This is a genomic window from Methylobacterium sp. Gmos3, assembly GCF_056430985.1.
In genome coordinates this window covers 276650-331899 of the sequence record NZ_JBWJYL010000008.1, presented here as the reverse complement: position 1 = coordinate 331899, position 55250 = coordinate 276650, and the positions used below count along the sequence as shown (strand labels likewise).

At 68.1% G+C, this 55250-nt stretch carries 55 protein-coding genes and 2 tRNA genes (2 of these 57 running past the window's edge); 31 read left to right on the top strand and 26 right to left on the bottom strand.

Features of this window, described 5'->3' with window-relative positions; translation table 11 throughout:
- A protein-coding gene (locus ACS5Q7_RS18850) for a cryptochrome/photolyase family protein (protein WP_478340792.1) crosses the window boundary here: on the top strand, window positions 1-889 show its 3' portion. 707 nt of this gene lie to the left of the window's left edge; only the last 889 of its 1596 coding nucleotides appear in the window; its start codon lies off the left edge, out of view; the stop codon is at window positions 887-889.
- Here the strand turns inward: ACS5Q7_RS18850 and bcsS are convergent.
- Complete coding sequence (gene bcsS, locus ACS5Q7_RS18845) at window positions 856-1509, bottom strand: cellulose biosynthesis protein BcsS (RefSeq protein WP_478340791.1); 654 nt, start codon at window positions 1507-1509, stop codon at window positions 856-858. The genes ACS5Q7_RS18850 and bcsS overlap by 34 nt on opposite strands.
- Window positions 1510-1831: 322 nt before the next feature.
- On the opposite strand from bcsS, the gene ACS5Q7_RS18840 reads away from it, so the two are divergent.
- Window positions 1832-2434, top strand: a complete 603-nt coding sequence (locus tag ACS5Q7_RS18840; protein ID WP_478340790.1) for an exopolysaccharide biosynthesis protein — start codon at window positions 1832-1834, stop codon at window positions 2432-2434.
- Here ACS5Q7_RS18840 and ldtR read toward each other — a convergent pair.
- Together ldtR and ACS5Q7_RS18830 are read right to left on the bottom strand one after the other, a co-directional pair.
- Complete coding sequence (ldtR, locus tag ACS5Q7_RS18835; protein WP_478340789.1) at window positions 2431-2937, bottom strand: transcriptional regulator LdtR; 507 nt, start codon at window positions 2935-2937, stop codon at window positions 2431-2433. The two genes, ACS5Q7_RS18840 and ldtR, sit on opposite strands and share 4 nt — an antisense overlap.
- Window positions 2938-3162: 225 nt before the next feature.
- Window positions 3163-3621 carry a DUF6163 family protein gene (locus ACS5Q7_RS18830; RefSeq protein ID WP_478340788.1) on the bottom strand — a complete coding sequence of 153 codons (459 nt, stop codon included), beginning with the start codon at window positions 3619-3621 and terminating at the stop codon, window positions 3163-3165.
- Between the two features lie 262 nt (window positions 3622-3883).
- On the opposite strand from ACS5Q7_RS18830, the gene hemB reads away from it, so the two are divergent.
- The 9 genes from hemB (at window position 3884) to ACS5Q7_RS18785 (ending at window position 12895) form a co-directional block, all read left to right on the top strand.
- On the top strand, window positions 3884-4939 hold the full coding sequence (gene hemB / locus ACS5Q7_RS18825; RefSeq protein ID WP_478340787.1) for a porphobilinogen synthase: 1056 nt from the start codon (window positions 3884-3886) through the stop codon (window positions 4937-4939).
- A gap of 25 nt (window positions 4940-4964) precedes the next feature.
- On the top strand, window positions 4965-5333 hold the full coding sequence (locus ACS5Q7_RS18820; RefSeq protein ID WP_478340786.1) for a hypothetical protein: 369 nt from the start codon (window positions 4965-4967) through the stop codon (window positions 5331-5333).
- A 71-nt stretch (window positions 5334-5404) separates the two neighbouring features.
- Window positions 5405-5893: an RDD family protein gene (locus ACS5Q7_RS18815; protein WP_478340785.1), complete on the top strand. Its 489-nt coding sequence runs from the start codon at window positions 5405-5407 to the stop codon at window positions 5891-5893.
- 124 nt (window positions 5894-6017) lie between these two features.
- Entirely contained in the window at window positions 6018-6764 is a 747-nt protein-coding gene (locus ACS5Q7_RS18810; protein ID WP_478340784.1) for an arginyltransferase, read from the top strand.
- 236 nt (window positions 6765-7000) lie between these two features.
- A complete protein-coding gene (purB, locus tag ACS5Q7_RS18805) occupies window positions 7001-8308 on the top strand; it encodes an adenylosuccinate lyase (RefSeq protein WP_478340783.1) in 1308 nt (435 codons plus the stop codon).
- 57 nt (window positions 8309-8365) lie between these two features.
- Window positions 8366-9223, top strand: coding sequence for a D-amino-acid transaminase (locus tag ACS5Q7_RS18800; RefSeq protein ID WP_478340782.1), 858 nt, complete (start codon window positions 8366-8368; stop codon window positions 9221-9223).
- 272 nt (window positions 9224-9495) lie between these two features.
- Complete coding sequence (locus tag ACS5Q7_RS18795; protein WP_478340835.1) at window positions 9496-9789, top strand: hypothetical protein; 294 nt, start codon at window positions 9496-9498, stop codon at window positions 9787-9789.
- Window positions 9790-9931: 142 nt separating this feature from the next.
- The gene (locus tag ACS5Q7_RS18790) at window positions 9932-11224 is read left to right on the top strand and encodes an adenylosuccinate synthase (RefSeq protein WP_478340781.1); all 1293 of its coding nucleotides are present in this window, start codon (window positions 9932-9934) and stop codon (window positions 11222-11224) included.
- Window positions 11225-11374: 150 nt separating this feature from the next.
- The gene (locus ACS5Q7_RS18785; protein ID WP_478340780.1) at window positions 11375-12895 is read left to right on the top strand and encodes a histidine kinase; all 1521 of its coding nucleotides are present in this window, start codon (window positions 11375-11377) and stop codon (window positions 12893-12895) included.
- A gap of 174 nt (window positions 12896-13069) precedes the next feature.
- On the opposite strand, the gene rpoH is transcribed toward ACS5Q7_RS18785, so the two are convergent.
- Window positions 13070-13963 (bottom strand): RNA polymerase sigma factor RpoH, encoded by an 894-nt coding sequence (gene rpoH / locus ACS5Q7_RS18780; protein WP_478340779.1) that lies wholly within the window; start codon window positions 13961-13963, stop codon window positions 13070-13072.
- A gap of 225 nt (window positions 13964-14188) precedes the next feature.
- Window positions 14189-15262, bottom strand: a complete 1074-nt coding sequence (locus tag ACS5Q7_RS18775) for an RluA family pseudouridine synthase (protein WP_478340778.1) — start codon at window positions 15260-15262, stop codon at window positions 14189-14191.
- Here ACS5Q7_RS18775 and ACS5Q7_RS18770 point away from each other — a divergent pair.
- Window positions 15255-15330, top strand: a tRNA-Glu gene (locus ACS5Q7_RS18770). The genes ACS5Q7_RS18775 and ACS5Q7_RS18770 overlap by 8 nt on opposite strands.
- Before the next feature lie 178 nt (window positions 15331-15508).
- Here ACS5Q7_RS18770 and ACS5Q7_RS18765 read toward each other — a convergent pair.
- A complete protein-coding gene (locus tag ACS5Q7_RS18765; RefSeq protein WP_478340777.1) occupies window positions 15509-16927 on the bottom strand; it encodes a TadE/TadG family type IV pilus assembly protein in 1419 nt (472 codons plus the stop codon).
- Between the two features lie 568 nt (window positions 16928-17495).
- Here ACS5Q7_RS18765 and ACS5Q7_RS18760 point away from each other — a divergent pair.
- From ACS5Q7_RS18760 to ACS5Q7_RS18750, 3 genes are all read left to right on the top strand, one after another.
- Window positions 17496-19622 carry a family 16 glycosylhydrolase gene (locus tag ACS5Q7_RS18760; protein ID WP_478340776.1) on the top strand — a complete coding sequence of 709 codons (2127 nt, stop codon included), beginning with the start codon at window positions 17496-17498 and terminating at the stop codon, window positions 19620-19622.
- Window positions 19623-19807: 185 nt separating this feature from the next.
- The gene (locus ACS5Q7_RS18755) at window positions 19808-20149 is read left to right on the top strand and encodes a hypothetical protein (protein ID WP_478340775.1); all 342 of its coding nucleotides are present in this window, start codon (window positions 19808-19810) and stop codon (window positions 20147-20149) included.
- Window positions 20150-20192: 43 nt separating this feature from the next.
- Entirely contained in the window at window positions 20193-22304 is a 2112-nt protein-coding gene (locus tag ACS5Q7_RS18750; RefSeq protein WP_478340774.1) for a TonB-dependent receptor family protein, read from the top strand.
- A gap of 10 nt (window positions 22305-22314) precedes the next feature.
- Here the strand turns inward: ACS5Q7_RS18750 and ACS5Q7_RS18745 are convergent, their stop codons facing one another.
- The 3 genes from ACS5Q7_RS18745 to ACS5Q7_RS18735 form a co-directional block, all read right to left on the bottom strand.
- The gene (locus ACS5Q7_RS18745) at window positions 22315-23409 is read right to left on the bottom strand and encodes an HD domain-containing phosphohydrolase (RefSeq protein ID WP_478340773.1); all 1095 of its coding nucleotides are present in this window, start codon (window positions 23407-23409) and stop codon (window positions 22315-22317) included.
- A 311-nt stretch (window positions 23410-23720) separates the two neighbouring features.
- The gene (locus ACS5Q7_RS18740; protein ID WP_478340772.1) at window positions 23721-24911 is read right to left on the bottom strand and encodes an MFS transporter; all 1191 of its coding nucleotides are present in this window, start codon (window positions 24909-24911) and stop codon (window positions 23721-23723) included.
- A gap of 50 nt (window positions 24912-24961) precedes the next feature.
- Entirely contained in the window at window positions 24962-25930 is a 969-nt protein-coding gene (locus ACS5Q7_RS18735; RefSeq protein ID WP_478340771.1) for a helix-turn-helix domain-containing protein, read from the bottom strand.
- A gap of 176 nt (window positions 25931-26106) precedes the next feature.
- Here ACS5Q7_RS18735 and ACS5Q7_RS18730 point away from each other — a divergent pair, with 176 nt between their 5' ends.
- Window positions 26107-26520: a Ros/MucR family transcriptional regulator gene (locus ACS5Q7_RS18730; RefSeq protein WP_478340770.1), complete on the top strand. Its 414-nt coding sequence runs from the start codon at window positions 26107-26109 to the stop codon at window positions 26518-26520.
- An 8-nt stretch (window positions 26521-26528) separates the two neighbouring features.
- Here ACS5Q7_RS18730 and ACS5Q7_RS18725 read toward each other — a convergent pair whose 3' ends face one another.
- Together ACS5Q7_RS18725 and ACS5Q7_RS18720 are read right to left on the bottom strand one after the other, a co-directional pair.
- Window positions 26529-26894, bottom strand: coding sequence for a hypothetical protein (locus tag ACS5Q7_RS18725; protein ID WP_478340769.1), 366 nt, complete (start codon window positions 26892-26894; stop codon window positions 26529-26531).
- Window positions 26895-27187: 293 nt separating this feature from the next.
- Window positions 27188-27859, bottom strand: a complete 672-nt coding sequence (locus ACS5Q7_RS18720; RefSeq protein WP_478340768.1) for a sigma-70 family RNA polymerase sigma factor — start codon at window positions 27857-27859, stop codon at window positions 27188-27190.
- 213 nt (window positions 27860-28072) lie between these two features.
- On the opposite strand from ACS5Q7_RS18720, the gene ACS5Q7_RS18715 reads away from it, so the two are divergent.
- From ACS5Q7_RS18715 to ACS5Q7_RS18685, 7 genes are all read left to right on the top strand, one after another.
- Window positions 28073-29533: a PAS domain S-box protein gene (locus tag ACS5Q7_RS18715; protein WP_478340767.1), complete on the top strand. Its 1461-nt coding sequence runs from the start codon at window positions 28073-28075 to the stop codon at window positions 29531-29533.
- A gap of 210 nt (window positions 29534-29743) precedes the next feature.
- Window positions 29744-30091, top strand: a complete 348-nt coding sequence (locus ACS5Q7_RS18710; protein ID WP_478340766.1) for a CsbD family protein — start codon at window positions 29744-29746, stop codon at window positions 30089-30091.
- Window positions 30092-30137: 46 nt separating this feature from the next.
- Entirely contained in the window at window positions 30138-31058 is a 921-nt protein-coding gene (locus ACS5Q7_RS18705; RefSeq protein WP_478340765.1) for a PhnA-like protein, read from the top strand.
- Window positions 31059-31142: 84 nt separating this feature from the next.
- Window positions 31143-31343 carry a CsbD family protein gene (locus ACS5Q7_RS18700; RefSeq protein ID WP_478340764.1) on the top strand — a complete coding sequence of 67 codons (201 nt, stop codon included), beginning with the start codon at window positions 31143-31145 and terminating at the stop codon, window positions 31341-31343.
- 70 nt (window positions 31344-31413) lie between these two features.
- Window positions 31414-31875, top strand: a complete 462-nt coding sequence (locus ACS5Q7_RS18695; protein ID WP_478340763.1) for a YidB family protein — start codon at window positions 31414-31416, stop codon at window positions 31873-31875.
- 924 nt (window positions 31876-32799) lie between these two features.
- Window positions 32800-33288 carry a hypothetical protein gene (locus ACS5Q7_RS18690; protein ID WP_478340762.1) on the top strand — a complete coding sequence of 163 codons (489 nt, stop codon included), beginning with the start codon at window positions 32800-32802 and terminating at the stop codon, window positions 33286-33288.
- 143 nt (window positions 33289-33431) lie between these two features.
- A complete protein-coding gene (locus ACS5Q7_RS18685; RefSeq protein WP_478340761.1) occupies window positions 33432-33851 on the top strand; it encodes a Ros/MucR family transcriptional regulator in 420 nt (139 codons plus the stop codon).
- A 95-nt stretch (window positions 33852-33946) separates the two neighbouring features.
- Here ACS5Q7_RS18685 and ACS5Q7_RS18680 read toward each other — a convergent pair whose 3' ends face one another.
- Together ACS5Q7_RS18680 and ACS5Q7_RS18675 are read right to left on the bottom strand one after the other, a co-directional pair.
- Window positions 33947-34597 (bottom strand): SOS response-associated peptidase, encoded by a 651-nt coding sequence (locus ACS5Q7_RS18680; protein ID WP_478340760.1) that lies wholly within the window; start codon window positions 34595-34597, stop codon window positions 33947-33949.
- Window positions 34598-34667: 70 nt separating this feature from the next.
- Window positions 34668-34919 carry a hypothetical protein gene (locus ACS5Q7_RS18675; protein WP_478340759.1) on the bottom strand — a complete coding sequence of 84 codons (252 nt, stop codon included), beginning with the start codon at window positions 34917-34919 and terminating at the stop codon, window positions 34668-34670.
- Window positions 34920-35117: 198 nt separating this feature from the next.
- Here ACS5Q7_RS18675 and ACS5Q7_RS18670 point away from each other — a divergent pair, with 198 nt between their 5' ends.
- From ACS5Q7_RS18670 to ACS5Q7_RS18655, 4 genes are all read left to right on the top strand, one after another.
- On the top strand, window positions 35118-36128 hold the full coding sequence (locus ACS5Q7_RS18670) for a YeiH family protein (RefSeq protein ID WP_478340834.1): 1011 nt from the start codon (window positions 35118-35120) through the stop codon (window positions 36126-36128).
- Between the two features lie 167 nt (window positions 36129-36295).
- Window positions 36296-39535: a hybrid sensor histidine kinase/response regulator gene (locus ACS5Q7_RS18665; protein WP_478340758.1), complete on the top strand. Its 3240-nt coding sequence runs from the start codon at window positions 36296-36298 to the stop codon at window positions 39533-39535.
- Window positions 39536-39556: 21 nt separating this feature from the next.
- Window positions 39557-39790, top strand: a complete 234-nt coding sequence (locus tag ACS5Q7_RS18660) for a hypothetical protein (protein WP_478340757.1) — start codon at window positions 39557-39559, stop codon at window positions 39788-39790.
- Window positions 39791-39931: 141 nt separating this feature from the next.
- Window positions 39932-40005: transfer RNA gene (locus tag ACS5Q7_RS18655), tRNA-Gln, on the top strand.
- Between the two features lie 78 nt (window positions 40006-40083).
- On the opposite strand, the gene ACS5Q7_RS18650 is transcribed toward ACS5Q7_RS18655, so the two are convergent.
- The 11 genes from ACS5Q7_RS18650 to ACS5Q7_RS18600 all read right to left on the bottom strand — a co-directional run bounded on the left by ACS5Q7_RS18650 (window position 40084) and on the right by ACS5Q7_RS18600 (window position 51720).
- Window positions 40084-40662: a glutathione peroxidase gene (locus tag ACS5Q7_RS18650; protein WP_478340756.1), complete on the bottom strand. Its 579-nt coding sequence runs from the start codon at window positions 40660-40662 to the stop codon at window positions 40084-40086.
- A gap of 88 nt (window positions 40663-40750) precedes the next feature.
- Window positions 40751-41509 carry a DJ-1/PfpI family protein gene (locus ACS5Q7_RS18645; RefSeq protein ID WP_478340755.1) on the bottom strand — a complete coding sequence of 253 codons (759 nt, stop codon included), beginning with the start codon at window positions 41507-41509 and terminating at the stop codon, window positions 40751-40753.
- 8 nt (window positions 41510-41517) lie between these two features.
- Complete coding sequence (locus tag ACS5Q7_RS18640) at window positions 41518-43851, bottom strand: ATP-binding protein (protein ID WP_478340754.1); 2334 nt, start codon at window positions 43849-43851, stop codon at window positions 41518-41520.
- Window positions 43852-43873: 22 nt separating this feature from the next.
- Window positions 43874-44911, bottom strand: coding sequence for an HD-GYP domain-containing protein (locus tag ACS5Q7_RS18635; RefSeq protein ID WP_478340753.1), 1038 nt, complete (start codon window positions 44909-44911; stop codon window positions 43874-43876).
- Between the two features lie 396 nt (window positions 44912-45307).
- Window positions 45308-45913: an SOUL family heme-binding protein gene (locus tag ACS5Q7_RS18630; RefSeq protein ID WP_478340752.1), complete on the bottom strand. Its 606-nt coding sequence runs from the start codon at window positions 45911-45913 to the stop codon at window positions 45308-45310.
- A 60-nt stretch (window positions 45914-45973) separates the two neighbouring features.
- Window positions 45974-47461, bottom strand: a complete 1488-nt coding sequence (locus ACS5Q7_RS18625) for an HWE histidine kinase domain-containing protein (protein ID WP_478340751.1) — start codon at window positions 47459-47461, stop codon at window positions 45974-45976.
- Window positions 47462-47636: 175 nt separating this feature from the next.
- Window positions 47637-48344, bottom strand: a complete 708-nt coding sequence (locus tag ACS5Q7_RS18620) for a COG3904 family protein (RefSeq protein ID WP_478340750.1) — start codon at window positions 48342-48344, stop codon at window positions 47637-47639.
- Between the two features lie 24 nt (window positions 48345-48368).
- Window positions 48369-48641, bottom strand: a complete 273-nt coding sequence (locus ACS5Q7_RS18615) for a hypothetical protein (RefSeq protein ID WP_478340749.1) — start codon at window positions 48639-48641, stop codon at window positions 48369-48371.
- 252 nt (window positions 48642-48893) lie between these two features.
- Entirely contained in the window at window positions 48894-49673 is a 780-nt protein-coding gene (locus ACS5Q7_RS18610; protein ID WP_478340748.1) for a HesA/MoeB/ThiF family protein, read from the bottom strand.
- Between the two features lie 50 nt (window positions 49674-49723).
- Complete coding sequence (infC, locus tag ACS5Q7_RS18605) at window positions 49724-50245, bottom strand: translation initiation factor IF-3 (RefSeq protein ID WP_243951815.1); 522 nt, start codon at window positions 50243-50245, stop codon at window positions 49724-49726.
- Window positions 50246-50496: 251 nt separating this feature from the next.
- Window positions 50497-51720 (bottom strand): glycosyltransferase family 4 protein, encoded by a 1224-nt coding sequence (locus ACS5Q7_RS18600; protein ID WP_478340747.1) that lies wholly within the window; start codon window positions 51718-51720, stop codon window positions 50497-50499.
- A 167-nt stretch (window positions 51721-51887) separates the two neighbouring features.
- Here ACS5Q7_RS18600 and ACS5Q7_RS18595 point away from each other — a divergent pair, with 167 nt between their 5' ends.
- Entirely contained in the window at window positions 51888-52652 is a 765-nt protein-coding gene (locus tag ACS5Q7_RS18595) for an alpha/beta fold hydrolase (RefSeq protein WP_478340746.1), read from the top strand.
- Between the two features lie 2 nt (window positions 52653-52654).
- Here ACS5Q7_RS18595 and ACS5Q7_RS18590 read toward each other — a convergent pair whose 3' ends face one another.
- Window positions 52655-52939: a BQ00720 family protein gene (locus tag ACS5Q7_RS18590; RefSeq protein WP_478340745.1), complete on the bottom strand. Its 285-nt coding sequence runs from the start codon at window positions 52937-52939 to the stop codon at window positions 52655-52657.
- 110 nt (window positions 52940-53049) lie between these two features.
- On the bottom strand, window positions 53050-53478 hold the full coding sequence (locus ACS5Q7_RS18585) for an Hsp20 family protein (RefSeq protein WP_478340744.1): 429 nt from the start codon (window positions 53476-53478) through the stop codon (window positions 53050-53052).
- 420 nt (window positions 53479-53898) lie between these two features.
- Between ACS5Q7_RS18585 and ACS5Q7_RS18580 the strand changes: the two genes are divergently transcribed.
- The 3 genes from ACS5Q7_RS18580 to ACS5Q7_RS18570 form a co-directional block, all read left to right on the top strand.
- The gene (locus ACS5Q7_RS18580) at window positions 53899-54351 is read left to right on the top strand and encodes a hypothetical protein (protein ID WP_478340743.1); all 453 of its coding nucleotides are present in this window, start codon (window positions 53899-53901) and stop codon (window positions 54349-54351) included.
- A 113-nt stretch (window positions 54352-54464) separates the two neighbouring features.
- Complete coding sequence (locus ACS5Q7_RS18575; RefSeq protein WP_478340833.1) at window positions 54465-54839, top strand: Tat pathway signal protein; 375 nt, start codon at window positions 54465-54467, stop codon at window positions 54837-54839.
- 126 nt (window positions 54840-54965) lie between these two features.
- Window positions 54966-55250, top strand: partial view of a MotA/TolQ/ExbB proton channel family protein gene (locus ACS5Q7_RS18570; protein WP_478340742.1) — the beginning only. Its footprint extends 405 nt past the window's final position; the window shows 285 of its 690 coding nt (coding positions 1-285); the start codon lies at window positions 54966-54968; its stop codon lies off the right edge, out of view.

Genomic DNA, 55250 nt, shown 5'->3' with positions numbered 1-55250 from the left:
CTTCGCCTGGCCGGTGACGCGGGCGGATGCGCTCGGTTCGCTGCGCCACTTCATCGCCGAATGCCTGCCGACCTTCGGCGACTATCAGGACGCGATGAAGGGCAACGAGCCCTTCCTCTATCATGCGCTCATCTCGCCGGCGCTGAATGCCGGGCTGCTCACCGCCGAGGAGGTCTGTCGCGCTGCCGAGCGCGCCCACCACGACGGCGCGGTGCCGCTGCATTGCGCGGAGGGCTTCATCCGCCAGATCCTCGGCTGGCGGGAATATGTACGCGGCCTCTACTGGGCGCGGATGCCGGGCTACGCGCAGACCAACGCCCTTGATGCAGTCCGCCCGCTGCCGTGGTTCTACTGGTCGGGCGAGACGGCGCTGCACTGCATCCGGCAGGTCGTGGACCAGACCCGTGCCCATGCCTATGCCCACCACATCCAGCGGCTGATGGTGACGGGCAATTTCGCCCTGATCGCCGGGCTCGATCCGGCGCAGGTCGAGGAATGGTACCTCGTCGTCTTCGCCGACGCCTACGAATGGGTCGAGTTGCCGAACGTCCACGGCATGGTGCTCTGGGCCGATGGCGGCGTCATGGGCTCGAAGCCCTATGCCGCCTCCGGCGCCTATATCGACCGCATGTCGGATTATTGCCGGGACTGCGCCTACGACGTGAAGGCCAAGACCGGCCCGAAAGCCTGCCCGTTCAACTACCTCTACTGGAATTTCCTCATCGAGAACGAGGAACGGCTCGCGGGCAACCAGCGGATGGCCATGCCCTACCGCACGCTGGCCGGCATGGACGAGACGCGCCGCAGGCAGATCCGGGCGGATGCCGCCCGCTTCCTCGATTCGCTCTCGGCGGATCAGAAGGGCGCCCAGGTCGTCAGCGTGACGTAGGGAGCCGGACCCGCTCCGCTCGTCTCCCACTGCAGGCCCGTCGAGGCGCGGACATGGACCTGCCGGATGACGAAATCGGTGGCGTGGAGGCCGAGGGCCGCCTTCCCGTAGTAATTCGCGTCGAGATAGGCGCTGGCCTCCGGTCCGAGATACGTGTCCCAGAGGCGGTAGCCCCAGGCGAGGCGCGTCCAGAGGCTGCCGCGCGCCGTCCCGCCGATCAGCACCGCCTGGACGAGGGTATCCTCGGTCGGCCGCAGCCATGCCTCGGCCTGCACCCGCAGTCCGTTCCGCAGATGGGACGACCCATCAGAGCCGGTCTCGAATCCGGCGAAGGCGGCGACGACATCCTCGGCGAGCATCCATTGGTAGCCAAGCTGCGCCGAGGCGTCGGCGGTCACTCGCGTAGAGATTTGCCCGGCGCCGCAACCACATCGCTGCCGTTCCCACCGCGCGCCCGCGCCGAGGGTCAGGAGGCCCAGCGCCCCATCGCTGTCCAAGGAGTCGAAACCGATCTTCGCGCCGTTGGTGGCAAAGGTCGCTTGGCCCGCATCCAGGCTCCCGAACAGGAGGATGTCGAGGTCCTTGGCCGCAGCGCCGTCTCCCGCGAGCCCGAGAATCATCAGGCTGCAAACCAACGGGCGAAGACGGACACTGACGCACACACACGGCCTGACGCGGAACCTACCGAATGGCCGCGTGAGGGCGGCCAGGTGCGTGTGGTAAAAGCGGTATTAAAACTTGGAAACGGATCGGAACGGTTGCAGCTTCCAACAGTACAATTGCGCGGTTGCGAAATGAGACCTGAAGTAAGACTTCGCCCGTCGCTTCGACACGTCAGGTTTGCGGAACAGGCCCGAAAAAGCCGGGGGACAGCCGCGCGGCTTGGCGCAGGCGGCGTTCTCGGATAGAGCCCGCCGCAAGTCAGTGAAGGTTGGACGCGACGTGTCTTACGGTGCTCGCACCTCGGACGTTCTCACCGTGCTCGCGAGCCAGGAAGGCGAGCGTCTGACGGTAGCGGACATCGTGGCGGTTCTGCGCGACCGGGCCTTCGCCCTGCTCGTCGTGCTGCTGGGCCTGCCCAATTGCCTTCCGATGCCGCCGCCGATTCCGCTCGTCTGCGGTCTCCTGCTGCTGCTCGTGGCCATGCAGATCGCGGCCGGCATGTCGGCGCCGTGGCTCCCCAGGCGCCTGCTCGGGCAATCGATCAAGCAGTCGGACGTGAAACGCGCGGTCACGCGGGCCGTGCCGATCCTACGGCGGCTGGAACGCTGGTCGCGGCCGCGCCTCAGCGTGTTCGAGACGGCCATCGGCATGCGCGGGATGGGCGTGGCGCTGCTCGCCCTCGCCCTCGCGCTGATCGTGGCCGCGCCGCTCATCGGGCAGATTCCGCTCGGACTCGCGGTCTGCCTCGTCGGCCTCGGCCTCGTAGAGCGCGACGGCATCGTGGTCCTGGCGGGCCTCGCCGTCGGCCTGTTCGGCGTGGCGATCAATGCGGGCTTCGCCTACGCCGTGGTCTCCGGCATCGCCGGGCTGCTGCACCTTTAGAGGCGGTAGCGGATCTGGTCCGTCCAGAAGCGCTCCAGTCGGGTCAGGGCGCGGTTCAGCCGGTCGAAATCGTCGTCCGAGATCCCGCCGATCGGCGTGATCGTGCGCGAGTGCTTGTCGTAGAGCTGCTGCACGATGTCGTGGATCTGGCGGCCCTTGTCGGTCAGGCTGATCCGCACGGAGCGCCGGTCCGTCTTGGAGCGGGCATGGTGCAGGTAGCCGGCTTCCACGAGCTTCTTGACGTTGTAGGACACGTTCGAGCCCAGGTAGTAGCCCCGGGTCCGCAGCTCGCTGGCGGCGAGCTCGCTGTCGCCGATGTTGTAGAGCAGCAGGGCCTGGACGCTGTTGACGTCCTCGCGACCGCGCCGCTCGAACTCGTCCTTGATTACGTCGAGGAGGCGGCGGTGCAGCCGCTCCACGAGATGCAGCGCCTCGAGATAGGCGTTGTGCGGAGCCGGCTCCTCGGAGGCGGCGGGCTGGGTGCGGGCGGACTGGCTCTTCATCGGTGAAATCCCTGACGGATCCTGCGGTGATCGTGGTGGCCGTCACCGCTTATGTTGGCAAAGTTATCCGACGGGAATGAAAGACGATTTAAGCGGCAAGATGAATTCGCGATTTACCTGTGTCAGTAAAGACAAACTGAATGGATTAAAGGAAGATTTCGTTCACTCTCACGGTCGAAGCCTGCCGGGGCGGCGATAAGCTTCCGTCAATCCTGTGCGCGCGCCTCAATGGCTCTCTCGGGCGGCGAGCCACGAGAGCAGGAAATAGATGAGCACCACGAGCACGCCGAAGATCAGGAGCGGCGTCGAGACCGGCACGAGTTGCGGCGTGAGGATCGCGAGCGTCAGCCCCGACGTCACCGCCAGCAGCCAGATCACCCCGCCCCAGGCGCTGGTGAGCCAGAGCCCGCTCGCGGCCACCGCATCGACCACCGCGAAATAGACGATGGCCGCCTGCCGCCCGAACGGCTCAGCCTCGAAGGGCGGCGCGCCGGGGCGCACGTCGAGGATCGTCGCCCAGGCCAGGACAGCCTTGGCGAGCCACGCCAGGGCCGTCAGCCGCATGAACCAGATCAGCGCGGTATCCCAGGTGCTGGGAAGCGGAGCCGCGTCGCGCTCGATGCGGTCTCCGAGCAGGCTTCCCGGCCGGGCCGGCTTGCCGCGCAGCGGGATCAGGCCGCGCATGGACCGACCCTCGGGCACAGGCTCCGCTCGATGCTCACGTTGCGTCGTCTCCCGCTGTGGCCGCCCGTCCAGGCCGGGTTGAACCCGTTTGGGACCGCCCCGTCAACGTGCGGCACCCCTGCCCTGCGTGTGGCCCTTGGGTCCGCCGCGCCCGGCGTGCTAGGCCGGCGCAGCGGCAGGCGAGCGCCTCCGCTTGCCTGTCGCGGCCGTCCCGCGGGAGCCTCCCGCGCGGCCGCCTCTTCGAGCCCGGACACCCGCGCGCATGTCGGACAGAATCCCGGAACCCCGCCCCCTCGCCTATGCCGCCGTCCGCGAGGACAAGAGCAGCGGGAGCCTCGGCCTTACCCAGCGCCCGCGCCGCAACCGCAAGGCGGAATGGTCGCGGCGCCTCGTCCGCGAGAACACGCTCACCGTCGACGATCTGATCTGGCCGATGTTCGTCATCGAGGGCGAGGGCAAGCGCGAGCCGGTGGCTTCCATGCCCGGAGTCGAGCGCCTGACGGTCGACGAGATCGTCCGCGACGCCGAGCGGGCGGTGCGCCTCGGCATCCCGGCCATCGCCTTCTTTCCCTTCACGGAGGTGAGCCTGCGCGACCCCGTGGGCTCGGAGGCGCTGAACGCGAACAACCTCGTCTGCCGCGCGGTGCGGGCGGTGAAGCGCGCGTTCCCCGAACTCGGCATCGTGACCGACGTCGCCCTCGATCCCTACACCAGCCACGGCCATGACGGGCTGATGAAGGACGGCGCCATCCTCAACGACGAGACGGTGGCGGTCCTCGTGGAGCAGAGCCTGATCCAGGCGGAGGCCGGCACCGACATCATCGCCCCCTCGGACATGATGGACGGGCGGGTGGGCGCCATCCGCCGGGCCCTCGACAAGGCGGGCTTCCTCGACGTCCAGATCATGGCCTACGCCGCGAAATACGCGAGCGCCTTCTACGGCCCGTTCCGCGACGCGATCGGCACCAAGGCCGCGCTCGTCGGCGACAAGCGCACCTACCAGATGGACCCCGGCAACTCGGCCGAGGCCCTGCGCGAAGTCGCCCTCGATCTCGAGGAGGGGGCCGACTCGGTGATGGTGAAGCCGGGGATGCCGTATCTCGACATCATCCGCCGGGTGCGGGACACGTTCGGCGTGCCGACTTTCGCCTATCAGGTGTCGGGCGAGTACGCGATGATCGAGGCTGCCGCCCGCAACGGCTGGCTCGATGGCGACCGGGCGATGGTCGAAGCGCTCTTGGCCTTCAAGCGCGCGGGCGCCGACGGCGTGCTGACCTACCACGCGCCGCGCGTGGCCGAGAAGCTGCGCGCCCTTTGACGGAAGGGCAACGGGCTTCCATTCCGTGAAGGTTCTGCATCGTTGGCTCGTCGCCGGGGGGATCGTGGCGGGCTTCTTCGGCGGGCTCGCCGCCTGCCAGGACACGCTCCGGCGCGACCGCGTGGCGACCTGCCGCCGGGCGCTGCCGGCCGTGGCCCAGGGCGCCGGCATCCGCTTCCAGGGCGCCGGGCCGGGACCCGCGCCGGGGACGGTGCGGGTCGATTATGCCGAGGGCACGCGCCAGCACCGCATGGTCTGCCGCTTCGACAACGCGGCCAAGCTCGTCGAGGTCGCGACCGACGGCACCGCGCTTTCCGGCCCGGCCCTCCACATGCTGCAACGCTACTATCTCGACACGCCTGACGCGGCGAAGGCCGATCCCGGACAACCCTGAGGCGACACTTGCAGCGGGGTGGGAGGGCGCCCACCTAATCGGCGCTGCACCGTTTGCAGGATCCGCCGCCCATGTACGATACCCGCACAGACTACGCCGCTCGACCGGCCGTTTCGCCCTTCACCGGGGCCTTGCCGATACCCTATGTGCGGGCGAGCCTCGGCGCGCGCACCATCGCGTACCTGCTTGACATCCTGTTCATCCTCGGCTTCACGGCGTTGCTGACGCTGCTGATCACGGTGATCGGCATCGTGACCTTCGGCCTCGGCTGGACGCTGTTCGCGGTGCTGCCCGCGAGCGGCATCATCTACAGCGCGATCACCGTGGGCGGGCGGCGCCAGAGCACGCTCGGCCAGCGGATGATGGGCCTGCGGGTGGTGGCGCCGGAAAGCGGCGCACCGGTCGACATCGTGTCGGCGGCGGTGCACGCCCTTCTGTTCTATGTCGCCGTCTCGACCTTCCTGCTCTGGTGCGTGGATGTGGCCTTCGGGCTGGTGCGGTCCGACCGGCGCCTCTGCCACGACCTGCTTCTGGGCCTCGCTGTCGTCCACACACGCTAGGCGGGCCAAGCGTCGCGGCATTTTGGGTGCGGTATGGCCTTCAGGCCCATTGAGCCCGGCCGCGACCCTTGTAGATTGGTGAGGGGCGCGGCGTGAGCGGCTGTCGCCGAGGTTCCTACGAAGCGTGACGAGCCACCCGCGCGACACCCCCCAATTCTACCTCACCGCGCCCTCGCCGTGCCCGTACCTGACGGGCCAGGAGGAGCGGAAAGTCTTCACGCACCTCGTCGGCCGGCGCGCCCGCGACCTGAACGAAATCCTCACTCAGGGCGGCTTCCGCCGGTCGCAGACCATCGCCTACCGCCCGGCCTGCGAATCCTGCCGCGCCTGCGTCTCGGTGCGGGTGGTGGTGGACGATTTCGTCCCGAGCGCCAGCCAGAAGCGGGTGATGGCCCGCAACAGCGACCTGATCGGCGCGCCGGAGCAGAACCGCCCGGCCTCGGACCAATACGCCCTGTTCCGGCGCTACCTGAACGCCCGGCACGACGATGGCGGCATGATCGACATGACCATGCTCGACTATGCAATGATGATCGAGGACAGCCACGTCGACACGCATCTCGTCGTGTACCGCCGCCACGGGCCGGATACGGCGATTACCGGGCGCGGCATGGGCGGGCCGATGGCGGTTTGCCTCACGGATGTCCTCTCGGACGGGCTGTCGATGGTCTACTCGTTCTTCGAGCCGACCGAGGCCGGGCGCTCCCCCGGCACCTTCATGATCCTCGACCATATTCGCCGGGCGAAGCAGCTCGGCCTGCCGTATCTCTATCTCGGCTATTGGGTCGATGGCTCGCGCAAGATGGACTACAAGGCCAAGTTCAAGCCGCAGGAGCGGCTGATGGGGCCGGGCTGGATGCGGGTGGAGTGAATTTGGGCGGATAGGGAGTAGCGAGTAGCGAATAGTTTGGGCGTGGAAGCGGGGCGCCGGCCGCTTCGTTCTATTCGCTATTCGCTACTCCCTATTCGCTACTCCATACTCCCTATTCGCCCGCGCCGAGCCCGAAGGGCGCAGCGCGCGCCGCACTGCTCCGCATCGACGCGCATTGAGCTAAACGCCCGGCGGTGCTACCCGCCGACCGTTCCCCGACGGTCGAGTCAGCATCGATGATCCCCCGCTACAGCCGCCCCGCGATGACCGCGATCTGGTCGCCCGAGTCGCGTTTCCGGATCTGGTTCGAGATCGAGGCCCACGCCACGACCGCGCTGGCAGAGATCGGCGTGGTGCCGAAGGACGCGGCCGAGAAGGTCTGGGCGATGGGCCGTGACGCGACCTTCGACGTGGCGCGCATCGACGCCATCGAGGCCGTGACGAAGCACGACGTCATCGCCTTCCTCACCCACCTCGCCGAGATCGTCGGGCCGGAGGCGCGCTTCGTCCACCAGGGGATGACCTCCTCGGACGTGCTCGACACCTGCCTGAACGTGCAGCTCGTGCGCGCCGCCGACATCCTGATCGCCGACGTGGACGCCCTCCTCGATGCCCTCAAGCACCGGGCGCAGGAGCACAAGATGACGCCGACCATCGGCCGCTCTCACGGCATCCATGCCGAGCCGGTGACCTTCGGCCTCAAGCTCGCCCAGGCCTATGCCGAATTCAGCCGCAACCGCGCCCGGCTCGTCGTCGCCCGCGAGGAGATCGCCACCTGCGCCATCTCCGGCGCCGTCGGCACCTTCGCCAACATCGACCCGCGCGTCGAAGAGTATGTCTCGCGCAAGATGGGTCTCTCGCCGGAGCCGGTCTCGACCCAGGTCATCCCGCGCGACCGCCACGCGATGTTCTTCGCGGTGCTGGGCGTCGTCGCCTCGTCGCTGGAGCGGCTGGCCATCGAGATCCGCCACCTGCAGCGCACCGAGGTGCTGGAAGCGGAGGAGTATTTCTCCGAGGGCCAGAAAGGCTCCTCGGCGATGCCGCACAAGCGCAACCCTGTGCTCACCGAGAACATCACCGGCCTCGCCCGCATGGTGCGCAGCTACGTGATGCCGGCCATGGAGAACGTCGCCCTCTGGCACGAGCGCGACATCTCCCATTCCTCCGTCGAGCGGATGATCGGCCCCGACGCCACCGTGACCCTCGATTTCGCCCTGGCGCGGATGACCGGCGTCATCGAGAAGCTGCTCGTCTACCCGGCGAACATGCAGCGCAACCTCGACCGGCTCGGCGGCCTCGTCCATTCGCAGCGGGTGCTGCTGGCGCTCACCCAGGCCGGCGTCTCCCGCGAGGATTCGTACCGGCTGGTCCAGCGCAACGCGATGCCGGTCTGGCGCGGCGAGGGCGACTTCCTCACGCTGCTCAAGAACGACGCCGACGTGACCAAGGCCCTGACGCCGGAGCAGATCGAGGAATGCTTCGATCTCGGCTATCACTTCAAGCACGTCGACACGATCTTCGAGCGGGTCTTCGGCAAGGCTTGATCGGCCGGCACGAATCCCGCACCACCTGTTCCATCGTCCGAGTTTGAGGAAACCGCCGTGAGCGCGTCCCGCATCGTCTACCTGAACGGCGAGTTCCTGCCCTTCGAACAGGCGAAGGTGCCGATCATGGATCGCGGCTTCCTCTTCGCGGACGGCATCTATGAGGTCTCCGCCATCCTGGAGGGGCGCCTCGTGGACAACGCGGCGCATCTCGCTCGCCTCGACCGCTCGCTCGGCGAGATCGGCATCCGCAACCCGCACGACGCGGCGGAATGGGAGCGGCTGCAGACCGAACTCGTCCGCCGCAACGGGCTGACCGAGGGGCTTGTCTACATGCAGGTGACGCGTGGCGTGGCCGAGCGCGACTTCGCCTACCCGCCGGCCGACACGCAGCCCACGGTGATGATGTTCACCCAAGCCAAGACGGTCGCCGCCAACCCGCTGGCCGAGAAGGGCGCGCGGGTCATCACCGTCGAGGATCTTCGCTGGAAGCGCCGGGACATCAAGTCGGTGGCCCTGCTCGCGCAGGTGCTCGCCAAGCAGCAGGCCGTCGAAGCCGGCGTGTCCGAGGCCTGGATGGTCGAGGATGGCGCGATCACGGAGGGCTCGTCGTCCACCGCCTTCATCGTCAGCCGTGACCGCCGGTTGGTGACGCGGCCGCTGTCCACGGCTCTGCTGCCGGGCATCACCCGCGCCAGCGTCCTGAAGCTCGCCGCCGAGGCCGACCTGACCATCGAGGAGCGGCTGATCTCCGTCGCTGAAGCGCACGAGGCGGCCGAGGCGTTCTACACCAGCGCCTCCGCCTTCGTGATGCCGGTGGTCGAGATCGACGGCCGCGCCATCGGCGAGGGCAAGCCCGGCCCGCTCACGAAGCGCCTGCGCGAGCTTTACCTGGAACTGGCGCGGGCGGGCTGAGGCGCGAACGCCTCGTCTCCCTCCACGCCATTGCGAGCGCAGCGAAGCAATCCAGGGCAACGGGCCGTCTCAGGACGTAGCGCATCCCTGGATTGCTTCGCTCTGCTCGCAATGACGGCGGTGAGTAGAGGGCACCGGCCCAGCCGATTGCCCCTGGCGGCGGAACGGTTTGGGCTGCCACCTGTTTCGTCGGGACTTCGTTCTCGACCAAGGAGGCCGCGTTGCCGAGCCTGTTTCGTCTCTCCAAAGTGCCTGCCGCCGCGCTCGCGGTGATGCTGACCGGCGGGGTGGCGCTGGCCCAGAACCCGGACGCTCCCTTGCGCAAGCAGGACAGCGATCCCGCCCTTCCCCCGGCGACCCAGACGCCGCCGGACCGGGTCCGCCCCAGCGCCGATGCCCCGCCGAAGGATCAGTCCCTCTCGGACAAGCTTCAGAAGAACGACGGGGTCATCAAGCCGCCGGGCGATGCCACCGGAACGGTGGTGAAACCCGATCAGAGCGGGTCGATGCCGGTGATCAAGCCCAGCGAATTGCCCGGCCGGACCCCCGGCACCGAGGCGAAATAGTGTCGGACAGGTGGGGTTACGCGCCCCGCCTGCCTCCTGCTTGCTTGATTTCCCTTGCCGGATCGCGAAAACGGGCTCTGAGCCCGCCAGCCCGGATTGTATCCGGCGGCGTGGGCATCACTGACACGGGTTCAGGGCAGGCATGGCCAACGTCGTCGTAGTCGGCGCCCAATGGGGTGACGAGGGCAAGGGCAAGATCGTCGACTGGCTCTCAGAGCAGGCCGACGTGGTGGTCCGTTTCCAGGGCGGCCACAATGCCGGCCACACGCTCGTGATCGACGGCGTGACCTACAAGCTGTCGCTGCTGCCTTCGGGCGTGGTGCGCGGTGGAACGCTGTCGGTGATCGGCAACGGCGTCGTGGTCGATCCTTGGCACCTCGTCGAAGAGATCGCGAAGATCGCGCAGCAGGGCGTGTCGATCACGCCTGAGAACCTGCGCGTCGCCGACAATGCCACCTTGATCCTGCCCCTTCACCGCGAGCTCGACCATTACCGCGAGACCTCGAACGCGGTGCTGAAGATCGGCACCACGAAGCGGGGCATCGGCCCGGCCTACGAGGACAAGGTGGGACGCCGGGCGATCCGCGTGGTCGACCTCGCCGACGCCGACATGCTGGACGCGAAGATCGCGCGGCTGCTCGCGCACCACAACGCCCTGCGCCGTGGCCTCGGCATCGAGGAGATCGACGGGGCCGCGCTGAAGGCCGAGCTTCTCGCCATCGCCCCCAAGATCCTGCCCTTCGCCGACACGGTGTGGTCGCTGCTGGATGAGGCCCGCCGCGCGGGCAAGCGCATCCTGTTCGAGGGCGCCCAGGGCGCGCTCCTCGATGTCGATCACGGCACCTACCCCTACGTCACCTCGTCCAACATCGTGGCGGCGCAGGCGGCGACGGGCTCCGGCCTCGGCCCCTCGGCGATCGGCTACGTGCTCGGCATCGTGAAGGCCTACACGACCCGCGTCGGCGAAGGCCCCTTCCCCACCGAACTGACCGACGCCACCGGCGAGCGGCTCGGCGAGCGCGGCCGTGAGTTCGGCGTCGTCACAGGGCGCAAGCGCCGCTGTGGCTGGTTCGATGCGGCCCTGGTGCGGCAGACGGTGCGCACCTCCGGCATCAACGGCATCGCGCTGACCAAGCTCGACATCCTCGACGGGTTCGAGACCATCCAGATCTGCACGGGCTACCGCCTGGATGGGAAGGTGATCGACCATCTCCCCGCGAGCCAGGCCGCCCAGGCCCGCGTCGAGCCGATCTACGAGGCCTTCGAGGGATGGGCCGAGACCACGGCCGGTGGCCGGTCCTGGGCCGACCTGCCGGCGCAGGCCATCAAGTACGTGCGCCGGATCGAAGAGTTGATCGGCGCCCCGGTGGCGCTGCTCTCGACCTCGCCGGAGCGCGACGACACCATCCTGATGCACAATCCCTTCGAGGATTGATCGGCTGGGGCGCATATGTCGTTGATGGCGCCCCACTAATGCCGTCAACGGTATTGAATGGCCGCCGATTGGGTTAAAAGAACGTAGCAAGGAAACGGCGGTGGCTTCGGCCTCAGCCGGCAGGGCGCCAAGCGGGCGAACCGGAGCAGAATGGCCGATTATTACCCGCTTCTGGCTAGGGCCCTCGACGCTCTTCCCGACCGCTCGCCAGGCTTGCGTCGCGCCGTCTACGATCGGGCGCGCAACGCGCTGATCAGCCAACTGCGTTCCCTGGAACCGCCGCTCTCCGAGGACGACATCGACCTCGAACGGCGCGCCCTCGACACCGCCATCGAGCGCTTGGAGGTCGAGCACGGCGGCATCCCGGCGCCCGCCAACGACGCAGCCAAGGCGGCGGCCGGCGAGCCCGCCAAGGAGTTGGTGAAGGAGCCGGCGAAGGAACCTGCCCAGGAACCCGCTCCCGTCGCGGCTCCCCCTCCCCCGCCCGCCCCGGAACCGGCACCCGCCCCCGAGCCGCAGGTCGAACCGGTGGCCGAGCGCATGGCCACGGCCGCAGCCGATCCCCTGCCCGAGGCGGCACCGCCGGAGCAGGCGCCGCCGCCGGAGCCGGTGCTGCCCGCCGCGCCCTCCCCGCGCTTCGTCCTGACGCCGGAGCCGGCGAACGAGACGCCGCGCGAGGCGGCCATCGCCATCACATCCCGCAAGCCCTTGACCGGGCTCGACACGGAATTCCTTCCGGTGAACGCATCCCCCGCCGTCGAGGCGGCGCAGGCGGAAGAACCGGAGATGGCCGGGGAAGCGGGCCAGGGCCGCCAGCGCCCGCGCATCGCCGTCGTCGCGCCCCGCAGCAGCCGTTCGCGGGTGCTCCGCAACCTCGTGATCGGCGTGGTGCTCGTGGCGGTGATCGGCGCCATCGCCGTCGCGGCCTTCCTTCTGCGCGACAAGCCTCAACTCGTGGCGCGCTCGATCCCGGAATTGCAGCAGCCCGCCGGCGAGAATCCCGAGGCGAAGTTCAACGACCGCGTCGGCGGTGACTCCGCGCCGGCCGAGCGGCCCAAGCCCAAGCAGGACAGCGCGGCACCCAAGACGGCTGCGCCGGCGGCGCCGTCCGAGCCCGGTGTCGCCGTGGCCCAGCGGGCGCTCCTCATCGAGGAATCGACCTCGGCGGACAGTTCGCAGCCGATCACGACGCAAGGGCGGGTGACATGGCGCCTCGACACCGCCAACGGAGAGCAGGGGCAGCCGCTCCAGACCTCGGCGGTGGCTACGGTGACCTATCCGGAGGCCGGTCTCACCCTCACCATGACGATCCAGAAGAATCTGGACACGACCCTGCCGGCCTCCCACACGGTGAGTCTGTCCTTCAGCCAGGGCGGCAACGATCCCACCGCGCGCGTGGTGCAGGATGTCGGGCTGCTGCAGGCGAAGGACGACGAGAACAGCCGGGGTTCGCCCGTATCGGGTCTGCCGGTGCGGGTGCGCGACAATCTCTTCCTGATAGGCCTGTCGTCGCTGCCCGCCGATGTGGAGCGCAACACCGAATTGCTGCTCCACAGGGCGTGGTTCGATGTGGCCCTGCGTTACACGTCCGGGCGCCGTGCGGTGCTGACTTTCGAGAAAGGCTCGTCGGGCGAGCAGGTGCTGCAACAGGCCTTCGAAGCCTGGAAATGACCCTTCACGACGCACGAAGCCGGCGGGTCGCACCGCCGGCTTCGTGCGTATCGGAACTGGCCTGCGGCCCTAGTGCATCGATCCAGACGAAGGCGTCAGCCGTGTCTGGAAAAATTGATGCGAAAACAAGGAGCTAGGGCAGAGACGCATGAACGGAGTGAGTGCGTCTCTGCCCTAGTGGTGGGCGTGGGCGGCGCGGGGCGCCTCGCGGGTGGCCACGTTGCGCTTGACCGCCTCCTGCACCTTCTCGAAGGCGCGGACCTCGATCTGGCGGACACGCTCACGGGAGACACCGAACTCGCCCGACAGATCCTCGAGGGTGATCGGATCTTCGGCGAGGCGCCGGGCCTCGAAGATGCGCCGCTCGCGCGGGTTGAGCACGCCGAGCGCGTCGCGCAGGGCGGTGAGGCGGTTCTGCCCCTCCTGCTCGCGCACCAGCACGGTCTCCTGGCTCGGGCTGTTGTCCACCAGCCAATCCTGCCACTCGCCCTCGCCCTCCTCGCGCAGGGGCGCGTTGAGGGAGGTGTCGCCGGAGAGGCGGCGGTTCATGTCCACCACGTCCTGCTCCGGCACGCCGAGGCGGGTCGCGATCTGTGAGACCTGATCCGGGCGAAGGTCGCCCTCTTCCAGCGCGGAGATGCGGCCCTTGGCCTTGCGCAGGTTGAAGAACAGCTTCTTCTGGTTGGCGGTGGTGCCCATCTTCACGAGGGACCACGAGCGCAGGATGTATTCCTGGATCGCCGCCTTGATCCACCACATCGCATAGGTGGCCAGCCGGAAGCCCTTGTCCGGGTCGAACCGCTTGACGGCCTGCATCAGGCCCACGTTGCCCTCGGACACGACCTCGGCGATCGGCAGCCCATAGCCGCGATAGCCCATGGCGATCTTCGCGACGAGGCGCAGGTGCGAGGTCACGAGGCGGTGGGCGGCCTCGCGGTCGCCGCCATCGCGCCAGGATTTGGCGAGAGTGAACTCTTCCGCCGGCTCCAGCATCGGGAACTTGCGGATCTCGTCGAGGTAGCGGGAAAGGCCACCTTCGTTGGCGAGCACGGGCAGCGTACCGGCCATGGCATGACTCCTCAAACAGGTCCCCCAGACGGGCGGACGCGGTGATCGACGGGGCCGCTCTTGAGCCGACCCCTCCGAGCGCCCATCTCAAGGGGGCCGCTCGACCGATCCGATCGCGTCTGAGGCACGCTTACGTCGCCACTAACGCACGACCGGATCGTTGGGTTGAAGGATGGCACGAAGTGCCGCGGGCTGTCGTGCCCTTTCGCACGCTGATCGTCAAAATTACGCGACCAGCGCAGCCTTTAGCGCGGCCATGTCCGGCGGAAGCGGGCTCACGAAATGCAGCGTTTCGCCCGAGCGCGGATGGGCGAAGCCGAGCACTTCCGCGTGCAGCGCCTGCCTCCCGAGCGTGGTGAGGGCGGCCCGCGCGCGCTCCCCCAACTTCGCCGCCTTGGTGCGGAAGGCGGCGCCGTAGACGGCATCGCCCAGCAGCGGATGCCCGCGATGGGCGAGGTGGACGCGGATCTGATGCGTGCGCCCCGTCTCGAGCCGGCATCGCACGAGGCTCGCCTCCGCGTACCGTTCCGCCACGGCATAATGCGTGATCGCGTGGCGACCGGACTCGTCCGACACCACGGCGATCTTCTCGCGGTTGTGCCGGGAGCGGGCGAGGCTGGCGGTGATCGTTCCCACCGGCGGGTTCGGCTCGCCCCAGACGAAGGCGAGGTAGGCGCGTTCCAGCGGGCCGGTCCGTCCGTGATCGGCGAACTGGGCGGCGAGGCCGTGATGGGCCACATCGTTCTTGGCCACGACGATGAGGCCGCTCGTATCCTTGTCGAGGCGGTGGACGATGCCGGGCCGGCGCACGCCGCCGACACCGGAGAGGCTCGCGCCGCAATGGGCGATCAGCGCGTTGACGAGCGTCCCGCCGGCATGGCCCGGCGCGGGGTGGACGACGAGCCCGGCGGGCTTGTCGATGACGATCAGGTCGTCATCCTCGTAGGCGATGACGAGATCGACCGCCTCGGCCTCGGGCACCGGATCGGCGGGCGGCGGCATGTCGAGGACGAGGCGTGTTCCGGCCGGGATCTTCGCGGAGGGATCACGCAGCACGCCGTCATCGCGGCGGACATGGCCCTCGCGCACGAGGTCCTGCAGCCGTGCGCGCGACAGGTCGGGGAAGAGCCCGACGAGGGCGCGGTCGAGCCGCTGCCCCCCTTCCTCCACGACGCCGACACGCTCTTGTCCGTACTCGTCCACCTGCGCGCACCCGCTCGTTGAAATATCTGCGGGACGGCTCTTGTGCCCCGATCCGGGCGTCGCTATAGCAACGCGGCGCCGCCGGAAAGCTCCCATCGTCTAGCGGTCTAGGACGTCGCCCTCTCACGGCGAAAACAGGGGTTCGATTCCCCTTGGGAGCGCCACCGGCGCAAACTTCCGCAAATTCTACAACGACTTGACCCTGACGCCGCACGCATGTCCGGCGCTGGCGTCATCGCTGACGCGACCGCGTGCGCCGTGCGCGGGGCACGTGCGCTGGGCGTCCCGCGTTTCAGGCGATGGCCGGCAAGCCTTCGCCCGGCGCGCGATGGCGTCCGGTCCCTACTGGGACAAGACCACCCGGCCGCCGAGCGGGCCGACGCCCTTCGGCACGGGCACGCTGGTGCCGTCGTAATTGGCGTTGAGATAGAGGGTCGGCCCTTCGTAGAGGTTGACCTGCCGCGCCACCAGGACGGTGTAGGCGGATTGATCCGCCACCGGCTTGTCGGCATCGATCACGACGCGGCCAGCGGGCAGGTAGATCGTGCCAAGCATGGTGCGGGCGTTGTTGCTGATGATCCGATAGGTCCGCATCGGCTGCGACTGCCCGAGCGGCGGCGGCGTCTTCGGCAATGGCGCACCGGTGAGGTCGTCGATCACGTTGAGTGCCGGATCGAGGGGGCTCGACACAGTCGGCTGCTCGGTCATGAGCATGCCTGCCATCACCCCGGTCGTCGGCGCCGAGAGGCTGACGGTGGTCTTCTTGTCGAACAGCAGGCCAGCCTTATCGCCCGTGAAGAAGAAGCCGACATCGACGCCGGTCAGCGTCCCGTTGTCCTTCACGATGAGAGGACCGTTCTTGAACACGTAAATGCCGGGCTTCAGCGTCACCACGGCATTCTTCTTGATCGTGAGGCCGCCGCAAAAGGTGCCGGGCTCGAGGACCACGTCCTTGTCGACGTTTGCCATCTTGCCGGACGGCAGGAGGTTGAAGGGGTACGGCAGAGTGGCGCAATCGCCGATCGGCGGGGTGGGACGGCCCTTGAGCGGATCCTGAATCGCCGGACAATCGGTCTGTGGCGGCGGCGAAAAATTCGCGCGTACCCCCGAATAGCCGCCCGCCGAGCAGATCGTATCCGCCCGCGCCAAGGCATTGTCGCCGCCGACCATGCCGGTCTGACTCGCGGAGTCCGAATAGAGCGAGCAACCCAGCGCCGTGACCTGCGCGTTCTTTTGAAGATTGAAGGCGCCGGGTGCCATCGGATCCAGAGTGAGCATGCACAGGCGCATCTTGCCGACGATGCTGACCTTGGCCTGAGCCGCCACGTTCACCGCGCCGATGCCGAGGAAGCGGGCGAAGGTGAGCGAAACGCTGTCCTCGGCGCGGGCGAACACGCTGGTCTTGTCGTCCGCCACGGTGACGGTGATGGTGAGTGGGTTGCGCGCCGACGTGGACGCGTTGGTGACGATGATCTGCTCGACAACGCCCCGGATCGAGGCGGTGCTCGAGGCGGCGAGCTTGAGGGCGTTGCCTCCGGCGAGGGCGCCGGCATCGACCGCGCTCTGGAGTTGCGTCCGCCGGGCTACGAGGCGGGCGTAGTCGATGCCGCCGCCCACGAGGCCGAAGACGAGCGGTGATGTGAGCGCGAAAGTCAGGGCGACGCTGCCCCGGCGGTTTCGAACGACGGTGAAGCCGCCGTGCTTGCGCTTCCAGGCCGTTCGCAGCCTGCGGAACCCGTCCAGTATGGCCTTACCCGTCATTTCTCGTTGATCTTGTAGGAGGGTGGCGGAATTCTTATGGAGAAAAGATCCCTGAAAAATTAACGCAAGAAAAGAATCGGCGGATTATGCACATGCCCCGCAGCCTTGCTTGCGCCAGGACGTAAAAACATCTGATGTTGCTTAATCTCGGACGGACGTTGCTCGATTGCGCGCAACGTCTTGGTTCGGACGGCCATACAGCCTCACGATCGCAGCCCGCTTGCGCCTCGGCGACTGCGCCCGCGACGTCGTGAAGCGGGATGTGCGATCGCACCTGCGACCTGCGTGGGCCTTCCCGCTGATCGGACGCGCCGGGCCACGTCGAAGCTTGTCCCGAGACGCACGGCGAACCAGCCGCTCGGCTGCCCGGCGCACCCGCTCGCCCGTATCCAATGCGCCATCGAATTCCGGCACCAAAATGCGCGAGTTGCCAATGTTGTGAACCAACGCGTTGGCGGTGCACAGTTCTCGCCCCATTGCTGCCAACTTGAAAGTTTATTAATGTTTAGGAATGCGTAGTCGATATTTGTCGATCCTCGAGATCGTATTTCGCTAGGGCGGACCAAGCATGGCAAGCTGGGTGAATGCTGTTGGGGTGACCCTGCACGACAGTGCTGCGCCGACGAAGTACTATACCGCCGCGACGAAGGGGCAGACCCTGACCGGGACCTCCGGCGCCGACGGATTCTCCACCAAGCTGTCGACTCCGGCGACGCTCGTCGGAGGCGCGGGCGACGACACCTATTCCCTCGCCGACGGCAGTGCGACGCCGGTCGAGAACCCCAATGGCGGCATCGATACCGTGGAGACGTGGTGGCGTGACTACACGATCCCCGCGAACATCGAGAATCTGGTGATCAACGGAACAGCCCGCGTCACCGGCAACAGTCTCGACAACATCATCCGGGGCGATTCTTACGCGCAGACGATCGACGGTGGCGCCGGCAACGACGTGCTCATCGGCGGAGGCGGCAGTGACACCTTCGTGGTCACGAAGGGCCAAGGCAGCGATGTGATCGTCGATTTCCAGAGTGGCGCATCGGGCGACATCGTTCGCCTTCAAGGCTACGCCCTGACGAGTTTCGCGCAGGTGAAAGGCGCGATGACGCAAGTCGGCGCCGACGTGAAGCTGGCCTTGAGCCCGAGCGAAACCCTGGTCTTCCGCAACCACGCCATCAGCGACTTCACCTCCGGGAACTTCCAGCTCCCCGTCGTGACGGCGAACCGCACCCTGACCTTCGCGGACGACTTCAACAGCCTCAGCCTGTGGAACGGCAAGACGGGCACATGGGAGACGACGACTGCCGGTTCGGCGCTCAACAGCAGCGGCAGCACGCTGGCGTCCAACCATGAGGAAGAGTGGTACATCAACAGTAACTACGCGCCGACCGCTTCGGTGAAGCCGTGGGTCGTCAAGAACGGTGTCCTGGAACTCACCGCCGCGAAAGCCAGCGCGGCGATCAAGCCTGCCATCAACGATTTCGATTACACATCAGGCCTGATCAATTCACACGAATCGTTCTCGCAGACCTATGGGTACTTCGAGATGCGGGCGCAGTTGCCGGCCGGCAAGGGGTTGTGGCCCGCCTTCTGGCTTCTGCCGCAGGATGGGTCCTGGCCGCCCGAACTCGACATCATGGAGGTGATCGGCAGCAAGCCGAACACGCTGACGACCACCGTCCACACGATGGACGGCGGCACCAAGGGCGGCACCTCCATCGCGTCCACCGTCGCGGACATGACGACCGGGTTCCACACCTACGGCGTCGATTGGGAGCAGGACACGATCCGCTGGTACTTCGACGGCGTCGAGGTCTCGTCGGTCGCGACTCCGTCCGACATGCACAAGCCGATGTACATGGTGGTCAATCTGGCGGTGGGTGGGACGTGGCCGGGCAGCCCGGACGCGTCGACGGTGCTGCCGGCCAAGATGTTGATCGACTACATCCACGTCTATTCCGGGGACGGGGCCTCGGCGCCGACGGCCCAGCCCGCCGATACGTCGGTGGATGCGGTTCCAGCGAAGAGCGCGAGCGGCGGCGCCCTGTTCGCGGTGAACGCGGTCGGGACGGCCCTCTACGAGAGCGCCCCGAAGGCGCACGGCTTCGTCGCGACCGGGACGAACCACAAGGTCGTGGGCACTGCGGATGCCGACGCCCTGCGCGGGAACGGCACGTCCAGCCTCAGCGGCGGGGCCGGTGACGACACCTATTACGTCACCGGGAACGATACGGTCGCCGAGGCCAGCGGCGGCGGGACGGACACGGTCGTCGTGTACAAGAGCTACGCCCTTCCTGCGAATGTCGAGAACCTGACCCAGCTCGGCGTGAACGCGACCGCCACCGGCAACGCCCTCGACAACATCATCCAGGGTGGCGACGGACGGCAGATCCTCGATGGCGGCGCCGGGAACGATGTGCTGAAGGGTGGCGCCGGCTCGGACATCTTCGTGTTCAGCGCCGGCCATGACCGCGTGCTCGATTTCCAGGCCGGAGCCACGGGCGATCAGGACATCCTGCGTGTGTCCAAGGCCGATTTCACCACCGTGGACGCGGTGCGGGCGGCGGCCAAGCTCGTGGACGCCGATCATGACGGTCAGGTCGACGACGTGCTGATCACGCACGGGAACGACTCGATCGAGCTCCTGAACCTCAGCCTCGCCAAGCTCGACGCCGGCCATATCCTGATCGTCTGAACGTGCCATCCGTCGCGGCCCCGGTCTCGGCCGGGGTCCGCGCAGGCATCGGCCCTCCGGCCACATCCGGCGAAAAAGAATCCTGTGCTGCTCGCGGCTTCTTGACCGAGCGGCGCCGACAACCTTAGCCCTGAATCATGCGTGCGCTCCGGCCAGTTTGGGCTCGTGTTCGCGTGGTCGTCAGCGTGGCCGCGCTGTATGCGCTTGCGCTGCAGGCCGTCCTGGGCGGGGTGCTCTCGGCGGGGCTCAGTTGGCAGGAGCATCAGCTCTGCCTTCAGGCCATCGACACCACCGTGAGTGCCTCCGCCGAGGGCGGCCCGACCAAGGGCAGCCCGGCGCATCATCACCACGCCTGCTGTACGGCCGCCCAGACTATCGCGCCCTTCAGCGCGCCCATGCCTGTCGCGAGCGCCATCGCATGGCCCGAGCGCCGCGCCATCGGCTTGACGTGGCGCCCGGAAGTCGCGGCGGCGCCGCGTGCGCCGCCCAGCCTCCGTCCCAACGCCCGCGCCCCTCCCGTCGTCTGATCGATCGCTCTTTCCCCGATCCCATCAGACACGGAAACTCGTCATGCATCGCCTCTTCCGGGGCGCGCTTCGCGCTGCCCTGCTGCCGCCGTTGTTCGTCGGCACCCCGGCTCTGGCCGAACCGGATGCCGCCCAGGTTACCCTGCCCCAACTCAGCGTCGCGGGTATCGCCGGCTCCGTCACCGTCCCGAGCGTCGCCCAGCAACGCGAGGCGCTGAACGCGACGGTCGGATCCGTCGCCTTCGTCGACGCCGCGAGCTTCCAGAACCGCTACGCCAACACCCTGCGCGACGTCCTGAAGGACACGCCCGGCGTCTACGTGCAGGAGCGCTACGGCCAGGAGATCCGCCTCTCCGTGCGCGGCTCCGGCATCAGCCGGGGCTACCACCTGCGCGGCATCGAGATCCTGCAGGACGGCATCCCCTTCAACCTCGCGGATGGGAGCGGCGACTTCTACCAGATCGATCCGCTCGCCCTGCGCTCGGCCGAAGTCTACAAGGGCGGCAACGCGCTGACCTTCGGCGCGACGACCCTCGGCGGGGCGGTGAACTTCGTCACGCCCACCGCCTACACGGCCTTCGCGCCGAACATCCTGCGTCTCGACGGCGGTTCGTTCGGGACGATCCGCGAGAATGCCCAGGTCTCGCGCATCGATGGGCCGGTGGATGTGCTCCTGAACGGCACCGTGACCAACGCGGACGGGTTCCGACAGCACGAGACGCAGAGGACGCAGAACTTCAACGCCAATCTCGGCTACCAGATCGCCCCCGGCATCGAGACGCGCTTCTACCTCGGCACCTATCTCACCGACCAGAAGCTGCCCGGCTCACTCACCCTGTTCGACTCCCTGAACAACCCGCGCCTCGCCAATCCGACCGCGATCCTGGGCAACCAGTCGCGGAAGGTCGAGACGGAGCGTGTCGCCAACCGCACCTCGTTCCTCCTCGATGTCGGCAAGCTCGATATCGACACCTGGGCGATCCACAAGTCCCTCTACCATCCGATCTTCCAGGCGATCGATCAGGACGGCTGGACCTACGGAATCAGCCCGCATTGGGCGGGGACGTTCGATCTCGGCGGCTACCGCAACGACACGATCCTCGGGCTGCGCGCCTTCGCGGGTCAGAACAGCGCGCTGCAATTCGTGAACATCCGCGGCAACCGTGGCGCGCAGACCCTGAACGCCCTTCAGAGCGCATCGAACCTCGAGGCCTATGGCGAGAACCGATTCTGGTTCCTGCCGGACGTCGCGCTCATGACCGGCGCCAAGCTCTTCTCCTCGAACCGCACCTACAGCAGCAAGGGGGGCTTCGCCGCGAACCCGGCGGTGCAGTTCGGCAATGTCACCTACGAGGGCGTGAACCCGAAGCTCGGGTTGCTGTGGCAGCCGCTGCCGGAGATCCAGGTCTTCGGCGACGTCACCCGCTCGCGCGACGTGCCCGACTTCTCCGACCTCGTGCAGCAGAACACGTTCCGCACCACCTTCGTGCCGCTGGAGGCCCAGCGCGCCTGGACCTACGAGGCCGGCACGCGCGGGCATATCGACCGGCTGACCTGGGACGTGACGCTCTACCGCTCCGAAATCCGTGACGAGTTGACCAACTTCAACACGGCGGCGGGTCTGTCCCTGAACGTCCCGGCGGCGACGTTCAACGCCCCGCGCACCTTGCATCAGGGCGTGGAGGCGGCTGTCACCCTCGCGGTCGCCCGCGACCTCACCGGCATCGGCGACACGCTGTCGGTGACCCAGATCTGGACGCACAACGACTTCCGCTTCGTGCGCGACGCGACGTTCGGGAACAACCGCATCGCGGGCATCCCCGACGACGTGCTGCGCTGGGTGCTGAGCTACGCGCATCCGAGCGGGTTCTATCTTGCGCCATCGGTGGATTGGGTGCCGCGCGGCGCCTTCGCCGATCACGCCAACACCCTGCGCGCGCCGGGCTACGCCCTGTTCAACATCCAGACCGGATGGGACTTCCGCAATGGCGTGTCGCTGTTCGTGGACGCCCGCAACCTGACGGACGAACGCTACATCTCCGACATCGGCGTGGTGGCCGATGCGCGGGCGGGCGCCGGGGGCGCGGCGGCCCTGGCCGCCTTCTTTCCGGGGAACGGGCGCAGCGTGTTCGCGGGGCTCAGAGCTTCGTTCTGACGCGCCGACGTCACTGGGCCGCCACCGCCGTCATCTCGGATTGGAGGCGGCCGATCACCCCCCGGTCGGCTTGGCCATGGTCGCACTCCGTGCAGATCGCCAGGATCTCATCCCAGCGGGACATGAAGGCGGCGACGCAGGCCGGATCGAAATGCCGGCCGGCCTCGGCCTGGATGCAGCGCAGGGCCTCGTCGGGCGGGATCGCCCCTTTGTAGGGGCGGATCGTCGTGAGGGCGTCGAAGACGTCGGCAACCGCCACGATCCGCGCCGCGAGGGGGATCGCCAGCCCGGCGATGCCGCGCGGGTAGCCGGTGCCGTCCCAGCGCTCATGGTGGCCACCCGCGATGGCCGCCGCCAGCCTGATCAGCTCCGATGGGCTCTGGCCGAGGATTCGCTCGCCGATCGCGGCATGGGTGCGCACGAGCGTCATCTCGTCGTCGGTCAACCGCCCCTTCTTGAGGAGGACGTCGTCGGGGATGGCGACTTTGCCGACATCGTGAAGGGGGGCGGCGAGGTAGAGGCGGTGGCACAGATCGGCCTCCAGGCCCATCGCCTCGGCCATGATCTGGCTGTAGCGGGCGACGCGCCACGTATGATGCCCGGTGTCGTTGTCGCGGTACTCCACCGCCAGGGCGAGGCGGAAGATGATCTCTTCCTCCCGTTCGAGGACGTGGCATTCGGCGGTTCTCGCTCGATCGGCAAGTTCGACGGCTTGATCGTCCAGCCGGCGCATGGCGGCGGCCAGCCGGATCTGGTTGCGCAGGCGAACCTTGAACTCGACTCCGTCCGTGTGCTTCTCGAGGAAGTCCGTGGCCCCCGCCTCCAGGGCTGCGAGCCTGAGGCCCTCCGAGGTGTCGGACGTGATCATCACCACCGGCACCTGCGCGTAATGCGGGCTTTTGCAGAGACGACCGATGAATTCGACGCCGTCCATGCCGGGCATATGCTGATCGACCAGAACGAGATCGAAGGATTGCGTTTGCGCCCGAAGTAAAGCCGCGCCGGGATGCGCGAACGCCGAGACGCTGACCCCATGCTCCTCCTCCAGCAAGTGGCGGAAACGCACGAGCATCGTGGGGCTATCGTCGACGAGGAGCGCATCCATGCTTCAAGTTCCGGCCGTTCTTATTGACCCGATGCCGGAGCGCCGGCTGGACCGGGAAGCCGATGTGGGCAATGGCACGTTCGGTCACGCAGGAATGCGACTTGGCGTTTTCTTGCAGCATCGATGGTGCAATCTGGCCGAGTCATTTTAAGAAAATATGCGAGTTCTCATCGCTTTTGAGACAGTTTATGAGATGAAAAGGCTCATCTCAAACTCACAAATCAATTGACGCGATCTCATAAGCTGCGTTCACGCGACGAATTATTGCATTCGCCACAATCTTTGTGTGTTGAAGGAATTGTATGACGATCCTACGACGCCTGCCGGGCGACCTGTCGTGCGACGAGGAGCGACAGCGCGAGGTTGAGCAAGGCGACGACGACCATGATGATCGCCAAGGGTGCGATGCCGAACCATTCCATGGCGTAGCCGCAGGCGATGGGGGTCGCCGCCTGCCCGAGGAGCGGCGGCCTCGCGAGGCGACCGATCACCGCCGCGTATTCGCCTTGACCGTAGAGGGCCAGGGGCAGCGTTCCGCGCACCACCGTGCGCATCCCGTTGCCCGCGCCGTACAGCATGATCGCGAGCCAAGCGAAGCTCGGCGCCACGACGAGAAGCAGGAGCCCGAGGGCCACGCTGCCCGCCGAGATCAGCAGCAGATGGATCGGGTGCGCGCGCTGCCCGAAGGTGAGTTCGAGCACGCGGGCGCCGACCTGCGACGGGCCGATCAGGGCGCTCAGCGCCACGGCCGATGCGGCCGGAATGCCGTGCGATTGCAGAAGCAGCAGCAATTCCACGGAGACCGCTGTCATCAGGATGGCCGCCGTGGTGAAGGTGAGCGCGAGGATCCCCTCCCCCGGCAAGCGCGGCGCCTCGACGCCGGGCGCGACCTTGATCGGCGCGGGTCCGGTGCCCTTCCCGCCCGGGAGGGCCAGGGCGAAGATCGGCGCCACCACGAAGGCCGCGAGCGCCGCGTAGACGAGGCAGGCGCCGCGCCAGCCGATATGCGCCACGAGGAAGCTCGACGCCGGCCAGCACAGGGTGATGGCGAAGCCCGAGGCGATGGCGATCTGCGTCATGGCGCTGCGCGCGCCAGCACCGTAGGCCTGCCCGATCGCCGCGAAGAGCGGATCGTAGAGGGCGCCGGCCATGCCGATGCCGATCACCACCCAGGCGGCGAGAAAGACGGGCAGGCTTCCCGCCATCGCCATCAGCACGAGGCCGGCGGCCATGATCAGCGTGCCGGTGACCAGCACCGGGCGCCCGCCGATCCTTCGGATGCGCGTGCCGACCCAGGGGGAGAGCAGGCCGGAGATGAGGATCGCCAGGGACAGCGCGCCGATCACCGCGCCCTGCGGCCAGCCGGTGGACTCCACGACGGGGCCGACGATCACCGCGATGAGGAAGAACGAGCCTCCCCACAGGATGATCTGCGTGAGGCCGAGCGCGGCGTTGCCGAGGGTGCTCGGTGCGCCGCGCGGCGCTTCAAGGACGGCTGGCATGGAACGGGCACGGGGAACGAAGGGCCTGAGGAGCGGCCGGTCCCTTCCGGCTAGATCGGCCCAGCCGATCCGACAAGGCTTTCGCGGCGGAACTCGCTCGGCGACCGGTCGAACCGCGTCCGGAAGCGGCGCGAGAAATGCGCCTGGTTCGAGAAGCCGCAATCGTAGGCGATCGTCCCGATGGGGATATGGGCGCAGGTCGAATCGGCGAGGCGCCTTGCGGCCTTGTCGAGGCGCCGTTCCCAGATCCATTCCGAGACGCAGTGCTCGCGCTCCTGGAACAATTCCTGGAGCCGCCGCAGCGACACGCCGACCCCTGCGGCGACGGCGGCGGGGTCCAGGGCCGGATCCCCGAGGTGGGACTCGATATGCGCCTTGGCGCGCTGCACCAGGACGTTGCCCTGCTGCGGCTTGGGCGTCTCGCGGGCCATGGCCTCGGCGAGGCTCGCCACGATCAGGTCGATGCCGATCGAGCCCATGCGCTCGGCCATCTCCGGCGTCAGCGCGCCGTGAACGCGCACCAGTTCCTCGATGAAGGTCCGCACCAGCGACGCACTCGGCAGGGCGGCGTCCACGGTCATCGCGCTGTAGAGCTGGGTCGAGCCGAGCGCTCCCTCGATTTGCCGCCGGGGCACTTCGAGGAGGTAGGAGCAGCTTCCGGTGCTCGACTGGAGGACGCCGGGCCGACGCTCGATCAGCACGATGTCGCCGGGGCGCTGCACCGCGTGGCGATCGTCCTGGGTGACGCTCGAGACGCCACTCAGCTTGATCGCGACCGAGAGCGTGTCGTGCTTCGCGTGTCGCCGGATCGTGTCCGACGTGGCCTCTGTCCGCAGGGCGCCTTGGGTGATCCGCGAGATCGCAAGCGAGCCTACGTCGGCCGCCTCGATCACACCCCGAAAAGGTTCATCGCTTAATTGTGATTGTTCGACCGGTACAAGTCGGTCGTGAATGATTTCGCTCCAGCGACCGAATTTCTTTCTTTCAGCAATCCCATCGGTCGAGAACATCATTCGCATCGGCACAACTGTCTCGAATCGAGCTATCGCGCGGTAGGACAAACGATACCGCGCGCCGAGGCAAGCGCAAGGCGTCCCGATTTCTAAGATCTAAGGTAGTAATCCGCAGCCTCCGCAACGGTTGGGCAAGCCCGCCCGATCGCACGTGAGGGCTGCCGCGAACCTACGGCAGACACATGACAACAGACGATTCCGCGCTCGCCTCCATCGGCCGTACCGCCGAGATGGTAGCCGCTTATGTCAGCTACAATTCCGTGCGACCCAGCGATGTGCCGGCCCTCATCGCCACGATGCACGAGGCTGTCCGGAACCTCGCTATGCCACAGCAGGCTTCATCTGAAGCCAAGCGGGAGAAGGTGTCGACCTCGGAAATCCGCCAGTCGATCCAGCCGGCCGGGCTCGTCAGCTTCCTCGATGGCAAGACGTACAAGACCCTGAAGCGCCACCTGAAGAAGCATGGCTTCACGCCGGATAGCTACCGAGCGCGTTTCGGCCTGCCGTCCGACTACCCGATGGTCGCGCCGAGCTACGCGCAGCGGCGCTCAGTGCTCGCGAAGGAACTGGGCTTCGGCCGCGCCGGCAGGAAGTAGGCGTTCGTTCAGCTCGTGCGGCGGGCCGTCCAGCGGCCCGAGCAGGAGCCGAGGCCGCTGAGCGTCCAGCGCCCCCTGCCGGCCTTGCCCTTCAGCCGCCCGCTCACCGAGACCACGGCGAGGCCACGGCGAATGGTGCCGGTGATGCCGCCATCGGCACCGGCACGGCCGCTCGCGTCCACGTCGTTGCCGCCGGCATCATCTACCACTCCGTCGCGGATGACGATCGGATAGTTGTACGGCCCGGCGCAGGATGTCTCGTCACCCGTCGCCACGACCGACCACGAGCCGTCGAAGCGACCGGCGGCCTCGGCAGTGCCGATCACGGCGATGAAAGCGAACGGCGCCAGGGCCACGGGGCAAATGGTCTTCATGATCTCCTCGTAACAGGACGCACCGGGCTGACAACGCACCGGACGCGCGATGCGACAAGAAAAGGCAACGGGCCGGGCGCACACCCGGAGCGGCTCAAGCGCCCGGCCTCGCGGCCGTGACGGGCCCTGAAGGGGCAGGGAGCCCGACACAACCTCGGAAAAGGATCATGCTGCGTCGCGAGCAGTGATGGCGACACACATGTCGTGATATGGGAAAGAGAAACACGCGCGCCTGAGACAGATCTACTGGTACGGTAAGAATTTTTATCTGGCGCTTCGAGCCGAGCACGGAATCACACCTGTCCGAGTTCGTGCGAGAGACGGTCCCGAGCCCGGCTGACCCGACTTTTCACAGTCCCCGGCGGGCAGCCGATGATCGCCGCCGCCGCCTCGTAGGTCAGCCCCTCCACGGCCACGAGCGTCAGCGCTTCGCGATGTGCGGCGTCGAGCCGGTCGAGAGCCTGTTGCAGGTCGCGCAGGTCGACCTTGTGCTCCTGCGACGCCGGTTCCGACAGGGTGCCGGCATGCGCGCCGTCCGGATCGGCGACCTCCCGCCAGTATTTCCGCCGTCCGTTGATGTGGCCGTTTCGCAGGATCGTGAACAGCCACGCCACGAGGTTGCTGCCCATCTCGAACCGGTGACGCGATTCCCACGCCTTCAGCAGCGTGAGCTGAACGAGGTCGTCCGCCTCGATGGCGTCATGGGTGAGAGACATTGCGTAGCGACGCAGGCGCGGCACCATCCCGATCAGATCGTCCTTGAAGGCCGCTGGGGTGCCTCCCCCGTCGGGCACACGCAGGGCTTCCGTGAGACGGGCCAGAACTCGCCCAAGAGGCGAATCTTGGTCGATTTCTACAACCTGTGGATAGTATTCGCGGAGGCGCCTGCCCAACTGTGCGTTGACAAAAGTCAGCACGTCGCCCGATGCGGACACCGCATCACGATCTTCGACTGCTTGCTGCAAGGATGCGTCACTCGTCGTGTCGAGGGAGAGCTGCCTGCACCGCTACAAAGCGGCGGCGGCCTGGAGACGACTTATTTTTGGTCGTTCCCCCCGCCGTCAATGATACGACGATACCAGTGAATAAGCACAATTTAATGGAACCGGGTCGTGCGCAACCCGTTTTCGCCCCGCTGTCGGAAAGGCAGCCGGATGCGGAAAGGGACACGATCAGCCGTGACGACGGGTGTCGACAGGCATGAACTCCGGCAGATCATCGCCGGCCTCAGCGAGGGCGTGATCCTGGTCGAGCCCGACCAGACCATCGCCTACGCCAACGAGGCCGCGCTGGCGATGCACGGAGCCGAGAGCCTCGACGAGCTGGGCGCGACCATCGACGCCTACCGCGAGAAATTCGCCTTGCGCTACCGCAACAACCGGGCGCCCGACAGCTACCCGATCGAGCGGGTGGTGGCGGGCGAGCGCTTCCACGACGTCATCGTGGAGGTGACGCGGACCGACAAGCCCGATCTCGATTTCGTGCATTCCCTGCGAAGCCTCGTAGCAACCGATCACGAGGGCAAGCCGAGCTGCCTCGCGCTGATCCTCAAGGACGTCACCGACCAGTTCGAGGCCGAGGACCGCTTCGAGAAGACCTTCGCCGCGAACCCGGCGCCGGCGGTGATCACGCGGCTGTCGGACCTCCGGCACGTCAAGGTGAACCACGGCTTCCTCGAGATGACCGGGCACACCCGCGACGCCGTGATCGGCCGCAGCGTCTACGAGGTCGACGTGCTGGCGGGTGCGCGCAATCGCGACCTCGCCGTCTCGCGCCTCAACGAGGGGGCGACCGTCCCGCAGATGGAGGCGTGCCTCGACCTGCCCGATGGCGGCAACCGCTTCGTCATCGTCGCCGGCCAGCCCATCGAGATGGGCGACGAGCCGTGCATGCTCTTCACCTTCGCCGACCTCGAATTGCGGCGGAAGGCCGAATCCGCGCTTCGCCAAAGCGAGGAGCGCTTCGCGAAGGCGTTCCGCCTGACCCCCGTGCCGACGGTGCTGGCGCGGGCGAACGATCTGCACGTCACCAGCATCAACGAGGCCTTCAGCCGCGTCTTCGGCCTCGGCGAAGACCGCATCCTCGGCCGCTCCCTCAGCGAGGCGGGGCTCTGGGTGAACGAGACCCAGCGCTTGAACTTCGAGACGGCGCTCGAACGCCAGGGCTACGTCCTCGGCGTCGAGGTGTGCCTGCGGCACGAGAGCGGCCCGAACCTCGATTGCCTCGTCTCGGCCGAGCGCGTCGAGATCAACGACACGACCTTCGTGCTGCTGGTGATGCAGGACATCACCGACCGCAAGCACACCGAGCGGGAGCTGTTCGAGGCCATCGAGACGGTGATGGCCGACACGTCCTGGTTCAGCCGGGGCCTGATCGAGAAGCTCGCCAATCTGCGGCGTCCGAGCCGGCCGGACTTCGACCCGTCCGTGCCCGAACTCACCGCGCGCGAACGGCAGATCCTGAACCTGATCTGTTCCGGCCTCGACGACGGGGCGATCGCCCGCAAGCTCGGCCTGTCGCGCAATACGGTCCGCAATCACGGCGCTGCCCTCTACCGCAAGCTCGGCGTTCACAAGCGCACCGAGGCCGTCGTGTGGGGGCGCGAGAATGGCTTTCCCGTGCATCTCTCCGGTACATAATTTTCACGCTACCGGTATTTTCTTACCATTGAACGGCGGGACGAAGTCTACATCTGCCGAACAGTCACGGTGGGCCGCCTGTAAGCGCGGCGGAGCGTGGCGAAGAACATGAGTTTGTCTTCGGCTCTGCGGCTCAAGTCGTGGAGCGGGAAGGCCGAACGCGTCCCAATTCCGGGGCGCAGCACCGAATACACTTTCATGGAGATCGACATGGTGGATACCGATCGGATCACGGGTGCCGCGAAGGAGATCGGCGGCAAGGTGCAGGGCGCCATTGGCGACGTCACCGGATCGCACCGCGATTCCGTCGAGGGCCGCGTGCGCGAGGCCGGCGGCCAGGCCGAGAACCTTTACGGGCGGGCCAAGGACACCGTCCGCGACGTCGCCGACGATGCCTACGGCTTCGCCGAGGACGCCTACGAACGCGGCGGCCACTACCTCCGCCGGGGCTCCCGCGAGGTGAGCCATCAGGTCGCCGAATACCCCCTCGCCTCCCTGCTCATCGCCGGCGCCGTCGGCTTCGGCCTCGGCCTGCTCGTGAACGCGACCCGCGACTGAGCCGCCGCGACACCCTTCGACTTTCCGAACTACCCGGAGTGACAGCGTGACCATTCAGACCAGTGTTTCCCCCCTCGGCGCGGAGGCCCACGCGGATACGCGTGCGGTCCTGCTCAACCAAGTGTCCTGGGGGGCCATCTTCGCCGGCGGCGCCATCGCCCTCGTGTCACAGGCCGTCATCAACCTGATCGGCGTTGGGGTCGGTCTCGCCAGCGTCGGGGTCAATGCCACCGACAATCCGGCCGCCTCCACCGTCTCGGCCGGCGCCGGGATCTGGTTCGTGGCCTCGGGCATCATCGCCTCGCTGATCGGCGGCCTCGTCGCCGGCCGCCTCTCCGGCAAGCCGCTGCCGGGCACCGCCGGCCTGCACGGCCTCGTGTCCTGGGCCGTCACCACCCTCGTGGTGCTGTACCTGCTGACCTCCGCCGCCAGCGGCCTCGTCGGCGGCACGCTGAGCACCGTCTCGGGCGCCCTCGGCGGCGCCGGCAACCTCGTCGGCGGCACCGTCCAGACCGCCGCTCAGGCCGCGGCACCGTCGCTGTCGAAGATCTCGAACCCCCTCGACGGCATCGAGCAGAAGGTCCGTGAGCAGTCCGCCGGCCAGGATCCGCAGGCCGCCAAGGATGCGGCGGTGGCGGCGGTGAAGGCCGTCCTGACCGGTGATCCGGCCCAGAAGGAGCAGGCCAAGAACCGCGCCGCCGACGCGTTGGCCAAGGCGCAGGGCATCTCGCCCGACCAGGCCAAGGCGCAGATCGACGACTACCAGAAGCAGTACGAGCAGGCTGTGACCACCGCCAAGCAGAAGGCCGAGGCCGCCGCCGTGGCCGCGAAGTCGGCCGCCACGCAGGGCGCCTTCTACGCCGCCATCGCCCTGGTGCTCGGCGCCCTCGCCGCCTTCCTCGGTGGCCGCTTCGGCGCCCCGAAGCCGGCGACGCTGCTCTCGTCCTACGACGCCCGTCGCGTCTGATCCCCTTCACCGGCTCCCGCCCTCGGGCGGGGGTCTCTATCGGCCGGGGCACCCGGCCTTCCTCTCGCAGCAGGAGCACACACGATGAGCAGCACCACCGACAAGCTCAAGGGTCTGGCCAACGAGGCCGTCGGCAACGTCAAGCAGGGCGTCGGCAACGTGACCGGCAACGACAAGCTCGTCGCCGAGGGCAAGGCGCAGGAGCTCAAGGGCGAGGCGCAGAAGACCGTCGGCGACGTCAAGGACGGCGCCAAGAACATCGCCGACAAGATCACCGGTCGCTGAGCGGCCGGATGGGCGGCGGGGTCGAGCGGCCCCGTCGTCCGCTCACATTCTCACGGTCGAGGATCATAGGATGAGCAAGGGATACCCTTCGATGACCGCTCTGCTGGGCCTTCTGGCCGTGGCGGGCTTCCAGAACCGCGACAAGATCTCGGAATGGCTCGGAAGCCATTCGACCGAGCCGCACCGGTCGCCCGTGCCGCCGGTCCGCGATACGCAGGCGCCCTCGAACCTGTCGAGCATCCTCGGCGGCGTGGGATCGGCGGGCGTAGGCGGGCTGATCGCCAGTGGCCTCGGTGAGCTGGTGGACCACTTCACCAAGGGTGGGCACGGCGAGACGGCCAATTCCTGGATCAACCATGGTCCGAACCGCGACATCCCCGAGGCGGACCTCGAGCGCGCCATCGGCCCGGAAACCCTGGATCACCTGACGCGCCAGACTGGGCTGAGCCGCGCGGCGCTGCTGTCCCGTCTCTCGCGGGAGCTGCCTTCGGCCATCGACCGCTACTCGCCGGACGGCCGTCTCCCGGTCTAACGCGGCGACCGATCACATCGAGGCGGCTTCAACCCTGTCACCTCATCCTGAGGTGCCCGCGTCAGCGGGCCTCGAAGGAGGGCTCCAGCCTACCGCGCGATCCCTGGAGCCCTCCTTCGAGGCGGCTTCGCCGCACCTCAGGATGAGGTGACGATCTGGAGAAGGCGGGCTGAACCCAATCTTTCGGGTGCGTCTCTAGCGCGGTTCCGGTCCGATCTCGATCACCTGCTCAACCGTCATTGCGAGCGACAGCGAAGCAATCCGCCACGGTTCGACCAACGTCCCATTGCGCTGGATTGCGTCGCTCCGCTGGCAATGATGGTCATCGGGAGAGGGCCTGCCTCACCCGGATCGACACTGGCCCTCGACGGCCCGTTTGTCTGCCAAGGAACGCGCGACAGCCAGAACCTGGCGACGAGCCGCATCGTCGGGGAGACGGTGCCAAAGTTGCAGAAGTTCGGTTGCCGATGATTGTCGCGTGTCTTCCCGGGCGCCCGCGAAGTCACCGACCGCGCAGCCGAGAACGTCGGCAATCTTTTGAAGTGTTCGGGAGGATGGAGGCGTAGCCTGTGCAGAGCTTTCGGGGCTTCCCACGGCCATACCTCCTTCGGACGAAACGCTGATTACCTTATACTGCCCGTTCACCACCACAAGGTTATCGTTCGCCGCCGGTAAAATAGTACCTGTTCTGGTGCGAACGAACCGGTCCCGGTGGGCTCACAACCGACGTAATTGCTCCCTATAGCGTCGACCCGGGTTCGGGTGTCGGCAGCGAAGATCCAAATCCTAGGTCGAAAATCCGTATATCGGGATCATCGACCTTGGGATGATCTGGGTGCCGTCGATTGCTCAGGTCCCTAACGAAGTGTTAAGGCCAAGCTGAGAAGTGTTGGCCTTCTGGGGCACCTGCGCATAGCCATGAGAATGACGCTTATCGCCGTCGTCGGCGTCGCCCTGGCGGCCGGAGGCTGCTCGCTGCGCTCGCCCAGCAGCCCCGGCACATACTCGTCGCTGCAGCCGGATATCGCCGTCGCCGCGATCCAGGCTCCCGAGGCGGCGCAAGGCGCGGCGCTCCCCTCCGGCTTCGAGGCGGCTCCGGCCGCCGCGCTCATGCCCGGTGATCCAACCGGGCCGATCCGGGAACCCCGCGCCGGGCGCGTCGATCCCATCGCCGCGCTCAGCGCCTCCGCGCACGCCCGCGACCGCTGGGAGGCCCTGAAGCCTGGCGACCTCAGGGCTCATGCGCCGGTCATCTCCTCCGGTTCCGCGAGTGCGGAGGGGCCGAGCACGCCCGCCGCCGCCTCGATCGCCGCGTCGGCCGCTGCGGCCGATGGCTATGACCGCGAGGCCGCCATGCAGAACTTGATCAATGGCGGCAAGTCTGCAGGCAAGCGCATCTGCAACGGCTGCTGAACGTGAGCAAAAGCACGAAGTAGATTGTGCGCCGCCGAGATGTCCCCAAGCAACGTCCCTGCAAAATAAATCTAACTTGAGTCGGGCCGCACTCTGACACATCATGCAGGAGGACGACCGTACAACAACTTACGACCGAGGACATGATGGAGCAGGGCTCCGCTTACATTGATTTCGCCAGTGACATCGTTGTCGCCTACGTCGCGCACAACCACGTCGCCACCACCGACCTGCCGGCCCTGATCGCCAAGGTGCACACAGCCCTGCTGGCCCTTGCCGAGGGCACGGCTTCCTCCGCGGAGGAGCCCACCCCCGCGATCACCGCGGCGCAGATCCGCAAGTCGGTCCAACACGACCGGCTCATCAGCTTCATCGACGGCAAGCCGTACAAGACGCTGAAGCGGCACCTCACCGCGAATGGGCTGACGCCGGACGGCTACCGCGAGCGGTTCGGCCTCCCCGCCGATTATCCGATGGTTGCGGCGGCTTACAGCGAGAGGCGGTCGAGCCTCGCCAAGGCCCATGGCCTCGGCTCCCAGGGCGCCGCGCGCCTCGCCTCGTAACAATGGCGTGAAACGTTCCGCCTGATCGCGTCGCTGCGCTGAGCGTCGGCGCGGCGATCCAGGCGGCGCGGTCTTTCGGTGCCGGTGAGCGGGTGTCAGGGGTCCTTCCGCGTCCCGCGCGCCACCTCGACCATCTCGTCGTCGGGCAGCGGGCGCTGAAGCGTCATCGCCTCGGCGGTGGGGGCTTCGAGCCAGGTGGCCCATTCCTCCGGCTTGGTCAGCAGCACGGGCATCGCCTTCGGATGCACCGGCCCGACAACGCCGTTCGCCTCCGTGGTGAGGAAGGAGAACAGCCGGTGCTCCTCCTCTGCCCGGTCGGGGTTCTCGGCCTTGGTGCCGCGCACCCCCGTCCAGGGCCGCCAGATGCCGGCGAAGGCGAAGGGTGGGCGCTCGTCGTTCAAGGCGAACCACACGGGAGTCTTGCGCGGCTTGGTGTCGGCGTATTCCGAGAAAGCCGTCACCGGCACGAGGCAGCGATAGGCCGGCTTCAGCCAGGGCCGCCAATGCGGCGAAGCGACGTTGCGGACATTCGTAACCGGGCGCTCGCCGAAGGCCTTCGGGCCGGGGATGCCCCAGCGCATCATGGTGAGCGTCCGGCCGCCCTCCCCCGCAACCACGACCGGCGCCATCTGGTCGGGGAAGATCGCCGGCAGTTCCGGCATGTTGCCGGTTTCGTCGCGCTCGGCGCCGAAGAACGCGCGCAGGGCGGCCGGCCCCTGGCGGCCGAGACTGTAGAGATTGCACATGGTCCACCGCTCGCTGGCGGGACCCTATACGTCATTGCGTCGCTGCGCTCGCAATTACGAGGTGTTCTGACTAGTGGATCGAAACCAGCTGCGTCGCGTAGGCCACCACGGTCTGCGTGACCGGCAGGTCGTAGGCGTAGACGCGGCCCGCGAGGATCGCGAGCGCGAGGCTCCAGAACACAGCACCGCCGATCCGCCGGGCGGTGCGGTCGCCGGCATTGCTCGTGCAGGCGGACGCGATGCCCTCGGTAACGGGCTCGCCGAAGGGGTCGTAGGCGGTCTCAACCGAAGGGGAGGTCGCCGTGGCGGACGTGTTGCGCATGATTGGAAATGTCGCGCTCGGACCCCTTTCATGCAATGGACGCGTCTTCCGAAGTTGCGTCGCTTGAGAGAGTGTCCTTCTCTCTGGAAGGCGAGAGACGACCATTTTCTTTTCCGGGGGGTCGGAAGGCAGATCGTGAGTTCGCAAGCATCCTCGCAGACGCCCGCGCAGGGCGAGGCCGTCCGGTCCCCGTCGATCATGCCCGGCATCGGGGTGTGTCTCGCGATCACCCTCATCGCGGTGTCGGGCCAGGCGATTGAGGAAAGGATCTTCTCCCACCCGTATGTCGAGGCGCTGGTCCTCGCGATCCTTCTCGGCATCGCCGTGCGCACGGCCTGGACGCCGGGCGCACGCTTCCGCACCGGCATCGCCTTCTCGGCTAAGCAATTGCTCGAAGTGGCGGTCACGCTGCTCGGCGCGTCGCTGAGCCTCGGGGCGATCCTCGCCTCGGGTCCGGCGCTGATCGCCGGCATCGTCGGCACCGTCGCCATCGGCATCACGGCCAGCTACGGGATCTGCCGCGTGCTCGGCCTGCCGGCGCGGATGGCGATCCTCGTCGCCTGCGGCAACGCCATCTGCGGCAACTCGGCCATCGCCGCCGTCGCCCCGGTGATCGGTGCCGAGCCGAAGGACATCGCCGCCTCCATCGCCTTCACCGCCGTCCTCGGCGTGCTGATGGTGCTCGGCCTTCCCCTCTTCGTGCCGCTCGCCGGCATGAGCGACAACCAGTACGGCGTGCTCGCCGGCCTCACCGTCTACGCCGTGCCGCAGGTGCTAGCCGCGACGGTGCCGGTGAGCCTGCTCGCCACCCAGGTCGGCACCCTGGTGAAGCTGGTGCGCGTGCTGATGCTCGGCCCGGTCGTCGTCGCCTTCTCGCTCATCGCGCCGCGCCTGCCCGCCGAGGATGGCGGCGCCGCTCCGCGCAAGGGCGGCAGGCTCGGCTTCACCAAGCTGGTGCCGTGGTTCATCCTCGGCTTCCTCGTCCTCGCCTCCCTGCGCTCCCTCGGTCTCATCCCCGACGCGGCGGTGAAGCCGCTCACCCAGCTCGCAGGCTTTCTCACCGTGCTGTCCATGGCCGCCCTCGGCCTCGGCGTGGATGTCCGCGTCCTCGCCCGCGTCGGCGGCCGGGTGACGCTGGCGGTGACGGGCTCCCTTGCCGTGCTCATCGCCATCAGCCTCGCGCTGATCCGGTTCCTCGGAATCGCCTGAGACGCGAGGCGCCTGCGATACTTCGCTTTCCGCGTGTGAGGCTTTCGCGCCCTTGCGCGCGGACCCGGCCTTGGTCATAGCCGCGCATATGGGCCCCGAACCGCGGCTTCCGACAGCTCCATTCGTCTCGCCGTCGTCGCGGTCGCCATCCGCATGGGATGGGTTCCGTGGGTGACGCCCTCGCCTTCCTCGCCGGGGGTGGCGAGGCCGCGCGGATGATTCGCGAGCGGGACTGGACCGGCCATCCCCTGGGGCCGCCGGAGAGCTGGTCTCCCGAGTTGCGCACGGCGCTCAGCCTCGTGCTCAACTCGCCGGAGAGCATGATCCTCGCCTGGGGGCCGGACCTCACCTTCTTCTTCAACGAGACCTACTTTCCGCTGCTCGGCCCGCGCCTCCCGTGGGCGATGGGAGAGCGCTTCGACAAGGTCTGGGCGGATGGCTGGGACCAGGCCAAGCCGATCATCGACGATGCCTTCGCCGGCCGCTCGACCCGCTTCAGCGATCTGCCCTGGACCCTCGACACGGATCGCGGCGACGCGCTGACGTGGTGGAGCTTCTCCTATTCGCGCATCCTCGACGCGGACGGGAAGATCGCCGGGCTGTTCATCCTCACCAACGAGACGACGGAGCGCGTGAAGGCCGAGCGCCGCCAGCGCGACTTCGAGGACGCCCTTCGCGCAGAGCGCGACCGGGCGCACGACGTGCTCGACAACATGGGCGAGGCCTTCGCCCTGCTCGGCCGCGACATGCACATCGCGGACATCAATGCCGAGGGCCTGCGCATGGATGGGCGCGGGCGCGACGAGATCGTCGGGCGGCCCTACCGCGAGGCCTACCCGGACGCGGATCCGGTGCTGGAGGAGGCCTACCTGAAGGCCCTCCGCGAGGGCGAGCCCTTCACCATGGAGCACGCCGCCCCGGGCGGGGATGGGCGCGTGACCTGGATCGACATCCGCGCCTACCCTGTCGGCGACGGCCTCGCGCTGTTCTACCGCGACGTCACCGCCCGCGTGGCGCAGCAGGTCCGGCTTCGCGAGAGCGAGACGCTGGCGCGCGAGAACGCCGACCGCATCCAGATCGCCCTTTCGGCCGGTGCGATCATCGGGACGTGGTTCTGGGACCTCACCGTCGACCGTTTCACCGTGGACGAGGGCTTCGCGCGCAGCTTCGGCCTCGACCCGGCTCTGGGCCGCACCGGTCTGAGCCTCGCGCAGGTGATCGACACCGTTCACCCCGACGACAAGCCGGCCCTCGCGGCGGCCATCGAGGAGGTCATCGCCCGGGGCGGCAGCTACTCGCACCAGTACCGCGTGCGTCGCGCCGACGGGAACTACTATTGGCTCGAGGCCAACGGCCGCGTCGATTGCGCGCCGGACGGACGGCCCCTCGCCTTCCCCGGCGTGCTGATCGACCTCGATGAGCGCCGCAATCTCGTTCAGGAGCGCGACCGGGTGCGCGCGGCCCTGCGTGAGCAGGCCTTCGAGTTCGAGGTGCTGGCCGACAACATCCCGATCCTGTGCTGGATGAGCCGGGCGGACGGCCACGTCCATTGGTGCAGCCGCCGCTGGTACGATTACACCGGCGCGGAGCCCGGCTCGCTCCTCGGCTGGGGGTGGACCGCCGCCCACGACCCGGCGATCCTGCCGGAGGTGCTGAGCCGCTGGAACCGCTCGCTCTCGACGGGCGAGCCGTTCGAGATGACCTTCCCCCTGCGCGGCCGCGACGGGACGTTCCGCCCCTTCCTCACGCGCATGGTGCCGATCCGCAACGCGGACGGCACCATCGAGCGCTGGTTCGCCACCAACACCGACGTCGCGGAGCTGCGCGCCGCCGAGCAGGCCCTGCGCAACCTGAACGCGACGCTGGAACAACAGGTCGCCGAGCGCACCGCCGAGCGCGACCAGATCTGGAAGGCCTCGACCGACCTGCTCTGCGTCGCGAATTTCGAGGGCTACATCGTCAGCCTCAATCCCGCCTGGGCGGCGACGCTCGGGTGGTCCGCCGAGGAGCTGACCGCGCGCCCCTTCCTCGAATTCGTGCACCCGGAGGATGTGGAGACGACCCGCTCCGCCGCCGCCGGCCTCGCGCGCGGGTCGCCGCAGCTCGCCTTCGAGAACCGCTACCGCCACCGGGACGGCAGCTACCGCTGGCTCTCGTGGAACGCCGTCTCGAAGGACGGGAAGATCTATTCGACGGTGCGCGACGTCACCGTGATGAAGGAGCAGGCCGAGGCCCTGGCCCATGCCGAGGATGCCCTGCGGCAGGCGCAGAAGATGGAGGCGGTCGGCCAGTTGACCGGTGGCGTCGCCCACGACTTCAACAACCTGCTGACGATCATCCGCTCGTCCGTCGATTTCCTCCGCAGGCCGAACCTGCCGGAGGAGCGGCGCGTCCGCTACATGGACGCGATGTCGGACACGGTGGACCGGGCCGCCAAGCTCACCGGGCAACTTTTGGCCTTCGCCCGGCGGCAGGCCTTGAGGCCCGAGGTGTTCGATGTCGGCGCACGCCTCGATGAGGTTGCGGACATGCTCAACTCGGTCACGGGCGCCCGTATCCGGGTACGGACCGAGCAGCCCGACGCGCGCTGCCACGTCCGCGCCGATGCCAGCCAGTTCGAGACGGCCCTCGTGAACATGGCGGTGAACGCCCGCGATGCCATGCGCGGCGAGGGCGAGATGGTGATCCGCGTCGGGCGCGGGCAGTACCTGCCGGCGATCCGCGGCCATGCCGGCGCGGCCGGCCCCTTCGTCGCCGTGTCGGTGATCGACGAGGGCTGCGGCATTCCGCAGGAGAACCTTGCCCGCATCTTCGAGCCGTTCTTCACCACGAAGGAGGTCGGGCGCGGCACGGGGCTGGGCCTCAGCCAGGTGATCGGCTTCGCCAAGCAATCCGGCGGCGACGTGGACGTGTCGAGCGCGCTCGGGCGCGGCACGGTCTTCACCCTCTACCTTCCCGAAGCGGAGGCCGCCGCCGCCCCGCAACTCGAGGAGCAGATCGACGCACTGGAGCCGGAGGAACGCAGCCTCTGCGTGCTCGTGGTCGAGGACAACCTTGAGGTCGGGCGCTTCTGCACCCAGATCCTGGAAGATCTCGGCCACTCGACCGTCTGGGCGCACAACGCCGAGGAGGCCCTGGCCGAACTCGAGCGGGTGCCGTTCCGGTTCGAGGCCGTGTTCTCCGACGTGGTGATGCCGGGCATGGGCGGGATCGAGCTCGCCAAGCGGCTGCGGGTCAGCCATCCGGACCTGCCGGTGATCCTGACCTCCGGCTACAGCGACGTGCTGGCGCGCGAGGACGATCACGGGTTCGATCTGGTGCGCAAACCCTATTCCGCCGAGCAGGTGGCGGGGGCGTTCCGGAAGGTCGCGCTGAGCGGGCGCCTGCGCAGGCGCGGTCCGGGATAGGACGGGGGCGGGAGGCGGAGGATGGAACGGCCGGACCGAGACGAGCCCCGCCTGCCCGAAAGCCTGACTCGACACCTCCAGGGGCCGAAGGGCGCCATCTGGCCGACGCCGGAGGATCGCCACCGTTATCGCACCGGCGCTCACCGTCCGCGCATCCCGACGAAGGTGTTCAAGGGCGTCTGGCTCTGGGCGGCGGCCTACAACCTGATCGGCGCGGCGATCCTGGCCCTGCTCTGGGCCAGCATGGGCCGATAAGGCACCGGCCGCAGAAAGGCCCGCCGGGACAGTTGACCCGTCCGGCCTTTCCCCCTATCTGACGGCATCCCGACGGCAACACCCGGGCACCTCTCCCGTCCGCTCATGTGAACGGGAGATTGAGCCGCCAAGATGGCTCATTGGGGGATAGTTTAACGGTAGAACGGTGGACTCTGACTCCTCTAGTCCTGGTTCGAATCCAGGTCCCCCAGCCACCTCTTTTCTGACAATCTGACGTCGACATAGCCTCAACCGCAGTCATCCTGCGGCCGGGGCTTTCGTCGTGTCTGGCTTCAGGCCGCCGGCAATTGGCTGGCGATGGCCGTGATAATGCGCGGGTCGGCTGGGTCGACCGTATGCGGGAAGGCCGCAAGCAGCGTGCCGTCGCGGGCGACGAGATACTTGTGGAAGTTCCAGCCCGGTGATGAGCCCGGTTTCTCGGTCGCGGCCCACCGGTAGAAGGGGTGGGCCGCCGGGCCTTTCACATGCACCTTCGAAACGACCGGGAAGGTGACGCCGTGGTTCTTGCGGGCGGCCTCCGCGATGGCGACGCCATCGAGCGGTTCCTGGTTGCCGAAATCCGGCGAGGGCACCGCGATCACCATCAGACCCCGCGAGCCGAACCGGGCCCAGAGGCTCTGGAGCCCCACGAACTGCCCGGCATAGCCGCAGGCCGTGGCGGTGTTGACCACGAGGATCGGCTTGTCGGCGAAGTCCGACAGGGCGAGCACGCCGCCCTCCGGTTTCTCGAAGGAGAACGCGCCGGCGCGGGTCTCGCCGGCCTGGGCGTGGCCGAGACCGCCCGCCATGGCGGCGCCGACCAGCAGAAGCGCCTGACGGCGCGGGACCGTTCCGATGGATGACGACGGCATGGCAGGACTCCCGGTGGTTTGGGGCACAATGCGCAAGTCCGCGGATGTAGGCGATCCGTCGTCACAGGCCAGAACCCGCGACCGGTCGTCACCGGGCCTTAGCCGCCGCGAGCGAGCCGGCGACCAAATAATGCAGGATCGCATCGGCCTGCGCCGTGATCGCCGGGCCGGCTGAGGATGGGCTGCCGGCATCGAACGGCGGCTGCGGCGCGTATTCGGCCACGAGCTGGGAGGTCCGCGCGTAATCCTCGCCCCGAAGCCGGGCCGAGAGGGCCAGCGCGAAATCGAGCCCCGCCGAGATGCCCGCCGCCGTCACGCGGTTGCGGTCGAACACCACCCGCTCGGCCACGGGGATCGCGCCCAGCAGCGGCAGCACGGCGTCGCGCACGCTCCAATGGCTCGTGGCGCGGTAGCCCGTCAGCAGCCCCGCCGCGCCCAGGATCAGCGAACCGGTACAGACGCTCGTCACCCATGTCGCGCGGGAGGCGCGGTCGCGCAGGAAGGCGAGGGTCGCCGCGTCGCGCATCTGCGCGGGCGTCCCGTCGCCGCCGGGCACGAACAGGACGTCGAGATCCCTCGGGCAGCCGTCGAAATCGGTATCGGCCACGACGGCGAGGCCGGTGTCGCTCGTCACCGGCCCCTTTGCCGGCGCGACCAGGGACAGGCTGCCCGGCGCGAGACCGGCCAGCAACTCCTGCGGCCCGACGAGGTCGAGGGCCGTCATTCCGGGGTAGAGCAGCATCGCGATCCGGATGGGCTTCGTCTCGGCCCGTGCGGATCGCGGTGCGAGGAGGCTTGCGGCCAGAGCCGCCGCGCCGATCTCGCGCCGGCTGGGGAACCGATCCATGGCAACCTCTACGCCGCAGCCCGGCCCTCCGCCGTCTGCCGGTCGAGGAGGAGGATGGTGGCTTTGAGCAGGGAGTCCAGGGCGTCACAATCGCCCGAAGTGCAGGTCGAGGCGCCGTCCCGCGCGGACGTCTCGATGGGTTTCAGGCGCCCGACGAGGCTAAGCGCACCGATATTGGCGCTCATGGATTTCAGGCTGTGCGCGGCCCTGGCGATGGCAGGCTGGTCCGCCGCAGCGACGGCCTCCCGCAGGGCCGACAGCGCGGCGGGGGCCTGCTCGCGGTAGAGATCCACCACGCGGCCGAGGAAGGCCCCGTCTCCGAGGCTGAGAAGCGCCTCGATCACCTCGGCATCGAGGAGCCCTTTCGGTGCGGCCTGAGGCACGGGCGCTTCGAGGATTGCAGCGGGCGCTTCGCCGGTCACATGCTGCTGGAGCAGGTTCGCGAGCTGCGCCAGGGTGAAAGGCTTGGGCAGGATCCCGTCCATGTCGGCCGCCTGCGCCGCGTCGGCGGCATCGGCCAGCACATGGGCCGTCAGGGCGATGATCGGCGTGCGCCGGAGGCCGGCTTTCGCCTCGTGGGCGCGGATGGTCCGGGAGGCGGTGAAGCCGTCCATCACCGGCATGCTGCCGTCCATCAGGACGATGTCGAACACGCTCGCCGCAGCGGCCTCGACCGCAGCGCGCCCATCCTCGACGGTCACAACATCGGTGACGCCGCATCGGGACAGGGCTTCCACCGCGACCTCGCGGTTGACCGCGCTGTCGTCCGCGACCAGCACGCGGGCGCCGGGGAAGCGCGGCAGGGCCGTCGCGGCCGGCTTGCCGGCGACGATGCGGGCCGCCTCCACCGCCTCGATGGGCCAGCGCGCGAAGAAGGTCGAGCCCACGCCCATCTCGCTCTCGACGCCGACGCTGCCGCCCATCGTTTCCACGATGCGCTGGGCGATGGAGAGCCCGAGCCCGGTGCCGCCGAAGCGGCGGGTGGTCGATTGGTCGGCCTGCGAGAAGGCCGAGAAGATCGCGCCGAGCTTGTCCTGCGGGATGCCGATGCCGGTATCGGTGACGGAGAGGACGAGGAAGCCGTCGGCTGGGTCGATCGCCATGCGGAACGACACCTGCCCCTTCGCCGTGAATTTCAGGGCGTTGGAGACGAAGTTGCTCGCCACCTGCCCGATGCGGACGGGATCGCCGAGGAAGGCGGCCGGCACGTCGGGCGCGATCTCCGATGTCAGCCCGATGCCGGCCGCCCGGGCGCGCTCGGCGAACAGGGTGACGACCGTGTCCGCCACTTCGGTGGAGCTCACGGGGACGCTTTCGAGTTCGAGCTTTCCGGCCTCGACCTTCGCGAAGTCGAGGATGTCGTTGAGGATCGCCAGCAGCGACTTGCCGGAGCGGGCGATGACGTCGGCGTAGCGGCGCTGGCGCGGAGGCAAGTCGGACCCGGCGAGCAACTCGGCCATCACCAGCACGCCGTTCATAGGGGTGCGGATCTCGTGGCTCATCGTCGCCAGGAAGGTGGATTTGGTCGCGTTGGCCGCTTCGGCCGCCTGCTTGGCCTCGCTCAGGTCGACGGTGCGGGCTTCCACTTCCCGTTCGAGATGCGCGCTGTGGGCGGCGAGGCGATCATCGCGCTCGTTCACGGCCGAGAGGAGATCGTTGAAGGTCCGCGCCAACCGGCTGACCTCGTCGTCGCCCGTCACCGGTGCACGCCGGGTGTAGTCGTTGCGCAGGCGCACGGCGTCCATGGTGCCGGCCAGAAGAGCCAGGGGGCGCATGACGCTGCGCTGCAATTGCAGGGACACGCCGATGCCGATCGCGATGGCGAGCAAGGCCGCAAGACCTGCGTTTCTCGCGGTCTCCCATACCCGCGCCGTGACGAATTCGGTCTCGCGGATGAGCAGCACCCGGCCGATCTCGACGCCGTTCTCCCGGATCGGCGCTTCGCCCCGCAGGGTGCTCGTGCCGAGGATGCCCCACATCGACGCGTCCTGGCCGTCCAGGGCGACATCCCTGTTCAGGCGCAGGCTCAGGCCCTGCTCCCCGAGGATCGTGCCGTCCCGCCCGATGACCGCGCCGTAACTGATGAACGGCATCTTGCCGATGGCGCGCAGGGTGGCGTTCAGGGAATCCTGATCGCCGCTGGCGGCGGCCTGCGCGCTCCCGTAGGCGAAGACCTGCGCGATGGTGTCGAGGTGCTCGCGCTGCTCGGCCGTGGAGCGGTCGATCTCACGCCAGACGGACAGGGAGGCGGCCAGGATCAGGGCCGCCGTGACGGCGCCCGTGACGACCAGGGCGATCCGGCCCGCGATGGAGCGGCCCGGCCTCAACCATGCGTGTTGCACGCTGCGCTCCCGTTCGTCGGTATCAGGCGGCCTCGGTCCAGGTCTGCTCGATGTCGCCCCAGCCGGCGAGGAAGGCCGCGACGCATTGCGGATCGAAATGCAATCCGGCCTGATCGGCGATGAAGGCCCGCGCGCGCTCCAGCGGCCAGGCCTTCTTGTACGGACGGTCGGAGACCAGGGCGTCGAACACATCCGCCACCGCCACGATGCGGCCGGAGAGCGGGATCGCCTCGCCTTCGAGCCCCTGTGGGTAGCCCGTGCCGTCCCAGCGCTCGTGGTGGCTCGCGGCGATCTCGGCGGCCAGCCGCACGAGATCGGAATTGCTGCCCTCCAGGATCCGGCGCCCGCGCTCGGCATGTTTCTGCATCTCGGCGCGCTCGTCGCCGGAGAGCGGACCATCCTTCAACAGGATCGAATCCGGCACGCCGATCTTGCCGACATCGTGCATGGTGGAGGCGAGCTTCAGCATCCGCAGCGTGGCCGGATCGAAGCCGAGGTTTCCGGCGATAATGCCGACATAGGAGGCGACACGGGCGACGTGGTCGCCCGTGTCGGTGTCGCGATGCTCGGCGGCCCGCATGAGGAGGGCGATGATCTCGCGCTCGCGGTCCTCGATCACCGCGACCGCCGCCGTCACCTCGCGCGCGAGCCAGGCGGCACGGTCCTGCTCCTGGCGATGGGCGGCGCTGATCTTCATCAGGTTGGTGATGCGCGCCTGGATCTCCACCGGATCGCAGGGCTTGCCGAGGAAGTCGGTCGCGCCCGCGCGCAGGGCCTGATGGCGCAGGCTGCGCTGGTCCATGCTCGTCACCATGACGATGGGCACATGCGCGAAGCCCGGCACCGCCCGCGCGGCGGCGATGACGTCGAGGCCGGTCAAACCCGGCATGTCGTAATCCGTGACGACGACCCCGATCCGCTCGACATTCTCCTGCAGGAAGGCAAGCCCGGCCTTCGGACAGGTGAAGGAGACCGGCTCGCACTCGGCCACGGGCTTCAGCGCCTGCACCATCAGCAGGTTGTTCATCTCGGAATCGTCGATGATGAGCGCCAGCGTCATTGCGAGATCACCACGTCGATCCGCTGCGAGCGCCGGGCCACGAGACGGGCATCATCGAGGCCGCACGAAATTCGAGACGCAGGAGCGAAGGTCGGCGCGAGGCCAAGGAGGCGGGAAGCCGTCCGGTGGATCACGGCCGGGGGGAGAGGCGACGCGTCATCTTCGGCCCCCACCATTCTACGCGCGTCCCCGCTCGACCCTTTCCGAAAACAGTCGCACGAATGTGTGGGGGGCGGGTTAATAGCAGCTCTGAGGACCCCGTACCGTGTAGTCCCGTGAAGGTGTTTGGTTGATGAAGTTTCGTCGAAATGAAAGCGAGAGAGAGCTGATCAAGCAAGCGTCCTTCGCAAGGCCGCTCGACCGAAGTGTGACGATTTGACAGGCCATCAAACAACGTCAGGATGCGTCGATCCGAGCGGCCACTTCATTCCGCCGGAGGAATGGGATCGAGAAGGGCGGATCGTAGCCCATGAAGAACGCCGCGCCTTCCAACCTATAATTGGATCTGGTCAGGACGTCGGTCAGGATGCGTTCCTGCCTGTCCCGAGCCTCCGGTGAGAGGCTGCCGCTGAAGCGCAGGGCCGCGATCCGCTCCGGGGGCACCTTCACCAAGCGGACGCCCTTCTCCGTCGGCTCCGGCGCGCCGGCCTCGGCGACCGCGCGCGGCAGGAAGAAGCGCATCGTGCCTCCTTGTCCCTGCTCCACCGGCACCGTCATCGCGATCCGCTGCCCGCCGGCCTCGACCGGCGCGGTCATGGCGATGAGGCCGCCCGCGCGGTTGGCGCCGGTGATGTAGCGGAACAGCCGGCCGAAGGCCTCGCCGTCGCCCTGGCCGCGCGAATCCGTCTCGACGGCGAGCCGCCCTTCGTAGGCGCGGATCTCGACGCCCCGGTCCAGGCGCTCGACCACGGCATAGCGCGGCTGCTCGTAGAGCGTGCGTATCCCGAAGACGCCCAACACCGATTCGAGCAGCGTGATGAGGTAATACAGGATCTTGTCCATAGCCCCGCCCCGCCGAAGTCCGGCCGGAATGTAGGGCCGCCATCCGCGCCGTCCCGCCCGTTAGGCGGGGCGCGGATTGGAGACCGGGGGGATCCGTTCCGCCAGCGGGGCTTCGAGCGTGAAGACCACACCGCTCCGCGCATAGTTGATCGCGGTTGCGCCGCCGACCTCGGCGGCCAGAGCGCGCTCGACCAGACGCAAGCCGAAGCCCTTGCGCGTGGGCGCCACGACCTCCGGCCCGCCGGACTCTTCCCAGCGCAGGCTGAGCTGCGCGGGCCTGTCGCCCTCGACCTCCCAGCTCAGCGTCACACGGCCCCGGTCGGTGGAGAGCGCGCCGTACTTCACCGCGTTGGTGGCGAGTTCGTGCAGCGCCATGGAGAGGGCGAGCGTCAGGCGCGGGGTGAGCCACACCTCCGGTCCCTCGATGTGGAATCGCTTCTCCGCCCCGCCGCGGAACGCTTGCAACGCGGCCTCGACCACATCGGCGAGGGGCGCCCCGACCCAGCTGACGCGGGTGAGCACGTCGTGGGCGAGGGACAGCGAATGCAAGCGGGCGTCCAGGGTCCGGTGCGCATCCTCCAGCGAGGCCGCGTTGCGAAGGGTCTGGTGGGCGATCGACTGCATCGTCGCCATCGAGTTCTTCACGCGGTGGTTCAACTCGTCGGCCAGCAGCGCGCGATGCTCCTCGGTGCGCTTGCGTTCGGTCACATCGATGCTGACGCCCGCCATGGTCAGGGGCCTGCCGTCGCGGGAGTAGAAGGTCTGTCCGCGAATCTGGAGCCAGCGCACGTCACCCCGTGGCCATCGTACCCGATACTCGATGTCGTAATCGGCGCCTGTCTCGATGCAGGCGCGGACCGCCGCCTGCATCCGCGGCAGATCCTCAGGCAGGATGGCTTCGAGCAATTGCTCGTAGGTGAAGGGGTCTTCGAGCGGGCGGCCGAAATTCTCCTTGCACCCGTCCGAGGCCAGCAGGCTCATATCGGCGAGGTCGAGGGTCCAGGAGCCGAGGCGGCCCGCCTTCAGGATGAAGCGCAGGCGCTCCTCGCTCCGCTTGAGGTCGCTGGTGCGATGCGCCACCTCCCGTTCGAGGGCATCGCGGTCGCGCTGGATGCGCGCGAGCGTGTCGCGCTCCAGCGTCACGTCGAACTGCGAGGCGAAAAAATAGGTGAGCTCGCCAGTCCGGCCGAAGACCGGCGAGATGAGCAGGCGGTTCCAGAAGACCTCGCCGCCCTTCTTGTGGTTCAGGAGGTCGATCTCGATCGGCACCCGCTGCTCGATCGCCGCCCGGATCCTGGCGACGTCGGCCCGGTCCGTCTCAGGACCCTGGAGGAACCGGCAGTTGCGGCCGACGATCTCCTCCCGGCTGTAGCCGGTGAGCCTGGAGAAGGCGGCGTTGACGAAGACGATCGGGTTGTCGGGCCGATGCGGGTCGGTGATCACCATCGGCATCCGCGTCGCGCGGACGGCCGATACGAACGGGTCGGAACTCGCATCGATGCGATGGATCTCCGCTTCGATGCGGCTTTCATCGTGGTGATCGGTCAAGACTCCGCCGCCCTTCACGCGACCGTCCGACGCGCCCTTCGTGCCGCCGGTTCAACGCGGCCTTATCGCGGATCGGGAGGGCTTTGGGCAACCGTCTCGGGGGTGAATCGCGGTGCTCGCGGCGGCTAAACAGCAGTCGATCCCGGACGAGGCTACTCCTGCGGCAAGATTATAACTACTTGATTTGGCTGAAATTGGACTTGTCCGCAGAGGTTGTCCCGCGGGAATATTGAGATATCGAGGCGACGACACGTGCCGGCTCGCGTGCTTCGATGCCCGTCACGATGCCGGCTGCGCGCAATTGTCTCTGCTCCGGGATCCAAAGATCGTCCGGCGCGACGCGCATCACCTCGGCCACGAAGGCGTCCGGCAATCCCGCCGCGCGATAGGCCTCCCGCTCCGGTGCGGGGTCGACGGCGCGCTCGACGCCATCGTCCCCCACCTCGTAGGGCGCGTGGAAGCCGAGTCGCCCCTCCGGGCCGAGGATGCGCTCACGCCCCTGAAGGAACACCAGGGTGCAGGCCGAGGCGCAGGCATCCGGGACGTAAGTCGCGAGATGCCGCGACTTCACGAGCCGCCCGACGGCGACCGCTTCCTCCACGAGGCCGCCGTCGCTGTCGAGCGTCAGCCGCTCCACCTGGGGATGGGCTGCCAGCAGGGTGGCGACGCGTTCGGCTAGGCCCTCGGTGAAATCACCCGTGAGGCGCAAGTCCCGGTCGCCCGAGGCGAGGTCGAGGCGGGCCGGACTGTCGCTCTCATCCGGCATGGCCGGCTGCGCACCGACACCCCGCCCGTCGATGTGATGCGGGACGACGAGCGCCAGCGCGAGGGCGAGCGCCGCCGCCCATGCCGGGCGGAGCCGGCCGGAACTGAGTGAGGTCATGGCGATGGGGATCCCTCAGCGGGCCTACTGAAGGTAGGAGACGAACATTTCCGAGACGGCGCGGGAGGCATAGGCCTCGGGGCTCTCGCCCCAGCGCACCGGGAACGCCTCGGCGACACGGCGGCCGGCGAGAATCTGCATCACCTCGTCGGGCATCAGCCCGTCTTCGAAGGCGCTGGCCAGCGCGGCGCGTTCGTAGCGCGGATGGGTGCGGACGGAGTCGCTCAGAAGCGCGGCGGGGTCGAGCCGCACACTGGCGGGATTGACCGTGTGATGGGCGAAATCATGGGGCTGCATGGTGCTCTGCCTCGTGTCGATGCTGTCTCGAAAAGCGGCTCTCCTCTTGCGAATGCGAGCAGCGACAACATGAGGTCTTGGCCATCGTCATTACAATGCCGGTCATCGTCCGCTCCTTCGGTATCGGGGTTTGTCTGACCCCAAGACTATAGAAGCGGCCGGCTAGAATGTGCTGCCAAAGGCAGGGCGCGATGGGGCGAAGTTCGTTCGCGGGATGCGCGAAACGGAGCAGAAGTCTCGAGCCGGCTGCGTTCAGCCGCGCGCGCTGCCGCTGAGGGGATTGTCTGGGTCCCAGCCGTAGTGGAGCGTCTCGAACCGCATGGAGCGGGCATCGACCATGAGGAGGCGCCCGACCAGCGGCTCGCCGAAATCGGCCACCGCGCGGATGACCTCCATCGCCATCAGCGAGCCCATCACGCCGGCGAGCGCCCCGAGGACTCCGGCCTCGGCGCAGGGCGGCACGGTGCCGGGCGGCGGGGGGCTCGGGAACAGGCAGCGATAGGTCGGGTTCGGCCGCCCGTCGGACCCGTTTTCATGAGCGCGGATGGTGGTGAGCGTGCCGTCGAACCGGCCGAGCGCCGCCGTCACCAGGGGGCGGCGGGCGTGGAAGCAGGCGTCCGAGACGCAGTAGCGTGTGGCGAAATTGTCCGACCCGTCCGCCACGACATCGTAGCGGGCAATTAGGTCGGCGGCGTTCGCGGCGTCCAGCCGGAGCGCGTGGCCCTCGACGGCGACATGCGGATTCAGGCGGCGGACGGCATCCTCCGCGCTCTCGATCTTCGGGCGGCCGAGATCAGGCGTGCCGTGGATCACCTGCCGCTGCAGGTTCGACAGCGAGACGGTGTCGTCGTCGGCGATGCCGATCGTGCCGATGCCCGCCGCTGCCAGATACTGGATGAGGGGCGCGCCAAGGCCCCCGGCCCCGACCACGAGAACCCGTGCGGCCTTCAGCTTCGCCTGGCCCGGCCCGCCGACTTCGGCGAGGACGAGATGGCGCGCGTACCGTTCGATCTCGTCGCTGTCGAAAGCCATGGGCTCGAAATGTTAGCGCGCCGCCCGTGGACGGCGCGTCGATGTCGGGATCAGCGCGGCGCGAGGATCATGATCATCTGGCGGCCTTCGAGCATCGGCTCGCTCTCCACCTTGGCGATCTCCGCCGTCTCGCTCTTCACACGCTCGAGCAGCTTCAAGCCGAGGTCCTGGTGCGCCATCTCGCGACCGCGGAAGCGCAGGGTCACCTTGACCTTGTCGCCCTCCTCGAAGAAGCGCTGCACCGACTTCATCTTGGTGTCGTAGTCGTGCTTGTCGATGCCGGGGCGGAGCTTGATCTCCTTCACCTCGACCGTCTTCTGGCGCTTGCGCGCCTCGTTCTGCTTCTTCTGCTCATTGAAGCGGAAGCGCCCGTAATCGAGCAGCTTGCAGACCGGGGGGACGGAGTTCGGCGCGATCTCCACCAGATCGAGGCCCGCCTCTTCCGCGAGCGCCAGCGCATCGAAGAAGGGCACGACGCCACGGTTTTGCCCGGTATCGTCGATCAACTGCACGTCTCGCACCCCGCGAATGTCGCGGTTGGCGCGCGGCCCATCCTTCTGCGGGGCCGGCATGGCTCTCATCGGTCTACGAATGGCTGTGGTCTCCTGCTTCAACGACAAACGGCGGCCAAGCCGGATCCCTCCCGAGATCCCCTGACCGCCAGCCGTTCCGGTCTTTCCCGGAGTCGACACCTTGACGCAAGCGCGCCACGTGTCAACGGGGTTGCGTGACGAATAGGCTCACCGGTCCAGTGCGCCAAACGCCGAACGGTTCCGGCCTTTCAGCTGATGTGTGCGGCCGAGCACCGAGTCGCAAGGCCGGTTCAGCCGGTGCGGCCAAGCAGTTCCGCGTAGACCGCGAGCGTATCGCCGACCATCCGCTCCAGCGAGAAATTTGCCTCGACATGCGCACGGCAGCGGCGGGCGAGGGCATCGCGGGCGCTCGCACCGAGGGATAACGCTTCCGTGAGGGCGGCGGCGAGGGCGGCCGAATCGCCGGCCGGCACCCGCCAGCCGGTGCGCTGGCCGGCGGCGACGTCCGGCGGGGCGAGGACCGTTTCCGGCACCGCCCCGAGATCCGACACGACGACGGGGGTGCCGAGGGCCTGCGCCTCAACCGCCGAGCGGCCGAAGGCTTCCGGTTCGATGGAGGGCACCGCCACCACCGACGCGGCGCGAAAGGCCGCCGGCATGTCGGTGCAATGGCCGACCCGGCGGACGATGCCGTCGAGACCACGCGCCGCGACCAGGGCGTCGATCTCGCGCTCGTAGCTCGTGCGGCCCTGCGGATCGCCGGCCAGAACGATGGCGAGATCGGGGACGCCCTGCTGCCGCATGAGCGCGGCGGCCTCGATCAGGCAGCGGTGGCCCTTCCAGGCCGTGAGCCGCGCGGCCAGCAGCACGACGCGGTGATGCGGCTCGACGCCCCAGGCCCGCCGAAGGGCTTCCACGCGGCCCGGCCCCACGGAATGCGGGTTGAAGGCGCCGAGATCGGTGCCGCGATAGATCACCCGCAGGCGGTTGCCCGCCTCGGTGGGATGCCATTGCTCGATGAGGCCCGCCGTGTAGCGCGAATTGGCGATCACCACGTCGCCTCGCGCCATCACGGAATTGTAGAGCACCTTCACCCCGGTCCGGCCCGAGTAGCTGCCGTGATAGGTGGTCACGAAGGGCAGGCCGAGGCGCCGCGCCGCGCCGAGCGCCACCCAGGCCGGGGCGCGGGAGCGGGCATGGATGAGATGGACGCCCTCGCGCTTGCACAGGGCGGCGAGCTTCATCGTGTTGAGGGCCATCTTGAGGGGGTTCTTGGTGGCGGCCGGGAAACGCAGCCAATGGCCGCCCTTGGCCTGCAACTCACCGACGAGGCGACCCCCCTCCGTCGCCACCAGCGCCCGCCCGCCCGCCGCCGCGAGGGCTGCGGCGACGTCGACCGTGGTGCGCTCGGCGCCGCCCGCATCGAGCTCGGGAATGATCTGCAGGACGGTCGCCCCGGCGAGGCGCCCTTCGGCCGCAGGAAAGCTCGGGACCGCCCTCGCCTCCTCGACCATCACAGGCCCTCCCGTGAGAAGCCGCCCGAAGCCGGCTGTTCGTTGCCACGTATCCACGTAAAGACCTGTCCCCATCGATGCAGCATGGCGGTCGCGCTTTACGGTCCGGTAAACGGTCTCTGAAGCGACGCCGTTCATTTCTAATGAATTCGAGGAGAGATCGCGGAATGGCAGAATCCACATCCACGATGACGGTCGAAGGCTACGGGCCGGCGCGGGACATCGCCGTCAGGGTCCGCGACGGCGCCGGCCCGCCGGTCGTCTGGCTCGGAGGCTTCCGCTCGGACATGAGCGCGACCAAGGCGAGCGCCCTTGATGCCTGGGCCGAACGAGCCGGACGGCGCTTCGTGCGCTTCGACTATGCCGGGCACGGTATCTCGGGCGGCACGTTCGAGGATTACGTGATGTCGTCGTGGGTCGCCGATGCGCAGGCGGTGATCGCGGCCCATGCCGCTGACGCGCCCATTCTCGTGGGATCGTCCATGGGCGGGTGGGTCGCCTGCCTCGTCGCGAGGGAGCGTGCCCGGCAGGGCAAGCGGATGTCCGGCCTCGTGCTCATCGCCCCGGCCCTCGACTTCACCGAGGAGCTGATCTGGGCGAGCCTCGACGATGCGCAAAAGCAAGCGATGCGGACGAAGGGCCGGATCGGCGTGCCGAGCGAGTACGATCCGCGCCCGACCGTCTTCACCATGGCGCTGATCGAGGACGGGCGGACCAACCTCATGCTGAACGGCCCGGTGGAGCCCGGCTGCCCGGTTCACATCCTCCAGGGAGGACGCGACCCGGACGTGCCCGCGTCCCACGCTTTCCGCCTGCTGGAACGCCTGCCGGCGGAAGATACGGTGCTGACGCTGATCGCCGATGGCGACCACCGCCTGTCCCGGCCGCAGGATATCGCGCGGCTGGTGTCGGCGGTGGCCGGGATCGCCTGAGCCTAGTGCAGGCTGACCGGGTGCAGATCCTGCGCCAGGGCGTTGGCCAGCACCGCGTCACGCGAGTCGGCGAGCATGATCGGCGCGCCGCTCGCGGAGAGCAGGGCGAACAGGTCGAGCCCGGGGGTCAGGGCCGGCGCCTGCGGGAAGAGGCGGCGCACCTCCTCGGACCGGATCGGGCGCACATAGGCGATGTGCCCTTCGCCGAGCACGGCGAGGTCGGCCGGCTGGAAGGCCGAAGGATCGAGATCGGCGTCGGTCAAGGGTGCTGCGTTCAGTTCGGACATGGAGGCCCTCCTTCGAGGCAGAGCGTCGGTCCCGGCCCCAGAAGGCGACCGGGGGTACAATCCCGATGTGGGGATCGTGTCCCGGCTGATCAATCTCTCGCCGCGCGAACCTAGTCCCGCGCGAGGATGTCGATCCGCCGCACGACCCGCTCCGGCTCCGGCCGCACCAGATCGATCGAGAGCAGCCCGTTCGAGAGGTCGGCGCCCATCACCTCCATGCCGTCGGCGAGGAGAAAGACGCGCTGGAACTGGCGGGCGGCGATGCCGCGATGCAGAAAATGCCGCTCCCGATCGTCCACCTGCCGGCCGCGCACGATGAGCTGGCTCTCCTCCAGCATCACGTCGAGCTGGTCGCGGACGAAGCCGGCGACCGCCAGGGTGATGCGCAGGCGCTCGGGCTCCTGCTCGGTGCGGGGGAGGCGTTCGATGTTGTAGGGCGGGTAGCCGTCGTTGGCGGCCTTCGACACCCGGTCGAGGGCCTGTTCGATCTCATCGAAGCCGAGCAGGAAAGGGTGCCCGAAGGGCGACGGTCGGGTCATCGCGGGACTGTTCCCTCAGTGCGAAGCCTCAGACCTGCGGGCGCCCTGCCGACAGGCCGATGAGCGCCTCGGCGCCACGGAGCCCGCGCATGGCAGCACTCCGCCCGGCGGATCCGCCGGGACAGGCGAGATATGGCCGAGGGGTTCCGGAGCATCAAGGGAGCGCGGCGGCTTCGAATGGCGCGAAGGGTTCGGCGTAGAAATCGGACGCAAAGGCCGGGCGCCGTTCAGAAATTCGCGGGCGGCGGACCCGGATTGCCAGATTTTCCCGCTAACAGTTTGGAACCGCTCTGATTTTTGCTCCGGCTCTTGATGCCGGGTGCTGTTCCCGATACCTCGCTTCCGCAACGCGAGGCCGTTTCGGCCGCTTCTTTCCAGGAGGTTCGATTGCCTTCGTCGATCCCGCCTGCCGGCAAACCGATGCGGCGCGTGGCCGAAGCTTGCCGCGATGAGGCCGAGATCCTGGCCCTGTCCGTCGCCCGTTTCGTGGCGGCCGGCTACATGACGGGCGACATCGCTTGCTGGGACGCCGCGTTCAACGGCGCCGAGGAATTGCTCGGCTCCCACGAGGGCGGGCGCTTCGTCGCCGGCATGGTCGGAATCGTGCGCGCGCTGCGGGTGGAGCGCGACGGCGATTGGTCCTTCATGCCGGCGAGCTGCTGCCGCCTCACCGGCCACGAATGCGCCCTCGTCGCGCTGATCGGCCGGGGCCGCCGGGGGGCGTGGGACGAAGTGGCGCAGGAAGCCGCCGCCCTTGCCGGGCGCGAGGCGCCGCGGCTCACCGCCGCCGTCCGCGCCGCCGCCGGCACCATCGATGCGGCGGCGATACGGCTCGCGCCGCCGACTTGCACCCGGCCGAAGATCCTCCATTGAGGCGGCCGGACATGACGAAAGGGACGACCTTGCCTGACCGGACTTTCTTTAACGGCCACGCCCGTTTGGTGCTGGCCTCCGGCCTCCTCGCTGCCGCCCTCGCGGTGCCCGCGATGGCCCAGGAGGCGGGCGAGAAGCCCGCGCCGGTCAAGCTTCAATTGAACAAGACCGAAACGGCCGGCGATGCGTGCCGGATCACCATGGTGGTCGACAACAGCAAGGGCAGCGCCCTCAAGACCTTCAAGGTCGATCTCTTCGCCTTCGATACGGAAGGCGTCGCCCAGAAGCGCGTGGCCGTGGAACTCGGCCCGATCGCTTCGCATAAGACGACGGTCAAGATCTTCGATTTCCCCGGCATCGCCTGCGCGAAGGTCGGGCGAATCCTGCTGAACGACGTGCTTGCCTGCGACGGTGGCGAGGGCGCGCGCGAGGGCTGCCTCGAGCGCACGGAAGTCGAGAGCAAGGCGGGAATCTCGTTCGACCGCTGACGCGGCCGGACCGGCACGACGACAGGCGCGCTCGGGCGGTATCCGCCCGGGCGCCACCGGCTTTGACGGTGCGCGCATCGCGGGCCGCTGCGCCGCCCCGAACCACAGACGTTTGAGGAACCCGACATGGATCCGACCCAGGCCGCCCCGATCGACGCCCACGATTTCTCGTTCCTCGGCCTGTTCCTTCAGGCCGACCCGATCGTGAAGGGCGTGATGATCCTGCTGGTCATCGCCTCCATCGCCTGCTGGACGGTGGTGTTCGAGAAGATCGTGCGGCTGGCGGCGGCGCGGCGCCAGGTGAAGGCGTTCGAGGCCACGGTTCGCGCCGGCGGCAGCCTCGATAGCGGCCTGAAGGGCATCGCCGGCAATGTCGCCAACGCGGCCATCGAGGCATGGCGCGATCAGGAC

What these genes read in the sequence shown, in the direction of transcription:
- ACS5Q7_RS18660 (WP_478340757.1), top strand. Translation starts at nt 39,557, where the DNA reads ATGGAACGGCCGGACCGAGACGAGCCCCGCCTGCCCGAAAGCCTGACT.
- ACS5Q7_RS18585 (WP_478340744.1), bottom strand. Translation starts at nt 53,478, where the DNA reads ATGACCCGACCGTCGCCCTTCGGGCACCCTTTCCTGCTCGGCTTCGAT.
- ACS5Q7_RS18695 (WP_478340763.1), top strand. Translation starts at nt 31,414, where the DNA reads ATGAGCAAGGGATACCCTTCGATGACCGCTCTGCTGGGCCTTCTGGCC.
- ACS5Q7_RS18620 (WP_478340750.1), bottom strand. Translation starts at nt 48,344, where the DNA reads ATGACCTCACTCAGTTCCGGCCGGCTCCGCCCGGCATGGGCGGCGGCG.
- ACS5Q7_RS18615 (WP_478340749.1), bottom strand. Translation starts at nt 48,641, where the DNA reads ATGCAGCCCCATGATTTCGCCCATCACACGGTCAATCCCGCCAGTGTG.
- ACS5Q7_RS18680 (WP_478340760.1), bottom strand. Translation starts at nt 34,597, where the DNA reads ATGTGCAATCTCTACAGTCTCGGCCGCCAGGGGCCGGCCGCCCTGCGC.
- ACS5Q7_RS18675 (WP_478340759.1), bottom strand. Translation starts at nt 34,919, where the DNA reads ATGCGCAACACGTCCGCCACGGCGACCTCCCCTTCGGTTGAGACCGCC.
- ACS5Q7_RS18745 (WP_478340773.1), bottom strand. Translation starts at nt 23,409, where the DNA reads ATGGATGCGCTCCTCGTCGACGATAGCCCCACGATGCTCGTGCGTTTC.
- ACS5Q7_RS18690 (WP_478340762.1), top strand. Translation starts at nt 32,800, where the DNA reads ATGACGCTTATCGCCGTCGTCGGCGTCGCCCTGGCGGCCGGAGGCTGC.
- ACS5Q7_RS18630 (WP_478340752.1), bottom strand. Translation starts at nt 45,913, where the DNA reads ATGGACAAGATCCTGTATTACCTCATCACGCTGCTCGAATCGGTGTTG.
- infC (WP_243951815.1), bottom strand. Translation starts at nt 50,245, where the DNA reads ATGCCGGCCCCGCAGAAGGATGGGCCGCGCGCCAACCGCGACATTCGC.
- ACS5Q7_RS18795 (WP_478340835.1), top strand. Translation starts at nt 9,496, where the DNA reads ATGCTGACCGGCGGGGTGGCGCTGGCCCAGAACCCGGACGCTCCCTTG.
- ACS5Q7_RS18610 (WP_478340748.1), bottom strand. Translation starts at nt 49,673, where the DNA reads ATGGCTTTCGACAGCGACGAGATCGAACGGTACGCGCGCCATCTCGTC.
- ACS5Q7_RS18580 (WP_478340743.1), top strand. Translation starts at nt 53,899, where the DNA reads ATGCGGCGCGTGGCCGAAGCTTGCCGCGATGAGGCCGAGATCCTGGCC.
- ACS5Q7_RS18730 (WP_478340770.1), top strand. Translation starts at nt 26,107, where the DNA reads ATGACAACAGACGATTCCGCGCTCGCCTCCATCGGCCGTACCGCCGAG.
- ACS5Q7_RS18575 (WP_478340833.1), top strand. Translation starts at nt 54,465, where the DNA reads ATGGCCCAGGAGGCGGGCGAGAAGCCCGCGCCGGTCAAGCTTCAATTG.
- ACS5Q7_RS18775 (WP_478340778.1), bottom strand. Translation starts at nt 15,262, where the DNA reads ATGGGAGCTTTCCGGCGGCGCCGCGTTGCTATAGCGACGCCCGGATCG.
- hemB (WP_478340787.1), top strand. Translation starts at nt 3,884, where the DNA reads ATGTCGGACAGAATCCCGGAACCCCGCCCCCTCGCCTATGCCGCCGTC.
- ACS5Q7_RS18760 (WP_478340776.1), top strand. Translation starts at nt 17,496, where the DNA reads ATGGCAAGCTGGGTGAATGCTGTTGGGGTGACCCTGCACGACAGTGCT.
- ACS5Q7_RS18650 (WP_478340756.1), bottom strand. Translation starts at nt 40,662, where the DNA reads ATGCCGTCGTCATCCATCGGAACGGTCCCGCGCCGTCAGGCGCTTCTG.
- ACS5Q7_RS18725 (WP_478340769.1), bottom strand. Translation starts at nt 26,894, where the DNA reads ATGAAGACCATTTGCCCCGTGGCCCTGGCGCCGTTCGCTTTCATCGCC.
- ACS5Q7_RS18740 (WP_478340772.1), bottom strand. Translation starts at nt 24,911, where the DNA reads ATGCCAGCCGTCCTTGAAGCGCCGCGCGGCGCACCGAGCACCCTCGGC.
- bcsS (WP_478340791.1), bottom strand. Translation starts at nt 1,509, where the DNA reads ATGATTCTCGGGCTCGCGGGAGACGGCGCTGCGGCCAAGGACCTCGAC.
- ACS5Q7_RS18645 (WP_478340755.1), bottom strand. Translation starts at nt 41,509, where the DNA reads ATGGATCGGTTCCCCAGCCGGCGCGAGATCGGCGCGGCGGCTCTGGCC.
- ACS5Q7_RS18785 (WP_478340780.1), top strand. Translation starts at nt 11,375, where the DNA reads ATGGCCGATTATTACCCGCTTCTGGCTAGGGCCCTCGACGCTCTTCCC.
- ACS5Q7_RS18700 (WP_478340764.1), top strand. Translation starts at nt 31,143, where the DNA reads ATGAGCAGCACCACCGACAAGCTCAAGGGTCTGGCCAACGAGGCCGTC.
- ACS5Q7_RS18750 (WP_478340774.1), top strand. Translation starts at nt 20,193, where the DNA reads ATGCATCGCCTCTTCCGGGGCGCGCTTCGCGCTGCCCTGCTGCCGCCG.
- ACS5Q7_RS18815 (WP_478340785.1), top strand. Translation starts at nt 5,405, where the DNA reads ATGTACGATACCCGCACAGACTACGCCGCTCGACCGGCCGTTTCGCCC.
- ACS5Q7_RS18635 (WP_478340753.1), bottom strand. Translation starts at nt 44,911, where the DNA reads ATGACGCTGGCGCTCATCATCGACGATTCCGAGATGAACAACCTGCTG.
- ACS5Q7_RS18600 (WP_478340747.1), bottom strand. Translation starts at nt 51,720, where the DNA reads ATGGTCGAGGAGGCGAGGGCGGTCCCGAGCTTTCCTGCGGCCGAAGGG.
- ACS5Q7_RS18710 (WP_478340766.1), top strand. Translation starts at nt 29,744, where the DNA reads ATGGTGGATACCGATCGGATCACGGGTGCCGCGAAGGAGATCGGCGGC.
- ACS5Q7_RS18590 (WP_478340745.1), bottom strand. Translation starts at nt 52,939, where the DNA reads ATGTCCGAACTGAACGCAGCACCCTTGACCGACGCCGATCTCGATCCT.
- ACS5Q7_RS18670 (WP_478340834.1), top strand. Translation starts at nt 35,118, where the DNA reads ATGCCCGGCATCGGGGTGTGTCTCGCGATCACCCTCATCGCGGTGTCG.
- ldtR (WP_478340789.1), bottom strand. Translation starts at nt 2,937, where the DNA reads ATGAAGAGCCAGTCCGCCCGCACCCAGCCCGCCGCCTCCGAGGAGCCG.
- ACS5Q7_RS18735 (WP_478340771.1), bottom strand. Translation starts at nt 25,930, where the DNA reads ATGCGAATGATGTTCTCGACCGATGGGATTGCTGAAAGAAAGAAATTC.
- ACS5Q7_RS18685 (WP_478340761.1), top strand. Translation starts at nt 33,432, where the DNA reads ATGATGGAGCAGGGCTCCGCTTACATTGATTTCGCCAGTGACATCGTT.
- ACS5Q7_RS18790 (WP_478340781.1), top strand. Translation starts at nt 9,932, where the DNA reads ATGGCCAACGTCGTCGTAGTCGGCGCCCAATGGGGTGACGAGGGCAAG.
- ACS5Q7_RS18830 (WP_478340788.1), bottom strand. Translation starts at nt 3,621, where the DNA reads ATGCGCGGCCTGATCCCGCTGCGCGGCAAGCCGGCCCGGCCGGGAAGC.
- purB (WP_478340783.1), top strand. Translation starts at nt 7,001, where the DNA reads ATGATCCCCCGCTACAGCCGCCCCGCGATGACCGCGATCTGGTCGCCC.
- ACS5Q7_RS18765 (WP_478340777.1), bottom strand. Translation starts at nt 16,927, where the DNA reads ATGACGGGTAAGGCCATACTGGACGGGTTCCGCAGGCTGCGAACGGCC.
- ACS5Q7_RS18595 (WP_478340746.1), top strand. Translation starts at nt 51,888, where the DNA reads ATGGCAGAATCCACATCCACGATGACGGTCGAAGGCTACGGGCCGGCG.
- rpoH (WP_478340779.1), bottom strand. Translation starts at nt 13,963, where the DNA reads ATGGCCGGTACGCTGCCCGTGCTCGCCAACGAAGGTGGCCTTTCCCGC.